General features: G+C 69.9%; 47 protein-coding genes, 1 pseudogene and 1 riboswitch (1 of these 49 running past the window's edge). Of the genes and pseudogenes, 25 read left to right on the plus strand and 23 right to left on the minus strand.

The window, feature by feature from the left end:
* The first annotated feature begins 12 nt into the window (after positions 1–12).
* The 6 genes from H9658_RS07545 (at position 13) to H9658_RS07570 (ending at position 4,311) form a co-directional block, all read left to right on the plus strand.
* The gene (locus H9658_RS07545; protein ID WP_191824929.1) at positions 13–1,254 is read left to right on the plus strand and encodes an endonuclease/exonuclease/phosphatase family protein; all 1,242 of its coding nucleotides are present in this window, start codon (positions 13–15) and stop codon (positions 1,252–1,254) included.
* Between the two features lie 153 nt (positions 1,255–1,407).
* Positions 1,408–1,770, plus strand: coding sequence for a roadblock/LC7 domain-containing protein (locus tag H9658_RS07550; RefSeq protein ID WP_179570785.1), 363 nt, complete (start codon positions 1,408–1,410; stop codon positions 1,768–1,770).
* Between the two features lie 10 nt (positions 1,771–1,780).
* Positions 1,781–2,281, plus strand: a complete 501-nt coding sequence (locus H9658_RS07555) for a PAS domain-containing protein (RefSeq protein ID WP_191824930.1) — start codon at positions 1,781–1,783, stop codon at positions 2,279–2,281.
* Positions 2,278–3,033, plus strand: coding sequence for a PhnD/SsuA/transferrin family substrate-binding protein (locus tag H9658_RS07560; protein ID WP_191824931.1), 756 nt, complete (start codon positions 2,278–2,280; stop codon positions 3,031–3,033). The genes H9658_RS07555 and H9658_RS07560 overlap by 4 nt, the downstream gene beginning before the upstream one ends.
* 10 nt (positions 3,034–3,043) lie before the next feature.
* Positions 3,044–3,691: a hypothetical protein gene (locus H9658_RS07565; protein WP_225209813.1), complete on the plus strand. Its 648-nt coding sequence runs from the start codon at positions 3,044–3,046 to the stop codon at positions 3,689–3,691.
* Positions 3,688–4,311: a hypothetical protein gene (locus H9658_RS07570; protein ID WP_179570782.1), complete on the plus strand. Its 624-nt coding sequence runs from the start codon at positions 3,688–3,690 to the stop codon at positions 4,309–4,311. The genes H9658_RS07565 and H9658_RS07570 overlap by 4 nt, the downstream gene beginning before the upstream one ends.
* A 90-nt stretch (positions 4,312–4,401) precedes the next feature.
* On the opposite strand, the gene purT is transcribed toward H9658_RS07570, so the two are convergent.
* Positions 4,402–5,589, minus strand: coding sequence for a formate-dependent phosphoribosylglycinamide formyltransferase (purT, locus tag H9658_RS07575; protein ID WP_191824932.1), 1,188 nt, complete (start codon positions 5,587–5,589; stop codon positions 4,402–4,404).
* A gap of 137 nt (positions 5,590–5,726) precedes the next feature.
* Between purT and H9658_RS07580 the strand changes: the two genes are divergently transcribed.
* The 9 genes from H9658_RS07580 (at position 5,727) to H9658_RS07620 (ending at position 12,428) form a co-directional block, all read left to right on the plus strand.
* Positions 5,727–6,611, plus strand: coding sequence for an SPFH domain-containing protein (locus H9658_RS07580; protein ID WP_179570778.1), 885 nt, complete (start codon positions 5,727–5,729; stop codon positions 6,609–6,611).
* Between the two features lie 61 nt (positions 6,612–6,672).
* On the plus strand, positions 6,673–6,852 hold the full coding sequence (locus tag H9658_RS07585; RefSeq protein ID WP_179570777.1) for an Arc family DNA binding domain-containing protein: 180 nt from the start codon (positions 6,673–6,675) through the stop codon (positions 6,850–6,852).
* A complete protein-coding gene (locus H9658_RS07590) occupies positions 6,849–7,034 on the plus strand; it encodes a DUF4177 domain-containing protein (protein WP_179570776.1) in 186 nt (61 codons plus the stop codon). Before H9658_RS07585 ends, H9658_RS07590 begins: the two co-directional genes overlap by 4 nt.
* Before the next feature lies 1 nt (position 7,035).
* On the plus strand, positions 7,036–8,337 hold the full coding sequence (locus tag H9658_RS07595; protein ID WP_191824933.1) for an alpha/beta hydrolase: 1,302 nt from the start codon (positions 7,036–7,038) through the stop codon (positions 8,335–8,337).
* Positions 8,316–8,900, plus strand: a complete 585-nt coding sequence (locus H9658_RS07600; protein WP_225209814.1) for a PH domain-containing protein — start codon at positions 8,316–8,318, stop codon at positions 8,898–8,900. The genes H9658_RS07595 and H9658_RS07600 overlap by 22 nt, the downstream gene beginning before the upstream one ends.
* A gap of 15 nt (positions 8,901–8,915) precedes the next feature.
* Positions 8,916–9,722, plus strand: coding sequence for a M15 family metallopeptidase (locus H9658_RS07605; protein WP_191824934.1), 807 nt, complete (start codon positions 8,916–8,918; stop codon positions 9,720–9,722).
* Positions 9,719–10,315 (plus strand): hypothetical protein, encoded by a 597-nt coding sequence (locus H9658_RS07610; RefSeq protein WP_191824935.1) that lies wholly within the window; start codon positions 9,719–9,721, stop codon positions 10,313–10,315. The genes H9658_RS07605 and H9658_RS07610 overlap by 4 nt, the downstream gene beginning before the upstream one ends.
* A 39-nt stretch (positions 10,316–10,354) precedes the next feature.
* Positions 10,355–11,788 (plus strand): FAD-binding oxidoreductase, encoded by a 1,434-nt coding sequence (locus H9658_RS07615; protein WP_191824936.1) that lies wholly within the window; start codon positions 10,355–10,357, stop codon positions 11,786–11,788.
* A 103-nt stretch (positions 11,789–11,891) separates the two neighbouring features.
* Positions 11,892–12,428: a hypothetical protein gene (locus H9658_RS07620; RefSeq protein ID WP_191824937.1), complete on the plus strand. Its 537-nt coding sequence runs from the start codon at positions 11,892–11,894 to the stop codon at positions 12,426–12,428.
* 226 nt (positions 12,429–12,654) lie between these two features.
* Here the strand turns inward: H9658_RS07620 and H9658_RS07625 are convergent, their stop codons facing one another.
* From H9658_RS07625 to H9658_RS07650, 6 genes and pseudogenes are all read right to left on the minus strand, one after another.
* Positions 12,655–13,329 carry a DNA-3-methyladenine glycosylase family protein gene (locus H9658_RS07625; protein ID WP_191824938.1) on the minus strand — a complete coding sequence of 225 codons (675 nt, stop codon included), beginning with the start codon at positions 13,327–13,329 and terminating at the stop codon, positions 12,655–12,657.
* Between the two features lies 1 nt (position 13,330).
* Entirely contained in the window at positions 13,331–13,702 is a 372-nt protein-coding gene (locus H9658_RS07630) for a DUF423 domain-containing protein (protein ID WP_191824939.1), read from the minus strand.
* A gap of 96 nt (positions 13,703–13,798) precedes the next feature.
* On the minus strand, positions 13,799–14,965 hold the full coding sequence (locus H9658_RS07635) for a polyketide cyclase (RefSeq protein ID WP_179570767.1): 1,167 nt from the start codon (positions 14,963–14,965) through the stop codon (positions 13,799–13,801).
* Positions 14,966–15,428: 463 nt separating this feature from the next.
* Positions 15,429–15,497 (minus strand): annotated as a pseudogene (locus H9658_RS22890) (DNA-binding response regulator); the annotation flags it as partial.
* A gap of 84 nt (positions 15,498–15,581) precedes the next feature.
* Complete coding sequence (locus H9658_RS07645; protein ID WP_003465620.1) at positions 15,582–16,223, minus strand: response regulator; 642 nt, start codon at positions 16,221–16,223, stop codon at positions 15,582–15,584.
* The gene (locus H9658_RS07650; protein WP_191824941.1) at positions 16,223–17,416 is read right to left on the minus strand and encodes a sensor histidine kinase; all 1,194 of its coding nucleotides are present in this window, start codon (positions 17,414–17,416) and stop codon (positions 16,223–16,225) included. Before H9658_RS07650 ends, H9658_RS07645 begins: the two co-directional genes overlap by 1 nt.
* A 139-nt stretch (positions 17,417–17,555) precedes the next feature.
* On the opposite strand from H9658_RS07650, the gene H9658_RS07655 reads away from it, so the two are divergent.
* From H9658_RS07655 to H9658_RS07675, 5 genes are all read left to right on the plus strand, one after another.
* On the plus strand, positions 17,556–18,149 hold the full coding sequence (locus H9658_RS07655; RefSeq protein WP_179570765.1) for a GNAT family N-acetyltransferase: 594 nt from the start codon (positions 17,556–17,558) through the stop codon (positions 18,147–18,149).
* A gap of 2 nt (positions 18,150–18,151) precedes the next feature.
* Entirely contained in the window at positions 18,152–18,907 is a 756-nt protein-coding gene (gene minC / locus H9658_RS07660; RefSeq protein ID WP_179570764.1) for a septum site-determining protein MinC, read from the plus strand.
* 37 nt (positions 18,908–18,944) lie between these two features.
* Positions 18,945–19,754 (plus strand): septum site-determining protein MinD, encoded by an 810-nt coding sequence (minD, locus tag H9658_RS07665; RefSeq protein WP_179570763.1) that lies wholly within the window; start codon positions 18,945–18,947, stop codon positions 19,752–19,754.
* Between the two features lie 2 nt (positions 19,755–19,756).
* On the plus strand, positions 19,757–20,014 hold the full coding sequence (minE, locus tag H9658_RS07670; RefSeq protein ID WP_009608870.1) for a cell division topological specificity factor MinE: 258 nt from the start codon (positions 19,757–19,759) through the stop codon (positions 20,012–20,014).
* A gap of 257 nt (positions 20,015–20,271) precedes the next feature.
* Positions 20,272–20,769, plus strand: coding sequence for a hypothetical protein (locus tag H9658_RS07675; RefSeq protein WP_191824942.1), 498 nt, complete (start codon positions 20,272–20,274; stop codon positions 20,767–20,769).
* Between the two features lie 784 nt (positions 20,770–21,553).
* On the opposite strand, the gene H9658_RS07680 is transcribed toward H9658_RS07675, so the two are convergent.
* Together H9658_RS07680 and H9658_RS07685 are read right to left on the minus strand one after the other, a co-directional pair.
* Complete coding sequence (locus H9658_RS07680; protein ID WP_179570761.1) at positions 21,554–22,846, minus strand: sensor histidine kinase; 1,293 nt, start codon at positions 22,844–22,846, stop codon at positions 21,554–21,556.
* Positions 22,836–23,537 carry a response regulator transcription factor gene (locus H9658_RS07685; RefSeq protein ID WP_191824943.1) on the minus strand — a complete coding sequence of 234 codons (702 nt, stop codon included), beginning with the start codon at positions 23,535–23,537 and terminating at the stop codon, positions 22,836–22,838. The genes H9658_RS07680 and H9658_RS07685 overlap by 11 nt, the downstream gene beginning before the upstream one ends.
* A gap of 241 nt (positions 23,538–23,778) precedes the next feature.
* On the opposite strand from H9658_RS07685, the gene H9658_RS07690 reads away from it, so the two are divergent.
* From H9658_RS07690 to H9658_RS07700, 3 genes are all read left to right on the plus strand, one after another.
* Positions 23,779–24,555: a phosphatase PAP2 family protein gene (locus H9658_RS07690; protein WP_191824944.1), complete on the plus strand. Its 777-nt coding sequence runs from the start codon at positions 23,779–23,781 to the stop codon at positions 24,553–24,555.
* Positions 24,552–26,240: a phosphoethanolamine transferase gene (locus H9658_RS07695; RefSeq protein ID WP_191824945.1), complete on the plus strand. Its 1,689-nt coding sequence runs from the start codon at positions 24,552–24,554 to the stop codon at positions 26,238–26,240. Before H9658_RS07690 ends, H9658_RS07695 begins: the two co-directional genes overlap by 4 nt.
* A 120-nt stretch (positions 26,241–26,360) precedes the next feature.
* Positions 26,361–28,361, plus strand: a complete 2,001-nt coding sequence (locus H9658_RS07700) for a M2 family metallopeptidase (protein WP_191824946.1) — start codon at positions 26,361–26,363, stop codon at positions 28,359–28,361.
* 30 nt (positions 28,362–28,391) lie between these two features.
* Here H9658_RS07700 and H9658_RS07705 read toward each other — a convergent pair whose 3' ends face one another.
* From H9658_RS07705 to H9658_RS07715, 3 genes are read right to left on the minus strand one after another with little or no spacing between them, the layout of a single operon-like run.
* On the minus strand, positions 28,392–28,922 hold the full coding sequence (locus tag H9658_RS07705) for a GNAT family N-acetyltransferase (protein ID WP_191824947.1): 531 nt from the start codon (positions 28,920–28,922) through the stop codon (positions 28,392–28,394).
* Positions 28,923–28,926: 4 nt separating this feature from the next.
* Positions 28,927–29,337 (minus strand): hypothetical protein, encoded by a 411-nt coding sequence (locus H9658_RS07710; protein WP_191824948.1) that lies wholly within the window; start codon positions 29,335–29,337, stop codon positions 28,927–28,929.
* A 52-nt stretch (positions 29,338–29,389) separates the two neighbouring features.
* A complete protein-coding gene (locus H9658_RS07715) occupies positions 29,390–30,640 on the minus strand; it encodes a multidrug effflux MFS transporter (RefSeq protein WP_191824949.1) in 1,251 nt (416 codons plus the stop codon).
* Between the two features lie 330 nt (positions 30,641–30,970).
* Positions 30,971–31,078, plus strand: a riboswitch (glycine riboswitch).
* A gap of 101 nt (positions 31,079–31,179) precedes the next feature.
* Here H9658_RS07715 and gcvP point away from each other — a divergent pair.
* Positions 31,180–34,041, plus strand: a complete 2,862-nt coding sequence (gcvP, locus tag H9658_RS07720; protein WP_191824950.1) for an aminomethyl-transferring glycine dehydrogenase — start codon at positions 31,180–31,182, stop codon at positions 34,039–34,041.
* Between the two features lie 78 nt (positions 34,042–34,119).
* On the opposite strand, the gene H9658_RS07725 is transcribed toward gcvP, so the two are convergent.
* Positions 34,120–34,845, minus strand: coding sequence for a hypothetical protein (locus tag H9658_RS07725; RefSeq protein WP_225209815.1), 726 nt, complete (start codon positions 34,843–34,845; stop codon positions 34,120–34,122).
* 80 nt (positions 34,846–34,925) lie between these two features.
* Complete coding sequence (locus tag H9658_RS07730; protein ID WP_191824952.1) at positions 34,926–36,401, minus strand: GGDEF domain-containing protein; 1,476 nt, start codon at positions 36,399–36,401, stop codon at positions 34,926–34,928.
* Positions 36,402–36,880: 479 nt separating this feature from the next.
* On the opposite strand from H9658_RS07730, the gene H9658_RS07735 reads away from it, so the two are divergent.
* A complete protein-coding gene (locus tag H9658_RS07735) occupies positions 36,881–38,983 on the plus strand; it encodes a catalase (RefSeq protein WP_191824953.1) in 2,103 nt (700 codons plus the stop codon).
* A 932-nt stretch (positions 38,984–39,915) separates the two neighbouring features.
* Here the strand turns inward: H9658_RS07735 and H9658_RS07740 are convergent.
* The 9 genes from H9658_RS07740 to H9658_RS07780 form a co-directional block, all read right to left on the minus strand.
* The gene (locus tag H9658_RS07740) at positions 39,916–40,614 is read right to left on the minus strand and encodes a glycosyltransferase (RefSeq protein ID WP_179570748.1); all 699 of its coding nucleotides are present in this window, start codon (positions 40,612–40,614) and stop codon (positions 39,916–39,918) included.
* Positions 40,611–41,207, minus strand: coding sequence for a class I SAM-dependent DNA methyltransferase (locus H9658_RS07745; RefSeq protein ID WP_191824954.1), 597 nt, complete (start codon positions 41,205–41,207; stop codon positions 40,611–40,613). Before H9658_RS07745 ends, H9658_RS07740 begins: the two co-directional genes overlap by 4 nt.
* Positions 41,204–41,965, minus strand: a complete 762-nt coding sequence (locus H9658_RS07750) for a PIG-L deacetylase family protein (RefSeq protein ID WP_191824955.1) — start codon at positions 41,963–41,965, stop codon at positions 41,204–41,206. Before H9658_RS07750 ends, H9658_RS07745 begins: the two co-directional genes overlap by 4 nt.
* Positions 41,953–42,933 (minus strand): acyl-CoA dehydrogenase family protein, encoded by a 981-nt coding sequence (locus H9658_RS07755; RefSeq protein WP_225209816.1) that lies wholly within the window; start codon positions 42,931–42,933, stop codon positions 41,953–41,955. Before H9658_RS07755 ends, H9658_RS07750 begins: the two co-directional genes overlap by 13 nt.
* Positions 42,934–43,156: 223 nt before the next feature.
* The gene (locus H9658_RS07760) at positions 43,157–44,320 is read right to left on the minus strand and encodes a zinc-dependent alcohol dehydrogenase (protein ID WP_191824956.1); all 1,164 of its coding nucleotides are present in this window, start codon (positions 44,318–44,320) and stop codon (positions 43,157–43,159) included.
* 186 nt (positions 44,321–44,506) lie between these two features.
* Positions 44,507–44,731: a hypothetical protein gene (locus H9658_RS07765; RefSeq protein WP_225209817.1), complete on the minus strand. Its 225-nt coding sequence runs from the start codon at positions 44,729–44,731 to the stop codon at positions 44,507–44,509.
* Positions 44,728–53,499: a GH36-type glycosyl hydrolase domain-containing protein gene (locus H9658_RS07770; protein ID WP_406848112.1), complete on the minus strand. Its 8,772-nt coding sequence runs from the start codon at positions 53,497–53,499 to the stop codon at positions 44,728–44,730. The genes H9658_RS07765 and H9658_RS07770 overlap by 4 nt, the downstream gene beginning before the upstream one ends.
* 386 nt (positions 53,500–53,885) lie before the next feature.
* The gene (locus H9658_RS07775) at positions 53,886–54,629 is read right to left on the minus strand and encodes a FadR/GntR family transcriptional regulator (RefSeq protein WP_179570743.1); all 744 of its coding nucleotides are present in this window, start codon (positions 54,627–54,629) and stop codon (positions 53,886–53,888) included.
* 105 nt (positions 54,630–54,734) lie between these two features.
* On the minus strand, positions 54,735–57,202 hold the 3' portion of the coding sequence (locus H9658_RS07780) for a TonB-dependent receptor (protein WP_191824957.1). It continues 460 nt past the right edge of the window; the window shows 2,468 of its 2,928 coding nt (coding positions 461–2,928); its start codon lies beyond the right edge, outside the window; its stop codon occupies positions 54,735–54,737.

Here is a 57,202-nt window from a genome sequence, read left to right on the forward strand (position 1 = left end):
GAAAATGCGCGCATGAAGCCACGTGCCCTGTTGTTTGCCCTGACCCTGCTGTGCGGCGCCTGCTCGCATACCGGCTCCGCCCCGACCGCCGCCACGCCCGCAGCGCCCGCCCCCGCGGCATTGCGCCTGGCCACCTACAACACCTCGCTGAATTCGGACGAGGACGGCGGCCTGATCGCGGCGCTACAGGGCGACAGCGCGCAGGCGCGCAAGATCGCCGCGGTGCTGCAGCAGGTGCGCCCGGACCTGGCGCTGCTCAACGAATTCGACTACGACGACGCGCACCGCGCCGCCGACCTGTTCCAACAGCGCTACCTGGAAGTTGCCCAGCCGCTCGGCGGCGCCGCGCTGCACTACCCGTACCGCTACCTGGCGCCGGTCAACACCGGCGTGCCCAGCGGGCTGGACCTGGACAACGACGGCAGCGTCGGCGGCAACGGCCGCGCGCGCGGCAACGACGCCTGGGGCTACGGCCTGCATCCCGGCCAGTACGGCATGCTGCTGCTGTCCAGGTACCCGATCGACGCCGCGGCGGTGCGCAGCTTCCGCCTGTTCAAATGGAGCGCTATGCCCGGCGCCCTGCGGCCGATCGATCCGGCCACGGGTCGCACGTTCTACAGCGATGCGGTGTGGGCGCAACTGCGGCTGTCGTCGAAATCGCATTGGGACGTGCCGGTACGCACGCCGCTGGGCGTGGTCCACGCGCTGGTCGCGCATCCCACCCCGCCGGTGTTCGACGGCGCCGAGAAGCGCAACGCGGCGCGCAACCACGACGAACTGCGGCTGTGGCGCGAATATCTGGACAACCGCGCCAGCGCGACATGGCTGTGCGACGACGCCGGCCGTTGCGGCGGCCTGGCCGCCGGCGCGCGCTTCGTGATGCTCGGCGATCTCAACAACGACGTCATCGACGGCGAAGGCCGCCACGACGCGATCCGCGCGCTGGTCGAACACCCGCGCGTGCTGCACTACCCGACCCCGCACAGCGCCGGCGGCGAAGAAGCCGCGCGCGCCTATGCCGCGCAGGGCATCGCCCACCGCGGCCCGCCGCAGCAGGTCACCGGCGATTTCGGGCCGAAGGCCGGCGCGATGCGGCTGGACTACGTGCTGCCGTCCAACGGCTTCCGCTATCTGGACAGCGGCGTGTTCTGGCCGGCCTCCAGCGCCCCGGCCGCGGCGATCGCCGACGGCAGCGACCATCACCTGGTGTGGGTGGATGTGACTTTGGAGCCGGGATTGGAGAGTCGGGATTAGGGATTCGTGGCGCTGGCGGTCGGCCGGCGACTGAATTGATCCGGGTCCGCGGGGTCGCCGCGGACCGGCCTTGATCCAGATCAAGGGCAAGACCGCGCAAACGCTATCCAATGCATCCCGCACCCCGTCGGGATGCGTCACCGGATAGCGAGCATGCGAACGCAACAGCTGCAACAGGCGCTGGAGGGACTCAACGGCGCCACCGCCGACATCGAGGCCTCGGCGCTGATTTCCTTGGATGGACTGATGATCGCCTCGGCGATGCCGCAGGGCATGGACGAGGACCGCGTCGGCGCGATGTCCGCCGCGCTGCTGGCGCTGGGCGAGCGCAGCGCGCGCGAGCTGGCGCGCGGGCCGCTGGAGCGGGTGCTGATCCAGGGCGAACTCGGCTACGTGATCATGAGCGCGGCCGGGCGCGAAGCGGTGCTGACCGTGCTCGCCAAGCCCAGCGCCAAGCTCGGCCTGGTGTTCCTGGACATCAAGCGCGCCGCCCAGGCGCTGCAGCAGATTCTCTAGGAGCGCCGCCATGCCGCTGCCGCCGATGGATCCGCCGCACGAGCCGCACCGCAGCGCCGAGCTGCGCTACCACGATGGCAGCCGCCGCCTGGTGTACTGGAGCGAACGCGAAGTGGCCTACCCCGACGGGCGCCTGATCGTGTCGCGCACCGACCTGGACGGGGTCATCACCCACGCCAACGACGCCTTCGTCGAACTCAGCGGCTGGCCGCGGGCGACGCTGATCGGCGCGCCGCACTGCATCCTGCGCCACCCGGACATGCCCAGGCGCGCGTTCCGCGACCTGTGGGACACGGTGCTGGGCGGCGAGAAATGGCACGGCTACGTCAAGAACCTGCGCCGCGACGGCGCCTGCTACTGGGTCTACGCCACCGCGCTGCCGAACGTGCGCAACGGCCAGGTGGTCGGCTTCACCTCGGTGCGGCGCAAGCCCTCGCGGCGGCGCATCGACGCCCTGCAACCGCTATACGCGCAGTGGCTGCAGGACGAGCGCGCGGAGACGCCGGCATGAGCCTCGATTTCCTGGTCGCGCCGGACTTCGCGCCGGAGAACTTCTGCGGCTGGTACCTGCTCAGTACCGTGCTGCAGCGCCGCACCGGCGTCGGCCTGCACCTGCTGATGCCGGCCGATGCCGCGGAACAGAGGCAGTTGCTCGACGACAGCGTGGTCGACCTGGTGTACGCCAGTCCGTTCGATGCCAGCGCCCTGATCCGCACGCGCGGCTATCTGCCGCTCGCACGCCCGCGCGCGCATGCCGACGAAGTGGTGATCGCCGCCGCCGCGGACGCGCCGGCGCGCCGTGTCGAAGACCTGTCCTACGGCTGCCGCATCGCGCTGACCGACAACCACGACGTGCGCCTGATCGCGCTGCGCCTGCTGGAACCGGCCGACCTCGACCCCGAGCGCATCGCCTGGCGTCCGGCCAGCAGCTACGCCGCAGTGGCGCGGCTGCTGCTGGAAGGCGAAGCCGATGCCGGCCTGTTCCTGGCCGACGCCTATCGCCGCCTGTCGCGACTGACCCGCGAGCGGTTGCGGCCGCTGGTGGAGAGCGCGCTGTGCGACATCGGCCACGTGCTGCTGGCGCATCCGCGCATCGCCGCGCAGCTGCCTGCGCTGCAAACGGCGCTGCTGGCGCTGGGCGACGCGACGCACCGCGAGGACCAGGGCGTGCTCGATGCGCTGGGCCTGGAGCGCGGCTTCGAGGCGATGGCGATGGAAGACGCGGAATTCATGATCGACCTGATCGACACCTTGCTGGACTGAGCGCACCGCCATGGCCAACCGCACCACCGCTGCAGACCCGGCCCGCCTGGTGATGCGCACGCATGCGCGCGCCCTGCTGCGCGATCCGCGCGACGCCGCCGCGCACCTGGCGCGCCTGCATGCGGCGCTGCAGCTGCACGACAACGAGCCGGCGCAAGGCGTGCTCGCCGACCTGTTCGTGGCGCTGCCGCGACACGACACCGCGTTGCGCCAGGCGGCATTGCAGATGGCCGCCGCGCATCTGCCGCCGCATGTGGCCGAGGCCTTCCAACGCCACAGCCATGGCCACGCGTTGCTGCCGATCAATGCCCTGGCCACACGCTGGAGCGTGCTGGCGCGCCCCTCGGCCGACGTGCCGGCACGGGTCCGCCGGGCCAGCCCCGACCATTCGCGGCGCATGGTGCGCGAGGTGGTGGAGGCGTTGTGCGAAGGCGCCCCGCTGACCGCGGCGCGCTGCGAGCGCGAGTTCCTCGACTACTGCATCAGTTGCCAGGACAAGCTCGCCTTCATGCTCGCCAGCCGCGAGCTGCGCCGCCATGCGCTCGCCCTGGGCGACCGCTGGGACCGCACCGCACGCTGGCTGCAGCAACGCGACCTGCTCGGCGGCCGCAGCGTCGCCGCCGACCTCCCTCTTTCCATTGCAAGCCCTCGGCCATGAACGACGACCAAGAACCTACCTGGCTGATGCCCACGCCGCACGGCGTGCTGCATGGTTTCGCCAGCGCCGCCCCGGACCGCATGCAGCGCGCCCTGCAACTGCTGCTCAGCGCGCACGGCGCATTGTCGCTGCCGGAATGGCGCATGCGCGTGGACGGCGACGCCCAGCGCCTGCTGCACGAAGCGCGCGAGCGGCAGTGGATCCAGCTGTTGCGGCGCCCGGTGCCCGGCCCGGAGATCCGCCTGGACGATTTCGCCCAGCACGTGATCGCGCCGCTGTCGGCCGAGCGCCGCGCCGTGCTCGCCTCCGACGGCGGTTTCTGCCTGGGCCATGCCGGGCTGAACCAGGACGAGGCCGACACGTTGAGCGTGGCCGCGGCCGATTTCTCCGGCTTCGCCCAGCGGCAGGGCGCACGCGGCTGGAGCGGCGCGCAGCGCTACGTGTCGTTCTACAGCGAGCCGCAGCTGTTGCTGCCGGACTGGTCGTTCGTCCCGTTCTGGGTGGACGGCAGCGGCTACTGGCTGATCCTCGGCGGCGAAGCGCTGCTCAACAACCTGGCGATGGTAGAGCTGGTGTGGAGCATCCGCCTGGCGGCGGCGCGGTTCGCGCCGCCGGGTTGAAGAGCCGGGATTAGGGAATCGGGATTGGGGATTGGGAACGGCGCCACGAGCGCGTCCCTTTTCCGTGCCGTCAAACCTTTTCCCCTGCTGTCAGGCCTTCAGTTCGATGGTCAGGGCGGCGGCGGCGTCGCGGGCGGTCTGGCGCGCTTCGTCGATGCTGGCGCCACGCGCCAGGGTCACGCCGACGCGGCGGTGGCCGTGCACGCTGGGCTTGCCGAACAGGCGCAGCGCGGTGTCCGGGGCCTGCAGCGCGGCGGCGACGTTGCCGAACAGCGGCACGCCTTCGCCGTGCGCCAGCAGCGCGCACGAAGCCGACGGCCCGCTCTGGCGGATGACCGGGATCGGCAGGCCCAGGATCGCGCGCGCATGCAGCGCGAACTCGCTCAGTTCCTGCGAGACCAGGGTGACCAGGCCGGTGTCGTGCGGCCGCGGCGACACTTCGCTGAACCAGACCGCGTCGCCCTTGACGAACAGTTCCACGCCGAACAGGCCCCAGCCGCCGAGGTCGTCGGTGACCGCGCGCGCGATCTCCTGCGCCCGCTGCAGCGCCAGCGCCGACATCGGCTGCGGCTGCCAGCTCTCGCGGTAGTCGCCGTCCTTCTGCCAGTGCCCGATCGGATCGCAGAACGACGTGCCGGCGGCATGGCGCACGGTCAGCAGGGTGATCTCGTAGTCGAAATCGATGAAGCCTTCGACGATGCAGCGGCCGGCGCCCGCGCGGCCGCCGGTCTGCGCGTATTCCCAGGCGGCGTCGATCTCGGCTTCGCTGCGCAGCGTGCTCTGGCCCTTGCCCGAGGACGACATCACCGGCTTGACCACGCACGGCAGGCCGACCGCGGCGATCGCCGCGCGGTACTCCTCCGGCGTATCGACGAAGCGGTACGGCGAGGTCGGCAGGCCCAGCGTCTCGGCGGCCAGGCGGCGGATGCCCTCGCGGTCCATGGTCAACCGCGCCGCGCGCGCGGTCGGGATCACCCGCTGGCCATGCTCGCGTTCCAGCGCCACCAGCGTCTCGGTGTGGATCGCCTCGATCTCCGGCACGATCAGGTGCGGCTGCTCGCGCGCGATCAGCTCGCGCAGCGCCATCGCATCGAGCATGTCCAGCACGTGCGAACGGTGCGCCACCTGCATCGCCGGCGCATCGGCATAGCGATCGGCGGCGATCACCTCCACGCCGAAGCGCTGCAGCTCGATCGCCACTTCCTTGCCCAGTTCGCCCGAGCCCAGCAGCAGCACGCGGGTGGCGGAAGCGGACAGCGGGGTTCCCAGGGTGGTCATGGCGGCGGTGCCTGCGCGAAAGAGGGGCGCCATTCTAACGGCCCGTGCCGTTTCCCTGTCGCAGACGTCCGCAAACGCCCCCCTTGCAATCAGATATCAAAGTGATATCTTTTTCTCACACACTTGGGGACACCGCCATGAAAGAACGCACGCTTCGCTCGCTGCCCGGCATTCCGCTTCTGCTCGGCGTCCTGGCGCTGTCCGCGCTGGCGCTGTGGCTGTTCGTGATGGGCGTCATCAAGGATCCGGTGAGCGGCGGGCCGAGCTCGCTGCCGCTGGTGCTGCTGTCGCTGCTGCTCGGCGCGGCCGCCCTGTTCAGCCTGTGCGGCCTGTACACGGTGCAGCCGAACCAGGCCGCGGTGCTGAGCCTGTTCGGCAAGTACGTGGGCACGGTCAAGGACAACGGCCTGCGCTGGAACAACCCCTTCTATTCGAAGAAGAAGGTCAGCCAGCGCGTGCGCAACTTCGAGAGCGGCCGGCTCAAGGTCAACGAACTGGACGGCAGCCCGATCGAGATCGCCGCGGTGATCGTGTGGCAGGTGATCGACGCGTCCGAGGCCGTGTACAACGTCGACGACTACGAGAGCTTCGTGCATATCCAGTCCGAATCGGCGCTGCGCGCGATGGCCACCAGCTATCCCTACGACCAGCACGAGGACGGCCAGATCTCGCTGCGCAGCCACCCCGCCGAGATCAGCGAACAGCTCAAGCGCCACCTCGACGAACGCCTCACCCAGGCCGGCGTGGACGTGATCGAGGCGCGCATCAGCCACCTCGCCTATGCGCCGGAAATCGCCCAGGCGATGCTGCAGCGGCAGCAGGCCAACGCGGTGATCGCCGCACGCACGCGCATCGTCGCCGGTGCCGTGGGCATGGTCGAAATGGCGCTGGCCGAACTGGAGAAGAACGGCACCGTGCAGCTGGACGAGGAGCGCAAGGCGCACATGGTCAGCAACCTGCTGACCGTGCTGTGCTCGGACCGCGGCGCGCAACCGATCGTCAACGCCGGCTCGCTGTACTGATGCGCGAGTCCTGCCACCTCCGTGCGGCAGCGGCCGCACGGATGCAAACGAGCCGTCCCGCATGAGCGAGAAGAAGGCCTATCCGCTGCGCATCAACGCCGACGTGCTGGCGGCGGTGCAGCGCTGGGCCGACGATGAGCTGCGCAGCCTCAACGCGCAGATCGAATACGTGTTGCGCGACGCGCTGCGCAAGGCCGGCCGGCTGCCCAAGCCCGGCGAGGACCAGGAACCCAAGCCATGACCACGCGCTGGACTTACCTCACTGTCGAAGTGAATCTCAAGCCCACCTTTCTCGGCAAAGTGGACGCCGAACCGATCCAGGCCGAGCTGAACAAGCAAGGCGCCCTGGGCTGGGAACTGGTAAACGTGATCAGCTCGCCGCGGCTGTGGCCGGTGCTGCTGGTGTTCAAGAAGGCGAGCTGACATGCGCCCACGCCGCCACCTCGGTCCCATACTGGCATCACTGCTGTTCCCAGCCGCTGCACTGGCGGCCTCGCCTCAGCAGGCGGCGAACACGCTGCTGGACCGCCTGCAGGCCGGCGACATCGCCGCGGCCGAACGCGATTTCACGCCCGCGATGGCGCAAGCGGTGCCGGCCGAGAAACTGGCCGCGGCCTGGCACATGGTGTCCGCACAGATGGGCGCGTTGCAGCAGCGCGGCACGGCCAGCGAACGCCAGCAGCAAGGGCTCAGCCTGATCGAGCGACGCCTGCAATTCGAACACGGCGCGATGCTGTTGCATGTCTCGGTGAACGCCGAAGGCAAGATCGCCGGCCTGCTGCTGACCCCGGCCGCGCCACCGGCTCCGCCGCCGCCCGCTGCCGATGCCGGCTTCGCCGAACAGGCGTTCGCGGTCGGTCCGCTGCCCGGCACCCTGGCCTTGCCGGCCGGCAAGGGACCGTTCCCGGCCGTGGTGCTGGTGCAGGGCTCCGGCCCGCTCGACCGCGACGAGACCATCGGCCCGAACCGGCCGTTCCTCGATGTCGCGCGTGGCCTGGCCGCGCAAGGCATCGCGGTGCTGCGCTACGACAAGCGCACCTTCGCTATACCGGAAAGCTTCGCCGGGCGCATGCAGGACGGCTTCACCATGGACGACGAAACCACCGACGATGCCGTCGCCGCGGTCGCGGCGCTGGCGCGCACGCCCGGCATCGACCCCAAGCGCATCTTCGTGATGGGCCACAGCCAGGGCGGCATGCTCGCCGCGCGCATCGCGCGCATGTCCGGCAAGACCGCCGGCATCGTCCTGTGGGCGGCACCGGCGCGCTCGCTGCTGGACCTGCTGCTCGACCAGAACCGCTATCTGCTCGGCCTGCAAGGCACGCCGTCCGCCGAGGGCAAGGCACGCGTAGCCGAGATCGAGCGGCGCGTGGCCAAGGTCCGCGGCGACGGTGCGGTGGCGCGGACCGATTCGCCGCAGGACTTGCCGGCCGCGTACTGGCGCGCGTTCGACAAGGTGGATCCGGTGGCCGACGTCCTCGCCTTGCGCCAGCCGGTGCTGTGGCTGCAGGGCGAGCGCGATTTCCAGGTCACCGCGCCGGACTGGCAGCGCTGGCAGCAGGCGCTGGGCGACGATCCGCGCGCGACCCTGCACCGCTATGCGCAGCTCAACCACCTCGGCATCGCCGGCAGCGGCGCCCCGAACCCCGCCGAGTACGCGCAGCCCGGGCATGTCGACGCGCAGCTGATCGCCGATACCGCGCAATGGATCCGCGCACAACCGTGACCGCCATGCACAGCCAATCCCCAGCCGCACCGACCTCCCGCGACTACCGCGTCGCCACGCCCGGGCGCCTGCCGCTGCTGGGCCTGTGGCTGCCGCTGCTGCTCGCCGCCGGGCTGGTCGCCGCCGTGGGCCTGTCCAGTCCGGAGCGCGGCCACCGCCTGCACTGGACCACCCTGGTGCTGCTGCCAGCCACCGGCACGGTGCTGAGCCTGTTCTACCTGCGCCGCGGCATCCGCCTGCAGGAACGGACGCTGCTGGTCCGCTCCAGCCTGTTCGCATCGCGCACCGACATCGCGCAGATCGATCTGGCGCAGGCACGCGTGGTGGACCTGGCCGAGCACGGCGAATTCGCGCCGACCCGCAAGACCATCGCCTACGCGTTGCCCGGCTTCAAATCCGGCTATTTCCGCATGCGCAACGGCCAGCGCGCGTTCTGCCTGGTCACCGATGCCAGCCGCGTGCTGGCGCTACCGTTGCGCGACGGGCGCTGGCTGCTGCTGAGCCCCGAACAGCCGCGGCAGTTGCTGCAGGACCTGCAACGGCTGGCCGCGCACCGCGCTTAGCCCTACCCTGTGCGGATGCGCCCCGCTCCCGCCCTGCTGCTCAATACCGAATGCATCGAACTGCTGCCGGCCAGGTTGCTGCGCGCGCGCAGCAACGTCGATGCGCGCCTGCTCGCGCAGGCGACCTGGCTGTTGCGGCGCAAGTGCGACGGCCGCTACCTGGCGGCTGCCTCCGCGCGCGGCCTGCATGCGCTGCTGCCGCGGCTGATGCACGAACCCGGCATCGATGCGGCGCTGGATCGCCTCGACGCCCTGCCCCTGCGCCGGCAACCCGATGACGCCGGACCGCTGCCGCTGAGCGCCTTGCACGAACGCCTGGACGGCCTCGGCCTGGACGCCGAGGACTACGCGCGCAGCACCGGCCTGCCGCTGCAGGCCGAACCCGCCACCCTGCATGCAGCGGGCCGAGACCGCTACCGGCGCCCGCTGTGGCTGAGCGCCGGCGCCGCGCGCGCCTGGCAGGCGCTGCAGCGCGCCGCCGCCCGCGACGGCGTGGTGCTGGAGGCGATCTCCGGCTACCGCAGCCACGCCTACCAACTGGGCATCTTCGCGCGCAAGTTCGCGCGCGGGCAGAGCCTGCAGCAGATCCTGCAGGTCAATGCCGCACCCGGCTACAGCGAACACCACAGCGGCGACGCGCTGGACATCGGCACGCCCGGCGAGCCGCCGGCCGAGGAGAGCTTCGAGCGCACCGCGGCCTTCGCCTGGCTGCGCGCGCATGCCGCCGACTTCGCCTACCGGATGAGCTATCCGCGCGACAATCCGCACGGCATCGTCTACGAACCCTGGCATTGGCGCTGGCACGCGGGAGCGCCGGCATGAAGGTCGGCATGGAGCAGCGCATGGAGCGCCTGTTGCGCGGAGGCCTGACGTGTTGCGCCCTGGGATTGCTGGCGCTGCCGTTCGGCGCCTCCGCGCAGTGGCACGATCGCCAGGGCAAGCCGGTCGCCGACAGCGCCGAGCGCGCGCACGACAAGGACTTCGCGGCGAGCGTCCACGTCGCCGACGAAGCCGCGTTCGCGCGTTTCGGAAAAGAGTGGACCGAGACCGACAGCCGCCACGGCCCGCAACTGCGCACGGCCACGCGCGTGCGCCGCGGCGAACCGCTGCGGGTGGTCGTGCTGTATTCGGGCTGCGCGCCCAGTCCCAACAACGACGGCGCCTGCGACGCACGCATGCGCCTGCGCATGCTCGGGCCGGACGGCCAGGTCGCGCTGCAGGAACCTCCGCGACCGCTGACCACCGGCGGCAAACCGGCCGCGCCGGGCATGCTGGAACTGGCACCGCTGTCGCTGCAGCTGCGCTTCGAACCGGAGGATCCGCTCGGTACCTATACGCTGCACGCCACGCTCAACGATCCCAGCCAGGATGCCTGGGTGCGCGTGCAGACGCAGGTGGAACTGGTCGCCGATTGACCTACACCCCCCGCCAATTCCATTGAGAACACCTTGCTTATGGACGAGCACATCGACAAACAGCGCCGCGCGGCCACCGCCGCCCTGCTGGGCGCAGGCGCCGCATTGGCCATGCCCGGTTGCCGGCGCGAGACCGCCGCCGCGGCGCAGGTCACCGACATCGCCGGCATCGACCGCACAGCGGTCGCGCGCATCGCGCGGCCACGCACGGTGGCCGAAGTCGCCGCGCTGTTGCGCGACAACACCGGCGCGGTCTCGATCGGCGGCGCGCGCTACAGCATGGGCGGACAGATCGGCGCCGCCGGCTCGCTGCATCTGGACCTGCGCGAACTGATCGGGCTGGTGCATCTGGATCCAGCCGCGCAGCGCATCCGTGTGCGCAGCGGCATGCGCTGGCGCGACGTGCAGGACCTGATCGACCCGCACGATCTGGCGGTCGCGGTGATGCAGAGCTACAGCAATTTCAGCGTCGGCGGCTCGGTCGCGGTCAACTGCCACGGCCGCTACCTGCATGCCGGGCCGATCGCGCATACGGTGCAGGCGCTGCAACTGGTGGATGCGCAGGGCCAAGTGCACGAGCTCGACCGCGAGCACGATGCCGAATTGTTCTCCGCGGCGATCGGCGGCTACGGCGGACTCGGCGTGGTCACCGAAGTGGAAGTGTCGCTGGCCCGCAACGACATGCTGGAGCGGCATGCGCAGCGCGTCGCGCTGGCGGACTATCCGGCATTCTTCGCCGAACGCATCGCCGCCGACCCGCGCGCGGTGATGCACAACGCCGACCTGATGCCGCCGCGCTTCGATCGCCCGCTGGCGGTGACCTGGCTGCGCAGCGACGCCGTGCCCACCGACACGCGCCGGCTGGTGCCGCGCGGGCAGGACTACGCGCGCGAACAGAACCTGATCTGGGCGGCCTCCGAACTGCCGCTGGGCGAGTCCTTGCGCGAGCGCTACCAGACCGAACCGCTGCTGCACACGCCGGCGGTGATGCGCCGCAACTGTCAGGCCAGCCTGGACGCACGCTCGCTGGAACCACGCACGCGGCGCATGTCCACCTACCTGCTGCAGGAATACTTCCTGCCGCTGCCGGCGTTCGCCGCATTCGCGCGCGAGATGGGCGCGATCCTGCGCCGCCACGAGGTCAACGCGCTCAATGTCTCGATCCGCCACTCGCCGGCCGATACGGTGTCGTTGCTGCGCTGGGCGCCGCAGCCGGTGTTCTCCTTCGTGCTGTACTACAAGCAGCGCAGCGGCGCCGCTCCGGACCGGGCGGCGGCGGTGTGGACCCGGCAGTTGATCGACGCGGCGCTGGCGCAAGGCGGGCGCTACTACCTGCCGTACCGGCTGCATGCCACGCCGCACCAGTTCGCCGCGGCCTATCCCGAAGCCGAGGCGTTCGCGCGCATCAAGCGCCGCATCGATCCGCAGCAGCGCTTCCGCAATCGGCTGTGGGACAAGTATTTGCCGGCATGAAGCCGGAGGCGATGGCGCGCGCGGCGCATCTGCGGCGGGCATGCGCTCAAGTTGCCGCGCACGCGACCGATATCGCAGCGACATGTCCAGGAGATCCACGCTGATGGAACAGAACCCGTACTCGGCGCCGGCAGCCGACTTGCAGGCAAGCCCCGCCGCGCCGCCGGGAAAGGCACCGGACGACGTGCTGCGCAGGATCAAGGTCGGCTGGATCGTCGCAGCGCTGCAAGCGGGGATCACGCTGCTCAGCGGACTGCTCGCGCTCAAGAACGGCAACACCGTTATCGGCGCGACCAGCGCGATCGAAGCCATCTTCATCGCGACACTGGCCTACGGCGTCCGGCGCAAGCATCGGGTGGCGGCGAGCGTGCTGCTGGCCTACTACGTCCTCGTCCGGATCGCCTTCCTGCTCGCCGGAAGTCTCAATGGTGCGGCCCTCGGGGTGATCGTGATCCTGGTCTACCTGAGCGCGGCGCGCGGCACCTTCCAGTACCACCGCTGGCTGCAGCAGGAACGGCGTTTCCCGTCCTCGCAACGCCCACGGTTGAGCGACGATCCGTTGTGGCGGACGCCGCCGCGGCCGATTGCGGCGACGCCGGGTCAGGCCAGCCAGGATGCCCCCACGCCGCCGACCGTCTGATCGCCCCACCGCCACCAGTGGATATGGAAGCGACACCAGGCAGCGACACGCCGATCAATCCACCCGACTCCTGCGAACGCGGCGCAGGACGTGCTGCCGAACATCGCCGTGCGGCCAGAGGTCGATGGCCCGCTTCCCTGTAGGAGCGGCTTCAGCCGCGACCGGGTCCTTTCCTGGTAACGCCCTGTCGCGGCTGAAGCCGCTCCTACAGAAAACGTGGGCCGCCCTACTCCTGCGACCGCGGCGTGGGCAGCGTCGCGGCGGCGCTGAAGTCGGCGATCTTCCACAGGTAGAACGCCACATAGCTGCGATACGGGCTCCAGCGCTCGCCGCGGGCCAGCAACTCCGTCGGCGTCGGCGGCCGTTCCAGTCGATCCACCCGCTGCGCGCCCTTGCGCACGCCCAGGTCGTCCACCGGCAACAGGTCGGGACGGCCCAGGCGGAACAGCAGCATCATCTCCACCGTCCAGCGGCCGATGCCGCGGACCGGCAGCAGTGCCTGCACGATCGCCTCGTCGTCCAGGAAGGCAAGCCTGCGTAACGAAGGAATCTCGCCGGCCGCCTCGCGCCGCGCCAGATCGCGCAGCGCCAGCGCCTTGTTGCCGGACACGCCGCAGGCGCGCAGGCCGGGATCGTCGATCCGCGCCAGCGTGTCGGCATGCAGCCGGGTGCTGCCGATGGCCGCTTCGACGCGGCCGACGATGGTCGCCGCGGCCTTGCCGCTGAGTTGCTGGAACAGGATCGCGCGCGCCAGCGCATCGACCGGATCGAATGGCTTGGCCCAGCCCGGTTGCGGCGCGATCGGGCCGATCCGGCGCATCCACGCGCCAAGCTTGCGGTCGCGCCGGCTCAGGGAGTCGAAGGCAGCCTGGGTGTCGAATCCGCGCGCGTAACGGGGCATCTCAACGCCTCAGCGCATCCAGCGCGTACAGCACCCAGCCCAGCATCAGCGTCGTCCCGCCGACCGGGGCCAGCCGGGTCGGCCATTGCGCCAGCGCGTTGCCGGCCAGACTGCCGGAAAACAGCAGCGTGCCGAGCAGCAGCAGCGCCAGTGCGGCGCGTGCGAGCAGGCGCTCGCTGCTGCGGCCCAACGCCGCCAGCGCCAGCCCGTGGCCGAACGCATACAGCGCGGCGGTCTGCAGATGCGATTGCGCCAGCGGCTCGGCAACGCCGTGCGAGGCATAGGCGGACAGGCCGATCGCGGCGGCGGCCAACAGGCCGCCGGCACAGGCCAGCCAGGAGCGTTTGCGCGAACGCCGATCGAGATTCAGCATGACGATGCTCCGTTGCGGCCGGTGTTCCGGCCCCAGAAACGAAACGCGCCGCAAGAAGCGGCGCGTTTCGGGTCACTCATCCATCCAGGCGACGGCTTACTTGATCGCCCAGTAGATGTCGTACGTGCCTTCCGGCGTGAACGACTTGTCCACGCCGCCCTTCCAGGCCTCGTACGGACGGTCGGTCACGTCGTAGCCGCTGGTCGCGGCCCAGGCGCGGACCGCATTGCGCGCCGCATCCAGGCCCGCCATGTGGCCGGTGTAGCTGGCGAACGCGGAACGGTGCGCTTCGGTACGCAGGTAGGTGACCGGCGCGCCCTGCGGGATGGTCAGCTTAAGCGGATCGCCGCTGGCGGCGACCGGGGTCGCATCGACCGGAGCCGCAGGAGCCGCTGCATCGTCCTTCTTCTCTTCCGGCTTGGCCGCCGCGTCCGGCTTCGGCGCGCCACCGGCACGCTTGCGCACCGGCTGGGTCACGTCGAAGGCGTACTTGTCGGAACCGAAATCGGTGGTAACGATGCGCACCGGACCGGCCGCTTCCAGGCCGTTGGCGTCCATCACCCGCTTGATCCACTCCTGGTTGTCCTTGATGGACTTCTTGATGGAGTCGTTGTCGCGGTCGATGTTGCCGGCGTTGACGACCAGCAGATCCTCGGCCGGGACATCGACGACCTTCAGGTCGGTCAACGGGGTTTCCTCGGCGCGGTAGTCGACGTTCGGCACGGTGGCCAGCACGTTGCTCAGCCGCGACAGGCCCAGCTTGATGTCGTCGCCGACATGACGGCTCACATACAGGCCGGCATAGCGACCGAACAGGTCCCAACCGTACTTGACCGTGTAGTCCTGGGTGATCTTGACGTTGCGACCGCTCTTGCCGGTCGGCTCGAGCTTGAACGACGTGGTCTTGTCGCTGCCCTTGCTCTCGTCTTCGATGCCGATGACGACCTGCTTGTTCTTCTCGGTCGAGGTGATGGTCCAGCTGCCCTTGCCGATGTAGCCCTCGTTGGAGGTGTAGTCGAGGCGGGCGCCGACGCCGGCTTCAGGACCGGAAAGCTTCAGTTGGATACGCGGATCGCGTAGCACCAGAGGATTCCAGTCCTTGAAACGACGCAGGCTGTTCACCGTGTCATAGACAATGGTCATGCGTCGATTGGTTTCGACGCTCTCGGACATGTGACGCTCCGAAGGCAGCACCAGGCCGACGATGACGAACAGGCCAGCCACGATCCCCAGTGCGATCAGGAATTCGATAATACGGGTCATTCAGGAGGTCTCCGGGGCCGATCCCACGGCCGGGTTAATGAAGCGAAGCGCCCATCCTAGCAGGCTTCGCGGCTCGTGGTCAGCAGATGGCGACGCGGAATTCGGCATAGTGGCGAAAACCCCGCGAACGCGCCGTGCAAAGCGCCGCCGCGGCGCCGGGCGGGCGACCAGACCATTGTCGCGCCGGCAGTGGCGGACAGGCTTGGGCCGGGGCCGGGTCGCTGCGGGCAGGCCAGACATGGCGCGGCGTTTGCGCTTGGCCGCGGGCGACACCGCCGATCCGGGCGGCCAGACCATTGCATCCCGAGCGTTGTAACGCCGGGCTGTCGGCCCAGACCGCATCCGGACTCGGCGCGCCTGCCGCTGCGTTCGTCGCGACTGAAGTCGCTCCTACAGGGGGCTGGCGCGGCACCGGTGCGCGCGAACGCCCGACGCGCTGCGCCGGGCCGGGCATCCTGTCCCGTCAGACCAACTGCAGCTCGAACGCCGTCAGCACCGCCCGGGTGCGGTCGCGCGCACCCAGCTTGGACAGGGTGAGTGGGCGCCGCTTGCGAGCCACTGGCTCGCGCGCCCGCGAACGCCCGGCGCGCTGCGCCGGGCCGGGCATCCTGTCCCGTCAGACCAACTGCAGTTCGAACGCCTTCAGCACCGCCCGGGTGCGGTCGCGCACGCCCAGCTTGGACAGGATGTTGGACACGTGGTTCTTGATCGTGCCCTCGGCCACGCCCAGCGAGTTGGCGATCTCCTTGTTGGAGAAGCCGCTGGCCATCAGCCGCAGGATCTCGGTCTCGCGGTCGGTCAGCGGGTCGGGCCGGTCCAGGCTGACGAAGTCGTTGCGCATGTGCTCCAGGCCCGACAGCAGGCGCTGGGTCACCGCCGGCTGCACCAGCGAACCGCCGGCGGCCACCGCGCGGATCGCGCCGACCAGCTGTTCCAGCGACACGTCCTTGAGCAGGTAGCCCTTGGCCCCGGCCTTGAGCCCGGCCAGCACCAGCTGATCGTCGTCGAAGGTGGTGAGGATGATGGTCGGCGGCAGCGTGCCGTTGCGCGACAGCATCTGCAGCGCCTCCAGTCCGGACATCGCCGGCATGCGCATGTCCATCAGCACCACGTCCGGCTTCACCTGCGGGATCAGCTCCACCGCCTGGCGGCCGTCGTTGGCCTCGGCGATCACCTCGATCCCGCCGTCCAACGCCAGCAGCGAGCGGATTCCCTGCCGCACCAGGGTTTGGTCGTCGACCAGGCAGACACGGATCATCACAACACTCCTTGTGAAACGGCGGGCGGCAGCAAAGCGGCCGCGCTCGGGACCGAGGCGCGCAGGCGGAAGCCCGTGCCCTGCGGCGCATCGATTTCCAGGCTGCCACCATACTGGCTCAGCCGCTCGCGCATGCCGCGCAGGCCATTGCCGGGCAGCAGCGCCTCGCAGCCGCGGCCATCGTCGTGGGCCCGGATCACCACCTGCGGGCCTTCGCGGCGCACCTGGATCCACAGGTTGTCGGCCTGCGCGTGGCGCACCGTGTTGGTGATGATTTCCTGGGTGCAGCGCAGCAAGACATGCGCACGCTCCGGATCCTCGACGGTCAACGGCTCGTCCACCTGCAGGTGGATCCGCAGCGACGGCACCCGCTCGACCAGCGGCCGCAGCGCCGCGGCCAGGTCGATCGCGCCGCTGTCGCGCAGATGGCTGACTGCCTCGCGCACGTCGGTCAGCAGCAGCTTGGCCAGGGTATGCGCCTGGTGCACATGTTCCTGCGCGCGGCCCTCGGTGATGTGGCCGGCCACTTCCAGGTTCAGGCTCAGCGCGGTCAGGTGGTGGCCGAGCAGGTCGTGCAGTTCGCGCGAGATGCGGGTGCGCTCGTTGACCCGGGCGCTTTCGGCCAGCAGCGCGCGGGTGGCGCGCAACTCGGCATTGAGCTGGCGCTGCTCCTCGCGGGCCTGGGCCTGCTGCCGCGCGACCAGGCTGGTGACGAAGATGAACATGGAGAAGCCGCCGTACAGCAACGACTGCATCAGCGCGTCGAACAGCGGAAAGCCGACCAGCAGGTAGTAGACCGGCAGCACCGCCAACTGGCTCAGCACCAGCCACAGCACGCCGATCCGCACCGGCAGCAGCCACGGGATCACCCCCGCCGCCACCATCATCAGGATGCTGCCCAGCCCGCTTCCGGTCAGATAGCTGACCGCCAGCGCGCAGACGGTCAGCAGCAGCAGGATCAGGCGATCGTACCAATGCGCGTGGCCGCCGCTGCCCAGCCCGCGGGTCAGCCAGTAGTAGCTGCCGCCGAAGGCGATGAAGAAGCCGGACATCATCGCCGCCTCCCAGCCGCCCCGCCGGTTCACGCCCTCCTCCGGGATCCAGTAGGTGTAGACCAGCGGCATGGCGATCATGGCCCAGGTGAACAGGCCGGCGAAGCGCAGGACGCGGGTATGGCTGAGGTTTCCCAACATGCACGCATCTTAGGATGAACGGCGCGCAATGCACTCCCACGGAAGTCATGCATGCGCGGCTCGCCGCCCCGGGCCACGCGTGCGATAATCCGGCTGGCGGTCCGCATCTGGCCGCGCGCGCATCAGCAACGGAGTCCCAATGTCGATCGTCATCCGCGACGTGCGCGAGCACGAGCTCGATTCGGTCCTGGCCCTGAACAACAACGCCGGACTGGCGATCCTGCCGCTGGATTCGGCCAAGCTGCATCGCTTCTACGAAACCGCAGAGTACTTCCGCGTCGCCGAGCGCGACGGCAACCTGGCCGGCTTCCTGGTCGGCTTCGGCGGCGACAGCGATCACGACAGCAGCAATTTCGCCTGGTTTCGCGAGCGCTATCCGGCATTCTTCTATATCGACCGCATCGTGGTGGCCAGCCGCCGCCGCGGCGGTGGCGTCGGCCGCGCGTTCTATGCCGACGTGCAGAGCTACGCCGAGCTGCGCTACCCGCAGCTGGCGTGCGAGGTTTTCCTGGACCATGGCGCGGACGCGGCGCTGCTGTTCCACGGCAGCTTCGGTTTCCGCGAAGTGGGCCAGAACACGATGAACGAGGTGGAGGTGCGTGCCAGCATGCTGTTGAAGGATCTGTGCAGTTACGCCTGGGTTCGCGAGACCTACGGCGAGCAGTTGCCCGACCTGCCCTGGGTCGGCCATGCCCGTCGCCTGCAACGGGCCCAGCGCCCGACCGGGACCTGAGCGTGTCGTCGGTGAATCTGGATTTCGAGCAGGCAGGCGAACTGAAGATCGGCCAGGTCGGCATCGCCAACCTGCGCATCCGCACCCTGGACGTGGCGCGCCTGACCCAGGAAATGCGCGAGCGCGTGCAGCGCGCGCCCAAGCTGTTCGGCCGCGCCGCGGTCATCATCGATTTCGGCGGCCTGGCGCAGACGCCCGACACCGCCACAGCGCGCGCGCTGCTGGAAGGCCTGCGCGCCGCCGGCGTGCTGCCGGTGGCGCTGGCCTACGGCACCCGCGAGACCGAGCAGCTGTCCGAGGCGCTGGGCCTGCCGCTGCTGGCCAAGTTCCGCGCCCAGTACGAGCGCATCGACGGCGGCGCCCCCGCCGCCGCGCCCGCTCCGGTCTCGCCGCCGCCCCCGCCGCCGCCCGCCCCTGCGGCGCGCCCGCAGCCGGGCCGCATGCAGAGGACCGCGGTGCGCTCGGGCCAGCAACTGTATGCGGAGAACTGCGACCTGACCGTGGTGGCCACGGTCGGCGCCGGCGCCGAAGTGATCTCCGACGGCAGCATCCATATCTACGGCAGCCTGCGCGGGCGCGCGCTGGCCGGCGCGCAAGGCAATACCGAGGCGCGGATCTTCTGCCGCGACTTCCATGCCGAACTGGTCGCCATCGCCGGCCACTACAAGGTACTGGACGATATTCCCAAGGAACTGCGTGGCAAGGCCGTCCAGGTCTGGCTGGAGCAGGACCAGATCAAGATCGCCGCGCAAGATTGACGCGGCCCTACAACCGAACGTATCAGGAGACATTCCTTTGGCTGAAATTATCGTAGTCACCTCCGGCAAGGGCGGCGTCGGCAAGACCACCACCAGCGCGAGCCTGGCCTGCGGGCTGGCGCGACGCGGCAAGAAGGTCGCCGTGATCGACTTCGACGTGGGCCTGCGCAACCTCGACCTGATCATGGGCTGCGAGCGCCGGGTGGTGTACGACTTCGTCAACGTGGTGCACGGCGAGGCCACGCTCAAGCAGTCGCTGATCAAGGACAAGCGCTTCGACAACCTGTACGTGCTGGCTGCCTCGCAGACCCGCGACAAGGACGCGCTGACCCAGGACGGCGTGGAGAAGGTGCTCAAGGACCTGGTCGCCGAAGGCTTCGAATACATCGTCTGCGATTCGCCGGCCGGCATCGAGAAGGGCGCGTTCCTGGCGATGTACTTCGCCGACCGCGCCGTGGTCGTGGTCAACCCGGAAGTCTCTTCGGTGCGCGACTCCGACCGCATCATCGGCCTGCTCGACTCCAAGACCCGCAAGGCCGAGGAAGGCAAGACCGTGCCGGCGTTCCTGCTGCTGACCCGCTACAGCCCGGGCCGGGTGGAAGGCGGCGAGATGCTCAGCATCACCGACGTGGAGGAAGTGCTGGGACTGAAGGCGATCGGCGTGATCCCCGAATCCGGCGACGTGCTCAACGCCTCCAACAAGGGCGAGCCGGTGATCCTGGACGGCGAGTCCCCGGCCGGCCAGGCGTACGACGACGCCGTGGCCCGGATCATGGGCGAAGAGCGCCCGATGCGCTTCATCTCCGTGGAGAAGAAGGGCTTCTTCACCAAGTTGTTCGGAGGGTGAGCATGGGACTATTCGACTTCCTCAAGGCCAAGAAGAACACCGCCGAGACGGCCAAGAACCGCCTGCAGATCATCATCGCGCAGGAACGCAACCACCGCGGCGGCCCGGATTACCTGCCGCTGCTGCAGCGCGAACTGCTGGAAGTGATCAAGAAGTACGTCAACATCGACGCCGACGCGGTCAAGGTGGACCTGGTCAAGGACGGCGAACACGACGTGCTCGACATCTCGGTGGCATTGCCGGAAGGGCCGACGCCCTGAGGGGTGCAGCGCGCTGCGGTCGCAGACAGCGACCGTGGCGCGCAGCCCGCGCCGCATTGTTCGGTGGTGCGTTCGACGTAACGTCCTGACGAAAACACTGCGGCGCCGGCAATGCGCCACGGTTGCCTGCACAACCCCAGCGGCGCAAACCGAACGCCTGAGCTCGAGCGGCACGGCAGTCGCGCTGTCGGCCGGCCCAACCGCCGCCAATCCGTTGCCGATGGCGTCTCGCGCCGCTCCTCCTTCCCGACCTCCCGATGCAGACCAACGACTCCCGCTCCGCACCCGCTGCCGAGGTCCTGACCGTCGGCGCCATCGGCCTGGACGCGCCGCGCGCGCTGCTGGCCCGGCATGGACTGATGCTGCACCGGGTCGCCGACGGCGCCAAGATTCCCGGCAGCTACTGGGGCGAACCGGAAGCCGGGGTGATCGCCAGCGACGTGTACGTGCGCGACGACACGCCGGTGCACTCGCTGCTGCACGAAGCCTGCCACCTGATCGTGCTGCCGCCGGAACGGCGTGCGCTGGTGCATACAGACGCCACCGACTCGGTCGAGGAAGAGGACGCCACCTGCTATCTGCAGATCGTGCTGGCCGACGCGCTGCCCGGCGTCGGCAGCGCGCGGCTGATGGCCGACATGGATGCCTGGGGCTACACCTACCGGCTGGGCTCCACGCGCGCATGGTTCGAACAGGACGCCGAGGACGCGCGCGCCTGGCTGCTGCAGCGCGGACTGTTGCCGCAACCGGACTGAGGCTTCGCCCATCCTGCCATCGCCGGCCCGGAGCACTCGCAGAAGCGGCTCCAGCCACGACGAGCGAAGCGCGGGCGCCGACCGGCTGCGGACACAGTCGGGACTGAAGTCCCTCCCACAGTGCACCAGGCTAGCCATCCGCACGCTTTTTGCAGGAGCGACTTCAGTCGCGACGAACGAAGCACGGCTGCCCACCGGCCGCGAATACAGTCGCGGCTGAAGCCGCTCCTACAGTGCACCCAGCAGACCAACCGCAAGGCCCCTGTAGGAGCGACTTCAGTCGCGACAAACGAAGTACGGATGCCCACCGGCTACACATGCAGTCGGGACTGAAGTCCCTCCCACAGTGCACCCAGCCAATCTGCCGCGAGCCACTGCAGGAGCGGCTTCAGCCGCGACGAACGAAGCACCGATGCCAACCGGCTACGCATGCAGTCGGCATTGAAGCCCCTCCCAAAATGCACCCAGCCAATCTGCCGCAAGCCACTGTAGGAGCGGCTTCAGCCGCGACGAACGAAGCACCGATGCCAACCGGCTACGCATGCGGCAGGGACTGAAGTCCCTCCCACAGTGCACCAGCCAATCTGCCGCAGGCCACTGTGGGAGCGACTTCAGTCGCGACGAACGAAGCGGGATAGCGCCCAGGCTTCGGATGCCGTCAGGGCACGGATGCCAACCCGGCTGCGGACGCAGTCGCGGCTGAAGCCGCTCCTACAGGTTGCGCTACAGGTTGCGCGGCCAGAGCCGCGATGCCGATGCGGCTTCGGGCAAGAGCGGCAACGCGCTACGCCGCGCCGCCGTCCTTCAATGCCGGACTCAGGTCCAATGTCGCCCGCGTGCCCTGCCCGGCATCCGAATCCAGCTGCAGCGACCAGCCCAGGTGTTCGCACAGCCGCGCGATCAGGTCCAGGCCGATGCCGCTGCCCTCGCGGCCGCCGCCGCGGGCCATGCGCATGTAGATCGCGCTGATCTCTTCCGGCGCCATGCCGTGGCCGGGGTCGTCGATGCGTACCACGCCCGGCGCCGGCATCGCGATCTGGATCACGCCCTGGTCGCTGTTCTCGATGGCGTTGCGCAGCAGGTTGCCGATCGCCGCCTGCACGATCGCCAGCGGCGCCAGCACCTCGCACGGCGGCAACGGCGCCAGCACCAGTTCCAGGCGCTTGTCGGCGCACAGGTGGCGATGGTCCTCGACGATGTCCGGCAGCAACTGGTCCAGCCGCACCAGGTCGCTGCCACGCGCCAGCCGCGCCGGATCCTTGGCCAGTACCAGCAGCAACGAAATCAGCTGGCCGACGCCGCTGGCGGTGCGGCGGATGCGCAGCAGCTGGTTGCGCGCGCTGGGCGGGATGTCGGACTGCTCCAGCGCCAGTTCGGCGGCGCCGCCGATCACCGCCACCGGCGTGCGCAATTCATGGCTGGCGCTGTCGATGAAGGCGCGCTCGCGCTCGACGAACAGGTCGTTGCGCAGCAGGTAGTCGTTCAATGCATCGGCGATCACCACCTGTTCGGCGCTGGCGCGCGGATGCACTTCGATGCGCTGGCCCGGCCGGTCCGGGCGCAGGCTGCCGATGCGTTGCGCCATGTCGGTGAGCGGCTGCACCACCCGGCCCAGGCCCCAGGCCACCAGCGCGCCGAGCAGCAGCACCGCGATCACGTTGGACAGCAGCATCCACAGCGCCAGGTTCTCCTCGTGCTTCTGCAGCTCGGTGATGTCCAGCGACAGCGCCAGGCGGCGACCGCGCACGTCCTGCACCAGCACCACCTTGTCGCGGCCTTCCAGCGGCACGTCGTCGTGCAGGCCCGGCGCCAGCGCCGCCACTGCCGGCGGCAGCGGCTCGCCGCCTTCGTCGCCGTACAGGCTCACGGTGCGGGTGTCGATCCAGCGGTAGTCCGGATCGACCGCGCTGCGCGCCAGGAAATGTTCCAGCTCCGAGCTGAGCAGCGAACGCCAGGTCAGCTGCTCGGCCTGGTCGTTGACGATGTAGCCATGCACGAATACCGCCAGCGACAGCAGCGCCGCATAGCCGACCAGCCACAGGGTGATGCGCTGCCGCAGCCCGGTCCTACGCGGCATGCTCTTGCTCGTGCGGATCCACCACCGCAAGCCGGTAGCCGATGCGCGGCAGGGTGTGGATCAGCTTGGTCGCGAACGGACCATCCACGCTGCGCCGCAGGTCGTAGATGTGCGAGCGCAGCATGTCGCCGTCCGGCGGCTCGTCGCCCCACAGCGCCTGCTCCAGGCGATCGCGGGTGACCGCGGCCGGGCTGGCCTGCATCAGCACTTCCAGCAGCTTGCGGCAGGCCGGATACAGGTGCAGGGTGCGGCCGCCGCGGGTCGCCTCCAGCGTGCCCAGGTCCAGCTGCAGGTCGCCCACGCACAGCAGCTTGCTGCGGCCGCGGCCCTGCGCGCGCACCAGCAGCGCCTCCAGCCGCACTTCCAGTTCCGGCAGCGCGAACGGTTTGGTCAGGTAGTCGTCGGCGCCGGCGCGGAAGCCGGCGATCTTGTCCGGCAGTTCGTCGCGCGCGGTAAGCATGATCACCGGCACCTCGGCGTGGTGCTGCTCGCGCATCGCGCGCAGCACCTGCGGGCCGTCCAGGCGCGGCAGCATCCAGTCCAGGATCACCGCGTCGTAGTGCTGGGTGGTGGCCAGGTGCAGGCCGGTGACGCCGTCCGGCGCCGCGTCCAGGGTGTGGCCGCGCACCTCGAAGTAGTCGAACAGGTTCGCGACCAGGTTCCGGTTGTCTTCTATCACCAACAGCCGCATGGCACTCGCTCGCATTCCGGGACGACGGGGGATGGCGCCATGCTAGCGGATGCGCGTCGGAACGCGGTCGGAACGCTGCGTCTTGACCGAATCTCGACGAAACCTGGACGGAACCCGAAAACCGCGACGGCAACCTGGGCTGAAGCGTCGCGCCTGCGGCGCTCCAATCCGACCGGTCTCCGACAAGGAGCGCAACATCATGACACTCGCCACCATTCGCGCGCCCAGCCCGCCTGCACCCATGCACAGCCCCTCCCTGCCCCTGCCTGCCGTTTCCGTGCTGCCCGCGCCGTCGGCGTTCTATCGCCGGCATCTGTGGCTGCCGCTGGCTGCGGCGCTGCTGGCCAGCACCGTACTGATGGGCCTGGGCGGCGACTTCTGGTTCGCCGACCTGCTGTACCGCTGGGAAGGCGGCCACTGGGCACTGAAGAACGCGGCGCTGACCAGCAGCCTGATCCATCACGACGGCAAGCTGCTCAGCACTGTGGCCTGGGTGGCGACCGCCGCCCTGGCGGTCTGGGCCTGGCGCCGCGCCGACGGCCAGCGCTACCGGCTGCCGCTGCTGTACCTGGCGCTGGCGGTGGCGTTAAGCACCGGCGTGGTGTCGCTGCTGAAGTCGCTGACCCACATGGACTGCCCCTGGGACCTGAGCCGCTACGGCGGCCACCTGCCCTACATCGGCCTGTTCGAGGCGCGGCCGGCCGGCATGCCGCATGCGGCCTGCTTCCCGGCCGGGCATTCCAGCGCCGGCTATGCCTGGGTGGCGCTGTACTTCGTCGCGCTGGCGCTGAAGCCGGCCTGGCGCTGGCCGGCGCTGGCGGTCGGGCTTGGCGCCGGGCTGCTGTTCGGGCTCGGCCAGCAGCTGCGCGGTGCGCACTTCCTGTCCCACGATCTGTGGACGCTGTCCCTGAGTTGGGCTGTGGCTCTGGGTCTGTACCGCGCCTTGCTGTGGCAGCCGCAGGTTTCGGCCCGATCCATGCATCTGCCCTTGCCTGTCGTGAAGGAAAGCCACACATGAGCCTTTCGATGCCGCACTCCGGCACCCGCCAGTCCAAGACCGACTGGTGGCGCCACCGCCCCCTGGTGAGCAACGAAACCCTGGCACTGGCCGCCAGCGCGTTCTTCGCCCTGGTCTGCAACGGTATGTTCTGGCGCAGCGCGATGAGCGGCCACCCCGGCGACCTGAAGCTGGGCCTGTCGCTGTTCCTGCTGCTGCTGTCGGTGCACGGGCTGCTGCTGGGCCTGCTGCTGTGGCGCGGCGTGTCCAAGCCGCTGCTGAGCGTGCTGCTGCTCACCACGGCGTTCGCCACGCACTACATGAACAGCTACAGCGTCTACCTGGACGCGGACATGCTGCGCAACGTGCTGGCCACCGATCACAAGGAATCGCGCGAACTGATGACCCCGGCGCTGATCGCGCCGCTGCTGTTCTACGCCGCGCTGCCGATCCTGGCGCTGTGGCGGCTGCGCCTGGTCCGGCGTCCGCCAGGCAGGGCGCTGGCGATCCGCGCCGGCTTCCTGCTGGCGATGCTGGCCTTGGGCGGCGTCGGCGCGATGCTGTCGTTCCAGGACCTGTCGGCGATGATGCGCAACCACCGCGAGATCCGCTACCTGGCCACGCCGATCAACTACCTGGTCGCGTTGCGGCAGAACCTCAAGTCCGACAGCCCCACGCACAAGGCGCCGAAGCTGCCGCTGGAACACGATGCGATCGCCACCCCGCGCGCACCCGGCAGCAAGCCGCGCTTGCTGGTGGTGGTGCTGGGCGAGACCGCGCGCGCGCAGAACTGGGGCCTGAACGGCTACGTCCGCCAGACCACGCCGCAACTGGCGCAGCTGGACGTGATCAACTTCCCCGACATGCATTCGTGCGGCACCAGCACCGAGGTCTCGGTGCCGTGCATGTTCTCCCCGTTCGGCCGCCACGACTACAACGAAGGCAACATCCGCAAGCACCAGTCGCTGCTGCACGTGCTCGAGCACGCCGGCATCGCCACGCTGTGGCGCGACAACCAGTCCGGTTGCAAGGGCGTGTGCGACGGCCTGGCGATCCAGCGCCTGGACGATGCCAAGGACCCGCAGCTGTGCAAGGACGGGCGCTGCGTGGACGAGATCCTGCTGCAGGACCTGGCCACCCAGGTGCGCGCCAAGCCCGGCGACCGGGTGGTCGTACTGCACCAGCTCGGCAGCCACGGCCCCAGCTATTTCGAACGCTATCCGGCCAGCTTCCGCCGCTTCACGCCCACCTGCGAGACCGCCGACCTGGGCAACTGCGAGCGCGAGCTGATCGCCAATGCCTACGACAACTCGCTGCTGTACACCGACCAGCTGCTGGCGCGCACCGTGTCCACGCTGGAGGCGATGCCCGACTACGACACCGCGATGATCTATCTATCTGACCACGGCGAATCGCTGGGCGAGAAGGGCCTGTACCTGCACGGCGTGCCGTATGCGATCGCCCCGCAGGAGCAGACCCACGTGCCGATGGTGATGTGGTTCTCGCCCGGCTTCGCCAGCGACCGCGGCCTGGACCTGGCCTGCGTGCGTGCGCGTTCGCGCCAGTACGCCGACCAGGACAACCTGTTCCCGTCGGTGCTGGGCCTGATGCAGGTCAAGACCGGCGTCTACGAACGTTCGCGCGACCTGTTCGCGCAGTGCGTGGGTGGCGGCAGCGCAATCGCCGCCGGCGCCGGAAGCCGCTAAGCGACGGCGGCGGCGGCGCGGCGCCGGCGCCGCGCCGCCTGCGCCGTCGGCGCGGGCGGCCCTTGCGGCGGGCGGGGCGGACCACTAGCCTCGTCGCATTCGTCACCGAAGGGATCCGCCGTGAACCACCGCCCCCTGCTGCTTGCGCTGTGCATCGGCGCGAGCGTGCTTGCGCTGTCCGCGTGCCGCAAGGAAGCGACCACCGAAACCGACACCGCGCCGGCGCCGACCGCGCCCGGCGAGAGCGCCGACCAGTTCGTCGCCCGCATCAACGAGGAATACCGCGCGCTGCTGCCGGAGCTGACCTCGGCGCAGTGGCTGTCGATCACCTACATCAACGGCGATTCGGAGCGGCTGGTGGCCAAGGCCAACGAACGCTGGCTGACCACGCTCAACGGCTGGATCGCGCAGGCCAAGCGCTACGAGGGAAAGCCGATGTCGGCCGACAGCGCGCGTGCGCTGCAGCTGCTGAAGCTGATGACCGCGATGCCGGCGCCGCGCGACCCGGCCAAGCTGGCCGAACTGGCCCAGCTGGCCTCGAAGATGGAAGGCGCTTACGGCGCGGCGTCCTATTGCACCGGCGAGGGCGATGCGCGCCGTTGCCGGCAACTGGGCGAACTGGAGGACGTGCTGCGCCGCAGCCGCGACTACGACCAGCAGCTCGACGCCTGGCAGGGCTGGCACGGCACCGCGCAGCCGATGCGCCAGGACTACCAGCGCTTCGTCGAACTGGTCAACGAAGGCGCGCGCGAGATGGGCTACGCCGACACCGGCGCGATGTGGCGCAGCGGCTACGACATGCCGCCGGCGCAGATCGCCGCCGAGACCGACCGGCTGTGGAGCCAGGTCAAGCCTCTGTACGAACAATTGCACTGCTACACCCGCGGCAAGCTCGACGCCGAGTACGGCAAGGACAAGGGCGAGGTCGCCGGCGGCCTGCTGCCGGCGCACCTGCTCGGCAACATGTGGCAGCAGGACTGGAGCAACCTGTGGGACCTGCTGCAGCCCTACCCCGGCGCCGGCAGCCTGGACATCACCGACACGCTGGAGAAGCAGTACCAGAGCAACCTCGGCGCGGCGCTGGCGCGGCGCAATGGCGACACTTCGCCGGAGGCGCGGTTCATGGCCCAACGCGACGCGCAGCTGCAGAGCGCCAAGCAGATGACCGAGCGCGCGCAGGATTTCTACACCTCGCTGGCGATGCCCAAGCTGCCCAACAGCTACTGGGCGCGCAGCCAGTTCATCAAGCCGCTGGACCGCAACGTGGTCTGCCACGCCAGCGCCTGGGACATGGACATGGCCGGCGACGTGCGCACCAAGATGTGCATCCAGCCGAACGAGGAAGACTTCACCACCATCTACCACGAGCTCGGCCACATCTATTACGACCTCGCCTACAACCCGCTGCCGCCGCTGTTCCAGGGCGGCGCCAACGACGGCTTCCACGAGGCGATCGGCGACACCATCGTGCTGGCGATGACCCCGCAGTACCTGCATTCGATCGGCCTGGTGGAGGCGCCGCAGCTCAGCCGCGAGGCGCTGATCAACGCGCAGATGCGCATGGCGCTGGCGAAGGTGTCGTTCCTGCCGTTCGGACTGATGATCGACCGCTGGCGCTGGGGCGTGTTCGACGGCTCGATCGCGCCGGAGCACTACAACCAGGCCTGGTGGGACCTGAAGGCCAAGTACCAGGGCGTGGCCCCGCCGTCGGCGCGCGGCGAGGACTTCTTCGACCCAGGCGCCAAGTACCACGTGCCCGGCAATACCCCGTACACCCGCTACTTCCTGTCGCACATCCTGCAGTTCCAGTTCTACAAGGGCCTGTGCGACGCCGCCGGCTACAAGGGCCCGCTGTACGAGTGCACCTTCTACGGCAACAAGGAGGCCGGGCAGAAATTCTGGTCGATGCTGCAGCGTGGCGGCAGCCAGCCATGGCAGGCCACGCTGAAGGAACTGACCGGCAACGACAAGCTCGACGCCGCCCCGCTGCTGGAATACTTCGCGCCGATGCAGGAGTGGCTCAAGCAGCAGAACCAGGGGCAGATGTGCGGGTGGGAGGCGCCGAAGGCAGTACAGGCGGCGGCAACGGCCCCTGCCGCCACGGCGCCGAAACCGCAGTGATCGCCGCGGTGCGGCGACCTGGCCGCCGACTCAATCGTCCGCCAGCCGCGCCCAGCGCTCATGGTCGCGCCAGATTCCGCCGATGCGCAGGTAGCGCGGCGAATAGCCTTCGTGGCGGAAACCAGCGCGTTTGACCAGCGCCAGCGAGCGCGTGTTGTCCGGCTGGATGTTGGCCTCCACGCGATGCAGGCCCAGTTCGGAAAACGCATAGGCCACGCACAGCCGCAGCGCATGCGTCATCAGCCCGCGGCCTTCGCAGCCGGCCATGGCGTGGTAGCCCAGGTAGGCGCTCTGGAAGCAGCCGCCGACGATCTGGCTGAAGGTGAACAGGCCAGCGACTTCGCCGCTGTCGCGCGCGCGCGCCAGCAGCGCGACGTTAGTGCCGTCCAGGGTCTGCGCGTACCACGTGTTGAAGCCGGGCACGTCGGTGAACGGATACGTCCACGGATGATGCAGCGCGGTGCTGGCGCGGTGCGCCTGGATCAGCGCGAGCCCATCGCGGCGCCGCACCCGCGCCAGCGACACGGCGGCGTCCGCGGCCTGGCTGGCGCTCTGGCCCATGTCTTCAGCCCGGCAACGCCGTGCCGGCGCCGCGCTGCATGACCTGCGCGTGGCGCTCCTTGAACTCGTCGAAGCTCAGCCCCTGCGCCTGCGCATCGGCATGCGCGGCGTCCTTCAGCGCATCCGAATACACCAGCCGCACCGGCGTGCCGGCGCGCTCGTGCAGTTCCGCGGCCTGCATGATCAGCGACAGCACCTGCGCGGCGCTCTCGCTCTGCCCGGCGATGCGCCCGTCCATGCCCAGCACCCACTCGCCGTCGCGGCGCACGACGCCGGCCAGCAAGGTGCGCTGCTGGTCGCGCAGCTCGGCATGCGGTTCGATCGCGGTGGCCGCAGCGGCGGCTTCGCTGCGGTGGCGCAGGCGTTCGGCAAGCTTCTTGCGCACGTCGCGGCGCTGCTTGGACTGGATGGACATGCGGTTTCCTCAACGATGACCCGGCGACGATAGCCCAACCGCGGCGCCGGCGTCACACCGGATCGGCCGGCTCCAGCTGCGGCACCTGGCTGCCGGGCCGCGGCAGGCGCTTGCCGCTGCGCCGCTCCCAGCGCCAGAAGCCCCAGCCGATCAGGAAGAACGCGCCCGAGCCCAGCGCCAGGTGCATCGGCCGGCTGCTGAGCAGCGGCGACAGCACCCCGGCCACCACGGTGTTGAGCATCAGCTGGGTGAAGGCCTGCAGCGACGAGGCCAGCCCGCGCTGGCGCGGGTACATGTCCAGCACCGCCAGCGCCAGGATCGGGAAGATCAGCGCCATGCCCAGGCCGGCCACGAAGATCGGCAGTACCGCCCACGGCAGCGCGATCTGCGGCGCGATCGCGGTATAGGCGATGTTGCCGACCATCGACACGCCGCAGCAGATGAAGCCGATGCGCACCTGCCGCATCGGCCCGATGCGCCCGGCCATGCGCCCGGACAGGAACGAGCCCAGGGTCATGCCGCCGATGGTGGGAATGAACAGCCAGGCGAAATCGCGCTCGGTCCGGTGCAGCAGGTCGATGATGAACACCGGCGCCGAGGCGATGTACAGGAACACGCCGGCGAAGTTGAACGCGCCGGCGGCGGCCAGGCGCTGGAAGCGCGCGTTGAACGCGATGGCGATGTAGTCGCGCAGCAGCGTGCGCGGCGCCAGCGGGGTACGCGCCTGCGGCGGATGCGTCTCCGGCATCCAGCGCAGCGTGGCGACCAGCAACAGCAGCGAGAACCCGACCAGGAACCAGAAGATCGTCGGCCAGCCGGCGCCGGTGGCCAGGATCCAGCCGCCGATGATCGGCGCGATCGCCGGGGCGATGCCGAAGATCATCGACACCTGGCTCATCAGCCGCTGCGCGTCGTGGCCCTGGTACAGGTCGCGGATCACCGCGCGGCCGACGATCATGCCGACGCCGGCGGAAACGCCCTGCAGCGCGCGGAACGTCAGCAAGGTGGGCAAGTCGCGCGACAGCGCGCAGCCGGCCGAGGCCAGCACGAACACCACCAGCCCGCCGACGATCACCCGCTTGCGGCCCCAGGCGTCGGACAGCGGCCCGTGCGCCAGGCCCATCAGCGCGTAGGCAAGCAGGTACACGCTGACCGTCTGCTGGATCGCCACCGGATCGGCGCGCAGGCGCTGCGCCAGCTGCGGGAACGCCGGGAAGATGGTGTCGATCGAGAACGGGCCGAACATCGCCAGCCCGGCCAGCAGCAATGCCAGGCGGCGGGTCGAGATCGTCGGGAGCGTCATGCGCAGGATCCTGGAAAGCCGGCCGCACGCAGCCCGGGTGGGCGAACACGCGACGACACCGTCCAAGGGACGGAACGATGGGGAGAGGGAATGCCGCCATGATAGACCCTTGCCAGTGCCGAGTTAAGCGCCGCGGCCGCGGCCACGCCGCAGCGGGGCGCAGGCCCGCATGTTCAGCGAGCCGCGGCAGACCCGCCGGGCGGGCCGTGCGGAGGCCGCCGTGGGCGCCGCCGGCCACGCTATAATCGCCGGGCAGCATGGTGGGAGAAGCGGGGCGACCCGCTGCCGAAGGCGCAAACGCCCGTAATCGCTCAGGCCCGATACCACCCGCACCAAGACTCTGGAGAGACCGGTCCAACCCGGCGCCGAAGGGGCACGAAGCGCAGCGCAGCCCGCCGCCGCTTCCAAACTCTCAGGCAAAAGGACAGAGGGGCAGTGGGAAGACATGTGGCTTCCCGTCGGTCGTGTCCGCAGCTGCGGCCGACGGCGGCATCCGTGCGTCCTCCGCCCTTCGTGCCCTCCTCTGCCGGACGACCGCCATGTCTAACACCCCCTCGCTGCGCGACCTCGAACACCACTCGGCCTTCGTCGAACGCCATATCGGCCCGAACGACGCCGAGATCGCGCACATGCTGCGCACCGTCGGCCACGACTCGCTGGACGCGCTGACCGACGCCATCGTGCCGGGCAAGATCAAGTCGCCGGCTGCACTGGCGCTGCCCGACGCGATCACCGAAGAGGAAGCGCTGGCCAAGATCGGCGCCATCGCCGACAAGAACCAGGTGCTGCGCAGCTTCATCGGCCAGGGCTACTACGGCACCCATACGCCGAAGGTGATCCTGCGCAACATCCTCGAGAACCCGGCCTGGTACACCGCCTACACGCCGTACCAGGCGGAGATCTCGCAGGGCCGCATGGAAGCGCTGATCAACTTCCAGACCATGTGCGCGGACCTGACCGGCATGGAGATCGCCAACGCCTCGCTGCTGGACGAGGCCACCGCCGCGGCCGAGGCGATGACCCTGGCCAAGCGCTCGGCCAAGGCCAAGTCCGACACCTTCTTCGTGCACGACGCGGTGCATCCGCAGACCCTGGAGCTGATGCGCACCCGCGCCGAGCCGCTGGGCATCGTGCTGCGCGTGGGCACGCCGGAGGAAGCGCTGCAGGCCGAGTGCTTCGGCGTGCTGCTGCAGTACCCGGACAGCTTCGGCCACATCGGCGACCACAAGGCGCTGGCCGACGCCGTGCATGCGCGCGGCGGCCTGGTCGCGGTGGCCACCGACCTGCTGGCGCTGACCCTGATCGCCGCGCCCGGCGAATGGGGCGCGGACATCGTGGTCGGCAACTCGCAGCGCTTCGGCGTGCCGTTCGGCTTCGGCGGCCCGCACGCCGCGTTCATGGCCTGCCGCGACGCCTACAAGCGCTCGATGCCGGGGCGCCTGATCGGCGTGTCGATCGACGCCGCCGGCAACCCCGCCTACCGTCTCACCCTGCAGACCCGCGAGCAGCACATCCGCCGCGAGAAGGCCACCTCCAACATCTGCACCGCGCAGGTGCTGCTGGCGGTGATGGCGGCGATGTACGCGGTCTACCACGGCCCCGACGGCCTGACCCGCATCGCGCGGCGCACCCATCGCCTGGCCGCGATCCTGGCCGCGGCGCTGCGCAGCGCCGGCATCAGCGTCGGCGAGCGCTTCTTCGACACCCTGCACGTCAAGGCGATCGATGCCGAGGCGATCCATGCCAAGGCGCGCGCGGCCGGTATCAACCTGCGCGCGATCGACAGCGAGGCGCTGGGCATCAGCCTGGACGAGACCACCACCCGCGCCGACGTGATCGCGCTGGCGCAGCTGTTCGGCGCGAGCGCCGATGTCGATGCGCTCGATGCGGCCACTGCCGACGCATTGCCGCAGGACCTCAAGCGCAGCAGCGCGTTCCTGCAGCACCCGGTGTTCAATACCCACCACAGCGAACACGAACTGCTGCGCTACATGCGCGCGCTGGCCGACAAGGACCTGGCGATGGATCGCACCATGATCCCGCTGGGCAGCTGCACGATGAAGCTCAACGCCACCGCCGAGATGATCCCGGTGACCTGGCCGCAGTTCGGCGCGATCCATCCGCTGGCCCCGGCCGAGCAATCCACCGGCTATGCGCAGTTGATCGACGAACTGGAAGCGATGCTGGTCGAATGCACCGGCTACGACGCGGTCAGCCTGCAGCCCAACTCCGGCGCGCAGGGCGAATACGCCGGCCTGCTGGCGATCCGCGCCTATCACCGTTCGCGCGGCGAAGCGCATCGCGACATCTGCCTGATCCCCGAGTCCGCGCACGGCACCAACCCGGCCTCGGCGCAGATGTGCGGCATGAAGGTCGTGGTCACCAAGTGCGACGCCAACGGCAACGTCGATGTCGACGACATCCGCGCCCAGGCCGAGAAGTACAGCGACCGCCTGGCCGCGCTGATGATCACCTACCCGTCCACCCACGGCGTGTTCGAGGAAGACGTGGTGGCGATCTGCGAGGCGGTGCATGCGCACGGCGGCCAGGTCTATACCGACGGCGCCAACATGAACGCGCTGGTCGGCGTGGCCAAGCCCGGCAAGTGGGGCTCGGACGTGTCGCACCTGAACCTGCACAAGACCTTCTGCATCCCGCACGGCGGCGGCGGTCCGGGCGTCGGCCCGTGCGCGGTGAAGTCGCACCTGGCGCCGTTCCTGCCGCGCACGCTGGGCGGCGAAGGCGACGTCGGCATGGTCAGCGCGGCCAGCTTCGGCAGCGCCTCGATCCTGCCGATCAGCTGGATGTACATCACCATGATGGGCAACGCCGGGCTGCGCAAGGCGACCCAGGTCGCGCTGCTCAACGCCAACTACATCGCCAAGCGCCTGGCCCCGCACTACCGGACGCTGTACACCGGCCGCAACGGCCTGGTCGCGCACGAGTGCATCCTCGACGTGCGTCCGCTGGAGAAGAGCACCGGCATCGGCGCCGAAGACGTGGCCAAGCGCCTGATCGACTTCGGCTTCCACGCGCCGACGCTGAGCTTCCCGGTCGCCGGCACGCTGATGGTGGAGCCGACCGAGAGCGAATCGCTGCACGAACTGGACCGCTTCATCGACGCGATGATCCAGATCCGCGAGGAGATCGCCGCGATCGAGGACGGCCGCCTGGACCGCGAGGACAACCCGCTCAAGCACGCCCCGCACACCGCCGCGCAGGTCACCGCCGGCGAGTGGACCCACGCCTACCCGCGCGAGCTGGCCGCGTTCCCGCTGCCCACGCTCAAGCAGGCCAAGTACTGGCCGCCGGTGGCGCGGGTTGACAACGTCTACGGCGACAAGCACGTGATGTGCGCGTGCATCCCGGTGGATGCGTACAAGGACGATGTGGTGGCGTAACGCCCACCTGCCCTGTCGCGTATCGCCACGCCAGCCCCGCATGTCGGGGCTGGCGTTTTTTTGCCGAAGGCGCTGCGCTCAGTCGCGCTCCACGCCGGGATCGAAGGCCAGGCCGTCGCCGACCTGCTGCAGGCAGCGCAGCGGCTGCTTGGGCAACTGCCGCCATTGCGTGCGCAGCGCGCTGTCTTCGATGCTGCCGGTGCGCAGTTTGGCCTTGCCGGTCAGGTAGTTCACGCTGATCTCGTCGACCTCGCCGCTGCCGCGGTGCAGGCCGCGCATGTCGTAGCCGATCAGCTGGAAGCAGTCCTGCCGGTAGCGGAACAGGAAGGTCGTCTCGGAGGTGTTCCAGCTCCCGGCGCTGGAGAACTGGTGCAGGTTCACCGAGAACGCGCCGCGCGCGATGGCGGGTTCGCCGCCGTCCAGGTAATCCTCCATGTTCGGCGCGTCCGGGCGCGGGATCAGCGCGTGATCGCGCAGCACCAGCCGGTAACCGTCGCCCTCGGCGAAGGCCACCGCCAGCATGCGCGGATTGGTGTCGAAGCGATCCGGGCCGAAGCCGGCGTTGTCCAGCACGTTGCGCGGATCGGCCATCTTCAGCACCAGCAGCAGGTCCGCGCGGCCATCGCCGTTCAGATCGCCGCGGCGCTCGAACTCCAGCGTCCAGCCGCCCGGCACGAACGCGGCGGCATCGCGGCCTTGCGCGGGCAACTGCGGATAGACCACCGCCGGCGGATCCAGCGCTCGCGCGGCGCCGGCGACAGCCAGCAACATGGGGAACCACGGCCAGGGGGATCTGAGCGGCATCGCGGGATCGACGTGCGGGAATGGAACCGCGATGGTGGCACGATTCGGCGACGCTTCCGCGCAGCGTTCGCCGCGCACGCTCAACCCGGCGCAGCGACGCCCTGCATCTCTGCCGCCGCGTCCTGCGCATGCGCACAGCAATTGCGGCCATTGCGCTTGGCGCGGTACAGCGCGGCGTCGGCCTGGTGCAGCAGATCGATCGCCGCCTCGGCACTGGCCGGGCGGGTGGCGATGCCGATGCTGACCGTGACCACGCCCAGCGGGCTGGCCGGGTGCGGGATCTGCCGCTGCTCGATGGCGGCCAGCAGGCGCCGCGCGATCGCGTGCGCGGCATCGGCCACGGTGTCCGGCAGCACCACCGCGAATTCCTCGCCGCCGTAGCGCGCCACCGTGGCGGTCTGTGCAGGCAAGGCCTCGGCCAGCGCGGTGGCCACCTCCACCAGGCAGGCGTCGCCGCGTACATGGCCGTGGCTGTCGTTGAACTGCTTGAAGAAGTCGATGTCGATCATCAGCAGCGAACAGTCCCGGCCGTCGTCCATATCGCGCAGCCGCGCCGCCAGGCCAACCCGGTTGGCGATGCCGGTCAGCGGATCGCGCGCCACCTGCTGTTGCAGACGGCGCGTGCTCACGCGGCTCAGCCGCTGGATCTCCAGATGCTCGCTGTGCAGGAACGCCACGTGCGCCCCGTACACCATCACCGCCAGGGTCGCCGCGGCCATGCCCCAGAAGAAGCTGACCCGCGACACGCTGATCGCCAGCAACAGCACCGCCAGCGAGAACACGATCGGCGCGAACGCGGCGATCAGTTCCGCGCTGCGCATGCTCGGCCGCGCGTGGCGCAGCCAGCGCCCCCGCGGCAGCGACGCGACCAGCACCAGCGCCATGCCGGGCAGATCGATCAGCAACCCGCCCCACCACGGCAGCCCGCCCAGTTCGATGCGGTTGTACAGCGCCGCCACCGCGCCGTTGATCCACAGGTAGGCGCTGGCGCTGAGATAGAAATGGCGGCGGCTGCAGCCACCGGCCCCGAGCAGGCGCAGCGTGGCCATCGACGCGAGCAGCAGGTCGATCGCATCGGCGTGATTGATGATCAGGTTGACGTCGGGTTCGGAGAAACCATTGCTGGACGACAGCGCCAGGTCGATCAGCAGAAACAGCAGGCCGGCGCCGACCAGCGCCAGCACCGCATCCAGTGCCACGATCAGCCGCGGCTGCGATCGGTTGAACGAGCGCGCGATCAGGTACAGCGCCGGGATCATCGACGAGCCGGAAAACATCACGCCCAGTTTCTGCAGCGCGGGACCGTGCGGCGGGAACAGCAATGCCAGCAGGTTGCAGCCGGTCCACAGCATCTGCACGCCGACCATGGCGCCCAGCAGCCGCCACGGCATCCGGTCCATCGCCGGCGCACGCCGCAGCCGGCGCAGCACGGCCAGCACCGCCATCGCCTGCACCGCCAGGCCACACCATTGCGCAGCGGGCGCGGCGCTGCCGCCCGCGTGCGCGGCCAGCGCATGGGCGAGCAACAAGCCGATGACGAGGATGGGCAAGAACACGTTCGGTCTCCGTCGCACGCCATGCTGCATTGCATCGGCCGCTGCCGTTGCGCCGTCCCCGCGCTCGCAGCCCCTGGAAGGAGCGCCGCGCAACGCACTATCGGCCGCGCGGCGCCGTCCTGTAGCCCCGGCTTGGCGGCAACGCCCGCACCTGGCGGCGCTTGCGGCCTCCCGACGGCCAGCTGCAGCGGTACGACCGCGGTTCGCCGCAGAGGCCGCAAGAGGCTGCGGGCGACGGCGGCGAGCCGCGTCGCTACATGGCGAATGCACGCCACTCGCGCCTCTGCGCGTTGTGCGAACCGCACCACACGCCGCCGCGCCGTCCTCACGCCATGCTCGGACAGGTTGCACGGACCGTTCACGCCTGCCGGCCCAGCATCGGTCAGACCCCTGACACCCTCTCTCTCCCGCGCATTGTGCAGCCATTGCAGCGCGAATCCCTTCCGCCGTCCCCGCCTCATCCCCCGGAGCGCACATCCATGGCCAGCCCTCGCAAGCCCAGCAAATCCAGCACGCCCGTCGATACCAGCGCCGTCGCCGACCAGCGCGGTCGCGGCGACGAACTGCACCAGCACGCCGGCGGCACGCATCCGCCGCTGACCACCAACCAGGGCATTCCGATCGCCGACAACCAGAACTCGCTGCGCGCCACCCCGCGCGGGCCGACGTTGCTGGAAGACTTCATCCTGCGCGAGAAGATCACCCACTTCGACCACGAACGCATCCCCGAGCGCATCGTGCACGCGCGCGGCAGCGCCGCGCACGGCTATTTCGAACTGACCGCCTCGCTGGACAAGTACACCACCGCCAAGATCCTCACCGAGGTCGGGGTGAAGACGCCGGTGTTCACCCGCTTTTCCACCGTCGCCGGCGGCGCCGGCTCGGTGGACACGCCGCGCGACGTGCGCGGCTTCGCGGTCAAGTTCTACACCAAGGAAGGCAACTGGGACCTGGTCGGCAACAACATCCCGGTGTTCTTCATCCAAGACGCGATCAAGTTCCCGGACCTGATCCACGCGGTGAAGATGGAGCCGGACCGCGGCTTCCCGCAGGCGGCCAGCGCGCACGACACGTTCTGGGATTTCATCTCGCTGACCCCCGAATCGCTGCACATGATCATGTGGGCGATGAGCGACCGCACCATTCCGCGCTCGCTGCGCATGATCGAAGGCTTCGGCATCCACAGCTTCCGCCTGGTCGACGCGAACGGCAACAGCACCTTCGTCAAGTTCCACTGGCGGCCCAAGCTCGGCCTGCAGTCCACGGTGTGGGACGAAGCGGTGAAGCTGGCCGGCGCCGATCCGGATTTCCACCGCCGCGACCTGTTCGAGGCGATCCAGCAAGGCGATTTCCCGGAATGGGAACTGGGCGTGCAGCTGTTCACGGAAGAAGAGGCGGACAAGTTCCCGTTCGACCATCTCGATTCCACCAAGCTGATCCCGGAGGAACTGGTGCCGCTGAAGATCGTCGGGCGCATGGTGCTGGACCGCTGGCCGGACAACTTCTTCGCCGAGACCGAGCAGGTGGCGTATTGCCCGGCCAACATCGCGCCCGGCATCGACTTCTCCAACGATCCGCTGCTGCAGGGCCGCCTGTTCTCCTACCTGGACACCCAGCTCAGCCGCCTGGGCGGGCCGAACTTCCACCAGATCCCGATCAACGCGCCGAAGTGTCCGTTCGCCAACATGCAGCGCGACGGGCACATGCAGATGGGCGTGCCCAAGGGCCGCGTCGCGTACGAGCCCAGCTCGCTGCAGGACGACACGCCGCGCGAAAGCGCGCGCGGCTTCCCCAGCCACGCCACCCCCAGCGAGGACGGCGCCAAGGGCCGCGTGCGCGCGGAGAGCTTCGCCGACCATTACAGCCAGGCGCGCATGTTCTTCCGCAGCCAGAGCAAGCCGGAGCAGGCGCACGTCGCCTCGGCGCTGGTGTTCGAGCTGTCGAAGGTGGAGACCGCGCATGTGCGTGAGGCGGTGGTCGGACACCTGCGCCACGTCGATCCGGCGCTGGCGCAGCGCGTGGCCGACGGCCTGGGCATGGACACCTTGCCGCCGGCACCGCCGGCCGCGGTCGCGCCGCAGGACATGCCGCCGTCGCCGGCGCTGCAGCTGATCGGCAAGATGAAGCCGACCCTGCAGGGCCGCGCGATCGGCATCCTGGTCCACGACGGGTCCGACGCGGCCACGGTGAAGAACCTGCAGAAGGCAGCGCGCGATGCCGGCGCCACGGTCAAGATCGTGGCGCCGAAGCTGGGCGGCGCCAAGCTCAGCGACGGCAGGAAGCTGGCCGCGGATGGGCAACTGGCCGGCACCCCGTCGTTCGTGTTCGACGCGGTGGCGGTGGTGCTGTCGGCCGAGGCCGGCAAGCAGCTGAGCAAGGAGTCGGCGGCGGTGGATTTCGTCAGCAACGCCTTCGCGCACCTGAAGGCGATCGCCGCCGATGCCGGCGCGCAGCCGCTGCTGAAGGCCGGCAACGTGGTCAAGGACGCCGGCGTGCTCGATGCCGGCAACGGCAAGGGCTTCATCGAGGCGGCCAAGACCCGCCAGTGGGACCGCGAACCGAAGCTGCGCATGCTCGCCTGAGCCAGCGTCGCCAGCGGCACCCTGCCCCGACCGCGCCATGCCTCCGCATGGCGCGGTTTTGGTTTGCGGCGGCGGAAGCGCCGGACCGCAGAGGTAGCTCCCCCGGCAGAACGTAGTACGGCCTCCCGAGCCCCCCTGCACCCGCCCCCCCCCATCCGTGTCATGGCCGTAGCGGCGGTCCGGCCCCCGTCCTCTCCGGAGCCGACGAACGGCGTTGCCGGCATCCGAAATCGGGACGGATCCGGGCGCCGCACATCGCCCTGTCTAATTTTTCGCCATGTCTCTTGACAGTCTTGTGGCACGTGGCCGCGATGGGCTTATCCACACCCTTATGCAGAAGTCATCCACACCCCTTGTGGACAACCTCGCGCTCGCCGGCGCAGCTGGCGCCATGAAGCAAGTGATTGAAAAACAAAAGAAACCACTTGGCGCCTATTGACAAACGCGGAACCGCGCCCGGGCCGGCTGCTGTCCCGCAACAAACCCGAGACAAAACTTATCCCGAGGCCTGTCCGCTGCGGGCGCGGTTCCGCGTTCCTGGCTGAATGCGCGTTGCCCTGGCCGTGCTCGTGCCCTGCGCAGGCGGTCGGGTCGTCGCCGTCATGAGACGGACATGGGGGCGGATCTGGCTATGCTCCGCCGCTGTTCCCTTCTCCCACCGGGAGAAGGTGCCCCGCAGGGGCGGATGAGGGTTCGCGCGAAGCCTCGTGCGCCCAAACTCCGCGAGTCGCTTCGCGCCGGACCCTCACCCCAACCCCTCTCCCGGGGGGAGAGGGGCTACGGCCGCTCCCTTCTCCCCTCGGGAGAAGGTGCCCCGAAGGGGCGGATGAGGGTACGGGCGCAGCCTCGTGCGCCCAAGCTCCGCGAGTCGCTTCGCGCCGGACCCTCACCCCAACCCCTCTCCCGAGGGGAGAGGGGCTATGCACCTCGGCTCAAGCCAGCACGTCGCCACCGGGCGTGGGCAGCAGCGATTCGGCCAGGCTGCGCTCCATTTGCTTCAGGTAATCGCTGAAGCCGCCGCGCGCACGCGCCACGCGTCGGGCGCTGGTGACCACCACCGGCTGCGCGCGGCGTGCGATCCGCGCATCCGCGCGCACCATCGCCTCGACCAGGGCCACGTCCTCGTGCGCGGCCAGCGGCAGGAAGCCGCCGCAGCGCCGGTACAGGTCGGCGCTGAGCCCCAGGTTGGCGCCATGCACGTGCGGGTGGTCGTCGCGGCGGCATTCGCCGGCGCGGTAGGCATCGCGCATCGCGCTGTCGTAGTCGTCCCAGTCGCCGACCGTGACGATGCCGCAGAACGCGTCGCTGGCGCAGTCCAGTTGCGCCGACAGCCAGTTCGCCGGCACCACCGAGTCGGCGTCGGTACAGGCCAGCCAGCGCGCGCCAGCGGCCAGCGCGGCCTCGGCGGCGGCGGCGCGCGCGCTGCCGACATTGCCGGACTGCAGCACGATGGCCTGCGCGCCGTGCGCGGCGACGATGCCGGCGGTGCCGTCGCTGCAACGGTCCAGGGCGACGAACACCTGCACCGCCTCGCCGCGCAGGCCGGCGCATTGCGCCGCCGTCGCCACCGAGCGCAGGCAGGCGCCGATCAGCCGTTCCTCGTCGTGTGCCGGAATCAGAACCGCGATCACCGCAGCCGCTCCGCGGCCGCGACCGAATATGGGGTGGCGCTCCAGGCCTCAAGCAGCACGTCGTCGTCCTGGTAATGCAGCAGGCGCGGCAACTGCAGGGTCTGCGCCAGGCAGGCGTGCACGGCGCGTCCGTCCATGCACGCCTGCGCGAACGGATGCAGCCAATGGCAGGCGACCAGCACGCCCTGCTCGGTCAACGAGGCGCGCAGGCGCTGGATGCAGTCCTGCAGCAGCGGCAACGGCAGGTAATAGCCGACCTCGCTGAACACGATCAGGTCGAAACGGCCCGGCGGCCAGCTGCGCGGATGCTCGGCCTGCTGCACGCGCACGTGCGCAAAATCCGCATTGCGCTGTGCGGCCAGGGCCACCGCACGCTCGGACAGGTCGGTGGCCAACAGCGCCTCGCAGCGCGGCGCCAGCGCCGCGGTCAGTTCGCCATTGGAACAGCCCAATTCCCAGGCGCGCGCGAAGCGTGCGCGCGGCAGGCTGGCCAGCAGCAGCGCGCGCTTGCGCGCCTCGTACCAGCGTTCGCGATAGCCGAACGGGTCGTCGTCGCGGTAGATGTCGCCGAAATACTGCTGCACCGCGCTCATGCGACAAAGACCTCGAAGCGGCGCGCGAAACGTTCCAGCACCGGCGGCGGCAGGATCGGCGCCGGCACTGCCGGTTGCGCGGTGCCCAGCTGCGAGGCGAAGCACCGCAGCGCCTGTTGCTTGGCTTGCCAGTCGGCGTCGTCCAGCGCGTAGCGGACCGCGCCAGGCAGCGCCTGCTGCGGCGCGCCGGCGTCCATCCAGTGCCAGGCCCAGACCGGGAATTCGGCCATGCGCGCATCGCAGGCGGCGACGGCGCGCAGCACCGCCCGCGCGGTGGCTTCGTGGTCGGGATGGCCGTCGTGGCGCCACGTCGTCAGCACCAGATCGCCGGCGTGCAAGTGCGCGTGGATCTGTTCGGCGACCACGAATTCGCGCTGGCCGACCTGGCCGTCGGCGATGCGCAGGTGACAGATCGCATCGGCGTCCAGGCCCAGGCACTGCGCGGCGGCGGCCAGTTCGGCGCGGCGCACGTCGCGCAGGCGCTGCGGCGTCCAGTACGGATCGTCCGGATAGCAGGCTTCGCCATCGGTCACCGCGATCAGGCACACCGGCATGCGCAGCCGCCGCGCACAGGCGACCGCGCCGCCGCAGCCCAGCGCTTCGTCGTCCGGATGCGGCGACACCACCACCAGCCGGCGTGCGCCGGCGAGCAGGTCTTCGATCCGGCGCTGCGGCAAGCCCGCCAGCCACGGCGAGCGCTGCCACGCCGACTCGGGCGTGCCGTCGCCGTGGATCTGCGCCGCGCTCACAGCCGCCATGGCTGCACCTGTTCGGCCAGCGCCTGGCCCAGCGCCGCCCAATCGTGTTCGGCATGGCTCTGGCGCACGAACACCGCCAGGTCGGCGCAGCGCATGGCGTGTTCGCGATCGCTGCACAGCGGCGCCGGGCCCAGCGCGCGGCCGACACGATCGAGCACGTCGCTGGCCGCCCGCTCCACGAACGAACGCAAGCGGACCACCGCGTGCCGGTGATCGTGCTCGGGCGCCGCGTCGATCGCTGCGGCCAGTTCGCGCAACAGCGCGCGCGCCGCGCCGAGCTGCTGGTCGATCGCGCCCAGATGCATCGCCGCATGCGCATCGCGCTGCAGCTTGGGATGCGCGCGCAGGCGCTCGGCCACCGCGGCCGCCGCGCCGAACCAGCAGGCGGCGATGCCGGCGCCGCCATGCCAGAACCCCGGACGCGCCAGATACTCGCCCGGCGCGCCGATCGCGCTGGCCGGCACCGCATCGAACGTCACCGGCCCGCTGACCACGCGCGCCATGCCGACCGCCGCCCACGCCTGCGTATCGATGGCGATGCCGGGCTGGCGCAGTTGCACCTGCGCCAGCTGCTGGCGGTCCTGGTCGTGCGCGGTGAGCAGCGCGCAATCGACCAGGCCGGCACCGGAGCACCAGGCCTTGCGGCCGTGCACTTCGCCACGCCCGGCATCAATGCGATAGGCCAGACGCGCATCCGGCGCTTCGGCGGCCCACACCGCGAACAGTTGCCTAGGCGCGGGCGGTGCGGCGCCCAGCTCGGCCAGGATCGCCTGCGCGTCGTAGTGCGCCTCCAGCACCTTGGCCAGGCACACGTCGGTTGCGGCGATCTCGGCCAGGATCCGCCAGCGGTCCAGGGTGTTGCCGGCGCCGGGCAGCGGCAGCTGCGGATAGCGTTCGAGCACGCGCAAGGCGGCACTGCGCAGATCGCAGGCGTCGCCCAAGGCGGCAGGGGAAAGCAGTTCGGTCAAGGACGTCTCTCTGGAAATTCGGCAATGGCACGGCGATGGCCGCGATGCGGTGCGCGATAGGCGCGACGAAGGCGTTGCCGCGATCACAACAGGCGCGGCGCCCACGCAGCGTGTGCACGCCACGCGGCGGCGTGCACATCGATAAAGAGTTCATGCACGGCGCCGCTGGCCTCCGCCGCCACCGACTCCACGGAGCGCGACGGCGGCGGAGCGACGCGTCGCGTTACGGCGTCAGGATCACCTTGCGGCAGTCCTGTTCCTTCTTGTCGAAGATCGCATAGCCGTCGGCGGCCTGCGCCAGGCTCATCCGATGGGTGATGATCTCGTTCGGCTTGAGCCGGCCTTCGCCGATATGCTCCAGCAGCTCCGGCAGGAAACGCTGCACGTGGGTCTGGCCCATCTTGAAGGTCAGGCCCTTGTCGAAGGCGTCGCCGAACAGGAAGCCATGGATGAAACCGGCGTACACGCCCGGCACGCTGACCGTGCCGCCGCGGCGCGTGGCGGCGATGCACTGGCGCAACGCGGTGCCGCTGCTGCCTTCCAGCTTCAGCGTGGCCATCACCGTTTCCACAGTGCTGCCCTTGGCCTCGAAGCCGACCGCATCGATGCTGGCATCCACGCCGCGGCCGTCGGTCTGGCCGACGATGATGTCGGCCGGATCGTCGATCTGTTCGAAGTTGAGCGGGATCACGCCATAGGTCTTCTGCGCGAAATCCAGCCGGTACTGATAGCGGTCGACCATGAAGATGCGTTCGGCGCCGAGCATGCGGCAGCAGGCGGCGGTCATCAGCCCGACCGGACCGGCGCCGAAGATCGCCACCGTGCTGCCCTGCCCTACGCCCGCGTTGAGCGCGGCCTGGTAGCCGGTGGGGAGGATGTCGGACAGGAACAGCACCTGCTCGTCGTGCAGCGCGTCCGGCACCACCAGCGGTCCGACGTTGGCCTTGGGCACGCGCACGTACTCGGCCTGGCCGCCGGCGACGCCGCCGTACAGATGGCTGTAGCCGAACAGCGCCGCCGGCGGGCGGATGCCTTTCTGGTTCAGCGCGGCGCCCTTGCCGGTATTGGTGGTCTCGCAGGCGGCGTATTCGGTCAGGCGGCAGTGGAAGCACTCGCCGCAGGCGATCACGAACGGGATCACCACGCGGTCGCCCTTCTTCACCCGCGTCACCCCGGGGCCCACGTCTTCGACCACGCCCATGAACTCGTGGCCGAGCACGTCGCCGCTGTGCAGGTCGGGAATCTTGCCGCGGTACAGGTGCAGGTCCGAGCCGCAGATCGCGGTGGCGGTGACCCGCAGCACGATGTCGTCGGCATCGACCAGGACCGGATCGGGAACGGTTTCCACGCGCACGTCCTTGGTGCCGTGATAGGTGAGAGCTTGCATCGGATGGTGTCCTCTTGCGACGGCGTGGAGCGCAGTGTTGCCGCAGGCGACGTGCAACCAGGGTGACCATGCCGTGAGGCCAGTGTGGCGAGATCGGCGCAGCGCCATACGCCGCGGCGCTGAGGGCTGCCACCGATTGCCGGGCGATCCGCACGATGGCGTGCGCTCACCGAGCGACAACGCGGCTCAGTGCGGCAGCAGCCGCGTATCGATCGCGTGTTCGGCGAGCATCGCCGCCAGTGCCTGGCGTGCCTGCACGCGATCGTCCGGGTCCGCCGCATCCAGCAGCTCCTGCGCGAGCGCGCTGAATTGCGGCCAGAACTCGTCCGGATGGCGCAGATGCGCGGTCCATTCGGGCAGCATCGCCGCCATATGCGCCAACGCCGCCTGCGTTTGCGCGCGCGTGTTCATGCCGGCGCGCGCGGCTGCCGCCATTGCACGCGATGCGTCTTGCCGTCGTCGGCCAGCGCGATGCGCCCATCGCGCTGACGCACGCCGTCCACGAACAGGCCGGCGCTGTCGGCAGGATCGGCGGCATCGCCTGCCTGCTCCGCTGCGTGCTGCAGCAGTTCGATGTGGTACGTGCTGCCGCCATGGCGGTACTGCAGTTCGCAGCGCTCCCAATCGGCCGGCAGGCACGGCCGCAACTGCAGGCTGTCGCCTTCGCGCTGCAGGCCGAGCAGCGATTCGACCAGCAGCCGGTACATCCACCCGGCCGAGCCGGTGTACCAGGTCCAGCCGCCGCGGCCCACGTGCGGCGCCACGCCGTAGACGTCGGCGGCGAGCACGTAGGGTTCGACCTTGTAGCGCTCGTTGGCCGCCGCATCCAGGCTGTGCTGGATCGGGTTGATCATCCGCGCCAGTTCCCAGGCGCGTTCGCCGTCGCCGAGCCGGGCGAAGGCCATCGCCGCCCACACCGCCGCATGCGTGTACTGCCCGCCGTTCTCGCGCACGCCCGGCACGTAGCCGCGGATGTAACCGGGATCGTGCTCGATGCGGTCGAACGGCGGCTCCAGCAGCTGGATCAGGCCGGCGTCGCGCTTGACCAGATGCCGGTCCAGCGCCGCCATCGCCTGCCGCGCGCGCGCCGGTTCGGCCGCGCCGGACAGCACCGACCAGCTCTGCGAGATCGAATCGATGCGGCATTCGGCGTTTTGCGCCGAACCCAGCGCAGTGCCGTCGTCGAACCACGCGCGCCGGTACCAGCCGCCATCCCAGGCATGCGCCTCGAGATTGCCGCGCAGCGCATGCGCCGCCGCATCGCACTCGTCGGCGAAGGCCGCATCCTCGCGGCTGCGCGCCAGCGCCGCGAACTGCTGCAGCACGTGGTACAGGAAGAAGCCCAGCCACACGCTCTCGCCCTTGCCGCCCTCGCCCACCCGGTTCATGCCGTCGTTCCAGTCGCCGGTGCCGATCAGCGGCAGGCCGCGCTCGCCGAGCAGGGCCATGCCGCGGCGCAGCGCCTGCACGCAGTGCGCGTACAGCGGCGCACGCTGGCTCGACGGCGCCGGCAGGTCGTAGTACGACTCCTCGTCGGCGCCGACGGCGCGGCCTTCGATGTAGCGCACGTCTTCGTCGAGCACGCCGCGGTCGCCGGTGACCTGCAGGTAGCGGCACGCCGCCAGCGGCAGCCACAGGTAGTCGTCCGAACAGCGCGTGCGCACGCCGCGGTCCTGCGGCGGATGCCACCAGTGCAGCACGTCGCCCTGCGGGAACTGGTGCGCGGCGCTGGCCAGCAGATGCTCGCGCGCCAGTTCCGGGGTGGCGTGGACCAGCGCCATCATGTCCTGCAGCTGGTCGCGGAAACCGAACGCACCACCGGACTGGTAATAGCCGCTGCGCGCCAGGTAGCGGCAGGCCAGGGTCTGGTACGGCAGCCAGCCGTTGACCAGCAGGTCCACGCTGGGATCGGGGGTCTTCACCTGCAAGCCGCCGAGCAGTTGCCGCCAATGGATGCGCACCGCGTCCAGCGCGTCGTGCGCGGCGTCGCGGCCGCGCATGCGCCGCGCCAGGTCCACCGCGGCATCGCGGTCCTTGCCGGCGCCGAGCCGGAACACGGTCTCGCACTCGGCGCCGGCGGCCAGGCTCAGCGGCACCTGGATCGCCGCGCACGGATCCAGCCCGGCGCCGAGGCGCCCGGACAGGCGTTCGCGGCGCAGCGCCTGCGGGTGGGCCATGTCGCCGTTGCGGCCGAGGAATTCGTTGCGGTCGCCGGTGCAACTGCGCGCGGCCGCATCCACGTCGAAGAACGCGGTGCGCGCGGCGAACTCGGCGTTGTACGGATTGCAGGCCAGCAGTGCGCCGTGCGTGCCGTCCTGCTCGCTGACCACGTGCATCTGCGATTTCACCCGCAGGTCGCCCAGCACCCATTCCACATAGCCGGTCGCCGACAGGCGCCGGCTGCGCCCGGACAGGTTGCGCAGCTTCAATACCGAGAACTTCACCGCTTCGTGCAGCGCCACGTACACCCACAGCTCGCTGGCGATTCCGTCCTGCACATGCTCGTAGACGCTGTAGCCGAAGCCGTGGCGGGTACGGTAGTCGCCCTCGCCGCGGCGCGGCAGCGCTTGCGGCGACCACACCCGGCCGCTGTCTTCGTCGCGCAGGTAGAACGCTTCGCCGCAGGCGTCGGCGACCGGGTCGTTGTGCCAGGGCGACAGGCGGAACTCGTGCGCGTTCTCGAACCAGGTGTAGCCGGCGGCGCTTTCGCTGAGCACCGTGCCCAGCTGCGCATTGGCCAGCACGTTGGACCACGGCGCCGGCGTCGGCGCGCCCTCGCGCAGCGCCACCAGGTATTCGCGGCCGTCGGCGGCGAAGGCGCCGGTGCCGTTGTCGAACAGCACCTCGCCCTGCGCCGGCGCGAACGGCCACGGATCCTCGTGCGGGTCGCCGCTGGCGGCCGCGAACGGCGCCAGCGCCTGTGCTTGCTCCTGCGCCTCGGCCAGCGCGGCGGCCGGCAACGGCACCAGTTCCGGCATGCCGCGCGGCGGCGGCAGGTGCCGGCCGATCTGCGCGGCCAGCGTGCCGCGCTGGTCGCTGACGATGACCCGCGCCACCACCTGCAGCAGGATGCGGTCCTCCTGCGAGATGTTCTGCACCGGACGCACGAAGATGCCGCCGGGGCGCTCCAGCACGCTGGCGTCCGGATCGGCCGCGACCATGCCCAGGATCTGTTCCTGCAGCTGTTGCCGGTAGCCGCTCTGGCTCTCGTTCCAGATCACCAGGTCCGCATGCAGGCCCTTGAGCCGCCAGTACGCATGCGCCTGCACCATCTGCCGCACCAGTTCGATGTTGTCGGCATCGCCGATCTGCAGTAGCGCGATCGGCAGGTCGCCGGAGATCGCATGGCCCCACAGCCCGGACTGGCCGCGCCGGTTCTGCAGCAGCAGTTCGCTGTCGGCGCGCAGCGCCGGGTTCACGTACACCATCAGCCCGGCCAGGCGCTCGTACAGCTGCGCGTCGGCCTGCGAGGCGTTGATCTGGCGGCGCACCACCTGGCTGTGGGTCCAGGCCAGGTCGAACACGCGGTCGGCCAGGCGCCGGTCGCGGTACTTGTCGATCAGCGCCATGCACGCGGCACGGTCGCCACCGACGCCGTAGACCATGTCGATCATCGCGGTCTGCTCCGGCGCCAGCTCGATCCGGCAGCGGATCGCGACCACCGGATCGAGCACCGAACCGGCGGTGTCGGACAGCGCCGCATCCCGGCTCAGCGCGCGCGGGGTGCGCGCCGTATTGCCGCGGCCGAGGAAGCGCGCGCGGTCGGTCTCGTAGGAAATCGCGCCGATGTGCGCGTCGTGCACCGCCACCAGATGGAACATCCACGGCGCCACCTCGTCGTGCGCGCGGGTGCGCCGCGTGCACAGCAGCGCCTGCGTGTCGCGGGCGATCTCGGTCTGCACGAACAGGTTGCTGAAGGCCGGGTGCAGTTCGTCGGCGATGGCCGGCGCCAGCACCACTTCGGCATAGGTCGTGATCTCGATGGTGCGCGGCTGCCGCGAACGGTTGCTGACCCGCAGGCGGCGCAGCTCGATGTCGTCCTCGGCGGAGATCGCCACTTCCAGGTGCGTATCGAAGCCGCGCTTGCGGCCGCGGAACTCGGCCTTGGCGTCGGAGAAGATCGCTTCGTAGTGGTCCACCGCCACGGCGGTGGGCTGGTAGGCGGCCGACCAGTAGTCGCCGCTGTCCACGTCGCGCAGGTAGCAGAAGCTGCCCCAATGGTCGCGGGTGGCGTCCTCGCGCCAGCGGGTGATGGCCATGTCGCGCATGCGGCTGTAGCCGCCGCCGGCGCTGGTCAGCAGGCCGTGGTAGCGGCCGTTGGAGAGCAGTTGCACCGCCGGCCGCGGCGCGCTCGGATCGCGGAACACGCGCAGCTGGGTCTCGTCCTCGCGCGCGTCCTGGGGGCTGCGTGCGGCGCCGTCGGCCTCCTGCGGATGGAACACGCCCACCCGCGGGATCCGTTCCTGCAGCAGCAGCAAGGTGGCCTGGAACTCGGCATCGGCGGCGAAACGCTTCTGCATCGGCTGCTCGCGCAGCAGATGGTCCAGCGCCAGCAGGCCCATGCCCTGGTGATGCGCCATGTACGAACGGATCAGCGCATGGTCCTGGCCGGGCGGCACCCGGCTGGGGGTGTAGTCGATCGCCTCGTGCAGGCCGAAACGGCCGCCGAAACCGGACTCGGCAAGCCGCTGCAGGTTGGCGCAGGCCGCTTCCGGGGCCACCATCAGCGCCATCATGCTGGCGTATGGCGCGATCACCAGATCGTCGCCGAGCCCGCGTTTGAGGCCCAGCCCGGGCACGCCGAACGCGCGGTACTGGTAGTTCATCCGCGCATCGACCGCGTTGTAGCCGGATTCGGAGACGCCCCACGGCACCGCGTTCCGCGCGCCGTGCGCGATCTGCGCGTTGACCGCATGCACGGCGGTCTGGTCGAGCAAGGTGTCGGCATAGCTGGGCATCACCAGCTGCGGCATCAGGTATTCGAACATCGAGCCGCTCCACGACAGCAGCGTCGCTTCGCCGTCGACCTCGGTGAGCTGGCGCCCGAGCGCGAACCAGCTTTCCTGCGGCAACTGGCCCTGGGCGATGGCGACGAAGCTGCACAGCCGCGCCTCCGACGCCAGCAGGTCGTAGTAGCCCTGGTCCAGGCGCCGCTCGTCGACGTTGTAGCCGATCGCCAGCAGGCGCCGCGCCGGATCGTAGAGGAAGCCGTATTCCATCAGCGACAGTTGCCCGGCGATATGCGCCAGGCGCTCGAGCTGGTGGATGCGCGCGCGGGCGCGCTCGGCGGCCTCGGCGTTGCAGGTCTGCGCGGCCAGCGCGCGCAGCGTCGGCAACGCCGCCTCGGTCGCCGGCAGGCACGCGTCGTCGCGATCCGGCACCGTCGCCCACGGCGCGAATTCGTGCAGTTCCTGCTGCGCCGCGTTGCACGCGTCCAGCAGGACCTGCGGCCAGTGCGGCGCCAACGCGTCGGCGGACTGCTCCGTAGCGGCGGCCGGCGGCGGCCAGCGCTCGGCGATCGCGGCCGCCTGCACGGCCAGCGCAGCCAGTGCGTGCCAGGTCTGCGGCAGCGACTGCGGCGGGACCGCGCACAGCGCCTGCAGGCGCTGATCGACGTCGTGCAGCGCCGCATGCGGCACCGCCGCTGCGGCTGGATTGTCGTGCGCGGCCTCGCGCAGCACGCCGAACGTGTCGGCCAGCCCGTCGAAGGTGGCCGTGGCCAGCAACGGCGCATCGCACAGCGCCAGCAGGCCCTGGCGCAGGGTCAGCAGATGCCCGGCCAGGTTGCCGCTGTCCACCGTCGACAGATAGGCCGGCGGCAGCGGCAGCAGGGTCTCGGTGTCGTACCAGTTGTAGAAATGGCCGCGATGGCGCGGCAGCGTCTCCATCGTCGCCAGGGTCAGCCGGGTGCGCTCGATCACCCCGCCCGGCTGCAGGTAGCCCAGGTCGTAGGCGGCCAGATTGCCGAGCAGGGCCAGGCCGATATTGGTCGGCGAGGTGCGCCGCGCCACCACCAGTTGCGGATGTTCCTGCACGTTGTCCGGCGGCAGCCAATGGTCCTGCGCGCGCACGTGCACTTCGAAGAACGCCCAGGTGCGGCGCGACAGCCGGCCGAGGAAGGCGCGCTGCGGCGGCGCCAGCTGCGCGCGGCGCGGCGCGGCAGAATGGCCCATCCACGCCATCACGGCCGGCGCGACGATCCACAGCGCCAGGATCGGCGCGGCGACCCACAGCGCATGCGGCTGCCGCCAGGCCAGCACGGCCAGCAGCGCCAGCGCGCACAGCGCCGACGGCGCCATCCCGCCCAGCTCCGCCGCATTGCCGCGACCGAGGCTGCGCGCCACGTCGCCGGATGCATGCCATTGCAGCAGGCGGCGCCGGCTGACCAGCATGCGCCACAGCGTGCGCACGATCGCCGACGCCGCGTAGCCGGCCTCGTACGGCAGGCACGCCAGCGCCACCAGTGCGCGCTGCAGCTGCGTCGCCCAGGCCTTGCCCAGCGTGCCCAGGTGCATGCGCCAGGCCATGTCCACCGGCTTGGCGACGATGTCGTGCAGCGCCGGCACCACGATCGGCAGCGCGAACAGGCCCAGCAGCCAGGCGGTCCACGCCGCCGGCCGCGGCAGCCACAGCCAACCGGTCGCCAGCAACGCGGTGGCGGCGATCGGCACCAGACTGCGGCGCAGGTTGTCCAGCAGCTTGCCGCGCGACAGCGCCGAGAGCGGATTGCGCCGGTAACGGCCGGCGGCGTCGGGCACCCACGGCAACAGCCACGGCAACAGCTGCCAGTCGCCGCGGATCCAGCGCGCGCGGCGCTTCACGTCGGCCGCATAGCGCGCCGGGTAGTCCTCGAACAAGCGCACATCGCTGACCAGGCCGGCACGCGCGTAGCAGCCTTCCAGCAGGTCGTGGCTGAGGATGCGGTTGTCGGGCAGGCGGCCGTCGAGCGCCTGCTCGAACGCATCCACGTCGTAGATGCCCTTGCCGACGAACGAGCCTTCGCCGAACAGGTCCTGGTACACGTCGGACACGGTGCGCGTATACGGGTCGATGCCCGGTTCGCTGCCGAACAGGCGCGCGTAGCGGGTGATGCGATGGCCGCTCATGCTGCTGCCCACGCTCGGCTGCAGGATGCCGTAGCCGCGGGTCACCCGGCCCAGCGCCGGATCGATGCGCGCGCGGTTCAGCGGATGCGCCAGGGTCGCGACGAACTCGCGCGCCGCGTCGCGCGGCAGCCGCGTGTCCGCGTCCAGGGTGATCACGTAGCGCACCTGCGCCAGCAGCGCGGTCGCGCCGATCGCCGCGCTGAAATCGGCATCGGCCGCGCCGCCGCGCAACAGCCGGTTCAGCGCCGCCAGCTTGCCGCGCTTGCGCTCGTGGCCGATCCAGGCGCGCTCGCCGGCGCTCCACAGGCGCGGGCGGTGCAGCAGGAAGAAGCGGTCGCCGCGTTCCGGCGCATAGCGCTGGTTGAGCCGCGCGATGTGCTGCGCGGCGTGGTCGAGCAGCGCCGCGTCGCCGGGCAGCGTCGCCTGCGCGGCGTCCAGGAAATCGGTCAGCAATGCGAAATGCAGCTGCACATCGCGATTGGCCAGGAACCGCACTTCCAGCGCTTCGGCCAGTTCGTCGATCGTGGCCGCGTCGCTAAGCATGCTCGGCACCACCACCAGGGTGCGCGCGCCCGCCGGAATGCCCTTGGAAAAGTCCATCCGCGGCAGCGTGCGCGGCGCCACCAGCAGCGTCGCCGCCCAGTTGACCAACGCCACGCCCAGTTCGCTGAACACCAGCACGCCCAGCAGCGCGGTCGTCGCCCACAGCCATGCCGGCACCGTGGCCAGCGCATGCAGCTGGGCCAGCAATTTCCAGCTGCCGAACGCGGCGATGGCCGCGATCGGCAGCAGGTACGCCGGCAGCGGCAGCGTGCGCCGCGCCACGTGCGGCCGCCGACGTGCGCGCGGCAGCGCGGCGATCGCCGCCGGCAGGTCGCGCTGGCCATCGTCGACCAGGTAGTAGCCGACATGGCGCCGGTCGTCCACGGCCGCCGCCTGCGCCAGCTGCAGCACGCACTCGGCCACCGCGTCCTCGCTGGCGCCGCTGCGCCGTGCCAGCAGTTCGACGCTGTGCCGGTAGCTGTCGCGGGTCTGGAAGTCCATCTGCGCGTAGGTGCCGTGCGGATCGCGACGCAGGTGCGCTTCGACCGCGCTCAGCTCCTCGACGAAATCGCGCCAATCCAGCGTCGCCAGCAGACGCAGGCTGGCGATGCTGTTGCTGATCGAGACCTGGTCGGCCGCCTGCTGCTGGCTCTCCGCATGCACCATCTGGTCGATGCGCTGGCCGCCGTCGGCCAGCCACTGCTCGACCCAGGTCACCGGCATCGCCAGCACCCCGCCGCGCCCGTGCAGCCCGCGTACCAGTTCGGCCACGAACGCGCCGGACAGCGGCGGCTGCGAGCGCGCCATGTCCGCGACCACCAGCACCACGCTCTTGGGGTCCTGCACGGCAGCGGTATTGAGCCGGTCGGCCCAGTCGCTGGCCAGGCGGTGGTCGATGCCGTCGCGCATCACTCGCGCCGCGACCCGACGCAGGTTTTCCAGCAGGCCCAGACGCAGCATGATCGGAATCGCCCACAGCTCGCCCAGCTTCAGCGGTGTCACCGTCTGGTAGGCGGCGATGAAGCGGCTGGCCATGTCGGCATCGATACGGCCGTCGCCGTGGGCGATCGCGTCCATCGACAGCGCATAGACGCGCGGCAACCCGGCCGACGCGCCCTGCGCCAGCGCCGGGAGCTGGCGGCTGTAGCCGGCGGGCAGATGGCGCCGCGCGATCAGGATCTGTTCTTCGACCAAGTAGAAGTTGTCCAGCAGCCACTCGCCGGCCGGCGTGACGCGGATGTCGTCGCGGACCATCGCCGCGAGCATCGCCAGGGCGTCGCGCAGCACGTCCTCGTTCTGTTTCAGCCGCGCCAGCAACACCTCGGGACTGCGTCCGCCGCGCACCCGGTGACTACGCGCCAGGGCTTCGCCGTGCGCGGCCATCTGTTCGGCGCTGAGCAGTTGCGCGCGCAGCGGCTCCTCGGTCAGCGGCCGCATGCGGCCATGCTGCAGGAACATCGCGCGCACGCCGGAGAGGCCGCGCCGATAAGGAAGCAGCCGTCTACGCAACGCACGCCAGGGGGACGCCATGATGATCCAGAGGGGCCAAAGAGCCCGCTTGGCTTCATGCTTAACAGGCGCGGGCAGCGCCAGGCGTGAATGCGAGCAGCGCGGTGCGCGCGATTGACCGCCGTGCTTGCGTCGCTGCGCGAGACACAGCCGCGCTGCGGTTGACGCTGCGGTCGGCGCACGGCGCGCCGATGGCGTTCAGGTGCTGATGACTGCGCCGTCGCCGCGTGGCGCAATGGGCCGCGATTGCGGCGCGATTGCGCAACAGGCGGACGCCGCAAGGCGAGGCGAACACGTCCCGGCGATGGCCGATGGCGGCGGCAACGACGCGCCGCGCACGCATGCGCGGAAGCGCATCACGCCGCAGCGCCGACACCGGCTGCGCTACGCCGGCAGCGGCGCCCGGCTCAGATCCGCGTGGTGGCCAGGAAGCGCTCGCGGTCCTGCTGGGTGCGGCGGCGGATCTCGGCCAGGGCCTGGCTCTCGGTGGCTTCCAGCATCGACTCGAACAGGCGCTGGAAGTGATTGCGCATCGCGTTGCGCGAGGCCGCCGGATCGCGCGTCTTCAGCGCTTCCAGGATCGCGGCATGCTCGTCGGTGCGGGTCGCATCGTCCTGGTGGCAGACGTGCGCATACACCTGGCGCACCCGCGGCAGTTCGTTGCGCATGCGCCAGATCAGGTGGATGCAGTATTCCACCACCGGATTGCCGGACAGGCGCGCGATCGCCAGGTGGAAGCGGCGGTCGTATTCGCCGGCCATTTCCTCGGTGGTGGCCGGATCGGACATCGCCGTCACCAGGGTCTGCAGTTCCTCGATGTCGGCATCGGTCAGGCGCCCGGCCGCTAGCGCGGCGGCTTCGGCCTCGATCACCGTGCGCGCGGCGGTCAGGTCGAAGGCGGTGACGTCGGGCAGCGCGCCCTGCGCATCGATCGGACGCGGCCGCACGTACACGCCCGAGCCGGTCTTGATCGCGATCCAGCCCTGCGCTTCCAGCGCGATCTCCGCCTCGCGGATGGTCACCCGGCTCACCCCGAACCGCTCGGCCAGATCGCGCTCGCCCGGCAGCCGCGAACCGGTCGGGAATTCTCCCGATTCGATCAGCGACAGGATCTTTGCGGCGATGGATTGGTAGAGGCGGCTTTCGGACATTCGCGCTAAGGACCCGTCGGTGAATTCCACAGCGGTGCCGGGACGACGCGCCGGCGCCTGCTGCGGCTCGAAAAACGGCGCGACCCGGGAGCCGCGCCGCTGCGTTCAGAACTTGTATCGTACACCGAAATATGCGCGCCGCCCGTAGCTCACGTACTCGCGGAAGTTGCCGTAGACAGGCTGGGATGCGACGCGCGGTTCGTTGGTCAGGTTCATCAGTTCCAGCGACAGCGACAGCTGCTTGGTGACCCGGTAGCGCGCGCGGAAATCCACGCTGGTGTTGTCGTCGTAGTAACGGTTCTGCTGCGCGGTGTTGCCGGTGAAGTCCTGGTAGTACTTGGAGCGGTACTTGCCGATCGCCTGCATGTCGAAGCGGCCCAGTTCCCAGTACAGCGAGCCGGACAGCACATGCCGCGAGAAGCCGCTGAGCCCGGCCGGGGCCACGATCGCCGGGATCACCGTGCCGGTGACCGCATCCACCTGCTCGCCCAGGCGCGGATCCTGGGTCTCGTAGTCGGTGTCGGCGTAGTTGTAGCTGAGCTTGAAGCCGAGCCCGTCCAGCGGTTTGGGCAGGTAGGAGAAGCGGTGCGCGGCGCTAAGCTCGAAGCCGGTCAGCGTGCTCTTCTTGTCGGTGGTCACCTGGCGCGGCACCGGCACGGTAACGCTCTGTCCATCGACCACGAAGGTCTCGTCGAACAGCGCGGTCTCGGTGCCGCCGTTGAACTGCTTCCAGTACACCGCGCCGGCCAGCATGCTGTCCTCGTTCGGATACCACTCCAGCGACACGTCGCCGTTCCACGACATCAACGGCTTCGCCTCCGGGTTGCCGGTGGCGGTGATGCCGGCCAGCGCTTCTTCCAGGCTGGTGAAGTTCTCGGTGCCGGTGAGGTTGACGTTGCGGCCCGAGCCCAGCGCGGCGATGTCCGGACGCGACATCGCCCGGTAGCCGGCCAGGCGCAGCAGCAGGTTGTCGCGCAGTTCGAAGGAGGCATTGGCGCTGGGCAGCAGCTTGTCGTTGCCGGCCTTGGCGACCAGGGTCTGATAGCGGCCGGTCGGCTGCAGGCGCAAGGTGCCGGCGCCGTTGTCGATCAGGTCCAGGTCGGCGCGCACGCCTTGCGAACGCACGTCGGTCTTGACCCAGCGCAGGCCCATGTTGCCCGACACCGGCAGCCCGAACAGCGTGCTGCGGAAGTCGGCCATCAGGAACAGCGCCTTGGTCTTCTCCACCACGTCGACGTTGTTCGGATCCATGTAGTCCGGGTCCACGCCGGTGGCGCTGCTGCCGCGGAACGCTTCGTACAGGCAGCGCGGATCGAAGTAGGCCCAGCTGGAGATGGTGTTGCCGCTGGCCGCGTCCAGGAAATCGTCCTGCGGGAACGCCGCGCGGCAGGCCTGGTTGGCGGCGACGATCTGCGCGCGCCCGGCGCCGCTGGAGGCGATGTCGGTGGTGATGGTGTTGTCGAAGTAGCGGTAGTCGGCCTGGCTGGCGCGCAGGCCGAAGCTGAGCTTGGTCAGCAGGCCGTCCTCGGGCAGGTAGCTGACGTCGAACCGCCCGGCACGGATGCGGTGGTCGTTCTTCTCCTCTTCGGAGGTGACCCGTGCCGCGCCGGTATAGGCGTCCCAGTCGTTGACGTCGAACGCCGGATCGAGCGCGATGCTCGGCACGTCGCCGCGGTTGTCCCAGTCGTAGTTGACGTAGCCAGTGGCGCCGCTGCTGATGCCCGGCACCACCGCGTTGTTGACGTCGCGGGCGTTGGCGCGCAGGCGGGTCATGCGCTGGGTGTCCTCGCGCACGGTGTGCGAGTAGGACAGGTCGGTGGCGATCTCCCAGGCCACGCTCGGGCGCAGCACGATGTTCAGGCCGCCGCCGGTGTATTCCTCGTTGCGGTCGTACAGGGTCGAGGTGGAATCGATCGAGGTGTTGCCCGAATAGCTGCGCAGCACGCCGTTGTCGTCGACCTGCCGATCGACGATGCCGCGGCGGGTGTTGGACAGGCTCAGGTCGGAACGCTTCTCGTGCCAGTTGCGGTCGGTGTGCTCGTAGTCGACATTGACCTCGAGCACCTCGTTGGGTTTCCACTGCACCGCGGCGAACTCGGACTGGCGGTCGTTGCGCTCCTGCTTGAGCCGGTAGATGCGGCTGCTCGGCACCAGGTAGTACGGCGCGCCGTTGGCGATGGCGTTGGCGCCGACCTCGGCGCAATTGGCGTTGCGCACGTTCTGGGTGCCGTCGCAGGCGTACCAGGTGGAGCCGCTGGTCATGCTCTCTTCCGGATCGGTGCCGTCCAGCGCCTGCAGGCCGATCGACACGCCGAGCTTGCCGCCGTTGGCGAATTCGAACTGGTCGATGTAGCTGGCGGTGCCGCGCCAGCCGATGCCGTCCTTGTCGCGGTACTTGCTGTCGTACTCGGCCCAGCTGCCGCGCCCGTCGAACTGGATCGCGCGCTTGCCGTAGTCCAGCGGCTTGACCGTCTCCAGGCCGATGGTGCCGGCGACGCCGCCTTCGATCAGGTCGGCGCGCTGGGTCTTGTAGATGGCCACGGTGTTGATCAGTTCGGCCGGGAACATGTTGA

It is taken from the genome of Xanthomonas bonasiae (genome assembly GCF_014836395.1).
In the GTDB taxonomy this organism is placed as follows: Bacteria; Pseudomonadota; Gammaproteobacteria; order Xanthomonadales; family Xanthomonadaceae; genus Xanthomonas_A; species Xanthomonas_A bonasiae.

What these genes read in the sequence shown, in the direction of transcription:
- H9658_RS07545 (WP_191824929.1), top strand. Translation starts at nt 13, where the DNA reads ATGAAGCCACGTGCCCTGTTGTTTGCCCTGACCCTGCTGTGCGGCGCC.
- H9658_RS07580 (WP_179570778.1), top strand. Translation starts at nt 5,727, where the DNA reads ATGAAAGAACGCACGCTTCGCTCGCTGCCCGGCATTCCGCTTCTGCTC.
- H9658_RS07555 (WP_191824930.1), top strand. Translation starts at nt 1,781, where the DNA reads ATGCCGCTGCCGCCGATGGATCCGCCGCACGAGCCGCACCGCAGCGCC.
- H9658_RS07650 (WP_191824941.1), bottom strand. Translation starts at nt 17,416, where the DNA reads ATGTTGGGAAACCTCAGCCATACCCGCGTCCTGCGCTTCGCCGGCCTG.
- H9658_RS07760 (WP_191824956.1), bottom strand. Translation starts at nt 44,320, where the DNA reads ATGCAAGCTCTCACCTATCACGGCACCAAGGACGTGCGCGTGGAAACC.
- H9658_RS07625 (WP_191824938.1), bottom strand. Translation starts at nt 13,329, where the DNA reads ATGCCCCGTTACGCGCGCGGATTCGACACCCAGGCTGCCTTCGACTCC.
- purT (WP_191824932.1), bottom strand. Translation starts at nt 5,589, where the DNA reads ATGACCACCCTGGGAACCCCGCTGTCCGCTTCCGCCACCCGCGTGCTG.
- H9658_RS07635 (WP_179570767.1), bottom strand. Translation starts at nt 14,965, where the DNA reads ATGACCCGTATTATCGAATTCCTGATCGCACTGGGGATCGTGGCTGGC.
- H9658_RS07775 (WP_179570743.1), bottom strand. Translation starts at nt 54,629, where the DNA reads ATGTCCGAAAGCCGCCTCTACCAATCCATCGCCGCAAAGATCCTGTCG.
- H9658_RS07590 (WP_179570776.1), top strand. Translation starts at nt 6,849, where the DNA reads ATGACCACGCGCTGGACTTACCTCACTGTCGAAGTGAATCTCAAGCCC.
- H9658_RS07570 (WP_179570782.1), top strand. Translation starts at nt 3,688, where the DNA reads ATGAACGACGACCAAGAACCTACCTGGCTGATGCCCACGCCGCACGGC.
- H9658_RS07610 (WP_191824935.1), top strand. Translation starts at nt 9,719, where the DNA reads ATGAAGGTCGGCATGGAGCAGCGCATGGAGCGCCTGTTGCGCGGAGGC.
- H9658_RS07565 (WP_225209813.1), top strand. Translation starts at nt 3,044, where the DNA reads ATGGCCAACCGCACCACCGCTGCAGACCCGGCCCGCCTGGTGATGCGC.
- gcvP (WP_191824950.1), top strand. Translation starts at nt 31,180, where the DNA reads ATGTCTAACACCCCCTCGCTGCGCGACCTCGAACACCACTCGGCCTTC.
- H9658_RS07690 (WP_191824944.1), top strand. Translation starts at nt 23,779, where the DNA reads ATGCACAGCCCCTCCCTGCCCCTGCCTGCCGTTTCCGTGCTGCCCGCG.
- H9658_RS07685 (WP_191824943.1), bottom strand. Translation starts at nt 23,537, where the DNA reads ATGCGGCTGTTGGTGATAGAAGACAACCGGAACCTGGTCGCGAACCTG.
- H9658_RS07745 (WP_191824954.1), bottom strand. Translation starts at nt 41,207, where the DNA reads ATGAGCGCGGTGCAGCAGTATTTCGGCGACATCTACCGCGACGACGAC.
- H9658_RS07595 (WP_191824933.1), top strand. Translation starts at nt 7,036, where the DNA reads ATGCGCCCACGCCGCCACCTCGGTCCCATACTGGCATCACTGCTGTTC.
- H9658_RS07765 (WP_225209817.1), bottom strand. Translation starts at nt 44,731, where the DNA reads ATGAACACGCGCGCGCAAACGCAGGCGGCGTTGGCGCATATGGCGGCG.
- H9658_RS07735 (WP_191824953.1), top strand. Translation starts at nt 36,881, where the DNA reads ATGGCCAGCCCTCGCAAGCCCAGCAAATCCAGCACGCCCGTCGATACC.
- H9658_RS07750 (WP_191824955.1), bottom strand. Translation starts at nt 41,965, where the DNA reads ATGGCGGCTGTGAGCGCGGCGCAGATCCACGGCGACGGCACGCCCGAG.
- H9658_RS07550 (WP_179570785.1), top strand. Translation starts at nt 1,408, where the DNA reads ATGCGAACGCAACAGCTGCAACAGGCGCTGGAGGGACTCAACGGCGCC.
- H9658_RS07675 (WP_191824942.1), top strand. Translation starts at nt 20,272, where the DNA reads ATGCAGACCAACGACTCCCGCTCCGCACCCGCTGCCGAGGTCCTGACC.
- H9658_RS07615 (WP_191824936.1), top strand. Translation starts at nt 10,355, where the DNA reads ATGGACGAGCACATCGACAAACAGCGCCGCGCGGCCACCGCCGCCCTG.
- H9658_RS07605 (WP_191824934.1), top strand. Translation starts at nt 8,916, where the DNA reads ATGCGCCCCGCTCCCGCCCTGCTGCTCAATACCGAATGCATCGAACTG.
- H9658_RS07710 (WP_191824948.1), bottom strand. Translation starts at nt 29,337, where the DNA reads ATGTCCATCCAGTCCAAGCAGCGCCGCGACGTGCGCAAGAAGCTTGCC.
- H9658_RS07630 (WP_191824939.1), bottom strand. Translation starts at nt 13,702, where the DNA reads ATGCTGAATCTCGATCGGCGTTCGCGCAAACGCTCCTGGCTGGCCTGT.
- H9658_RS07725 (WP_225209815.1), bottom strand. Translation starts at nt 34,845, where the DNA reads ATGCCGCTCAGATCCCCCTGGCCGTGGTTCCCCATGTTGCTGGCTGTC.
- H9658_RS07695 (WP_191824945.1), top strand. Translation starts at nt 24,552, where the DNA reads ATGAGCCTTTCGATGCCGCACTCCGGCACCCGCCAGTCCAAGACCGAC.
- H9658_RS07620 (WP_191824937.1), top strand. Translation starts at nt 11,892, where the DNA reads ATGGAACAGAACCCGTACTCGGCGCCGGCAGCCGACTTGCAGGCAAGC.
- minE (WP_009608870.1), top strand. Translation starts at nt 19,757, where the DNA reads ATGGGACTATTCGACTTCCTCAAGGCCAAGAAGAACACCGCCGAGACG.
- H9658_RS07770 (WP_406848112.1), bottom strand. Translation starts at nt 53,499, where the DNA reads ATGGCGTCCCCCTGGCGTGCGTTGCGTAGACGGCTGCTTCCTTATCGG.
- H9658_RS07645 (WP_003465620.1), bottom strand. Translation starts at nt 16,223, where the DNA reads ATGATCCGTGTCTGCCTGGTCGACGACCAAACCCTGGTGCGGCAGGGA.
- H9658_RS07600 (WP_225209814.1), top strand. Translation starts at nt 8,316, where the DNA reads ATGGATCCGCGCACAACCGTGACCGCCATGCACAGCCAATCCCCAGCC.
- H9658_RS07680 (WP_179570761.1), bottom strand. Translation starts at nt 22,846, where the DNA reads ATGCCGCGTAGGACCGGGCTGCGGCAGCGCATCACCCTGTGGCTGGTC.
- H9658_RS07585 (WP_179570777.1), top strand. Translation starts at nt 6,673, where the DNA reads ATGAGCGAGAAGAAGGCCTATCCGCTGCGCATCAACGCCGACGTGCTG.
- H9658_RS07560 (WP_191824931.1), top strand. Translation starts at nt 2,278, where the DNA reads ATGAGCCTCGATTTCCTGGTCGCGCCGGACTTCGCGCCGGAGAACTTC.
- H9658_RS07715 (WP_191824949.1), bottom strand. Translation starts at nt 30,640, where the DNA reads ATGACGCTCCCGACGATCTCGACCCGCCGCCTGGCATTGCTGCTGGCC.
- H9658_RS07705 (WP_191824947.1), bottom strand. Translation starts at nt 28,922, where the DNA reads ATGGGCCAGAGCGCCAGCCAGGCCGCGGACGCCGCCGTGTCGCTGGCG.
- H9658_RS07655 (WP_179570765.1), top strand. Translation starts at nt 17,556, where the DNA reads ATGTCGATCGTCATCCGCGACGTGCGCGAGCACGAGCTCGATTCGGTC.